The sequence below is a fragment of the Pseudomonas sp. GD03842 genome, assembly GCF_029841165.1.
GTDB lineage: Bacteria > Pseudomonadota > Gammaproteobacteria > Pseudomonadales > Pseudomonadaceae > Aquipseudomonas.
Window position 1 is genome coordinate 111002 of sequence record NZ_JAOCEA010000003.1, and the last position, 57478, is coordinate 168479.

Here is a 57478-nt window from a genome sequence, read left to right on the forward strand (position 1 = left end):
TTGCACGTTTTTGCGCATTAGCTCAGGCTAATGACTTGGTAGTCCAGTCTCTTAAAAGAGACGAACCAGAAGCCCCAAAAGAAGAAGTTGAAAGCTCCGACTTCAGTAGTGGCAAATCAGAGGACTCTAATGGATGAGTGGCAATGATCCTACCTATCTAGGTGTCGTCAGCGCCGTATCTGGCGCTACTCTTACTGTTAAGCTCGCCGAGTCTCTAGACTCAGGATTTGCTGTCATCAGAGGTCATACATATCGGGTAGGGCAAGTAGGAAGCTTTGTCAGAATCCCTCAAGGCTACCAAGACCTATTTGGTATCGTCTCTGAGGTTGGCGCGACTGCGGCACCGGTACAGTCTATTGCATCAGGCATCGATTCAGGGAGGTGGATGACGGTCCAGTTAGCCGGTGAAACCATTGGGGGGCAGTTCGAAAGGGGCTTAAGCCAGCACCCGAACATAAATGACTCTGTACATTTGGTAACCGAAGCCGACTTGAGGAGAATATACGGATCAGTTGGCGATGACCAAGTTGTTATAGGCCACCTAGCTAGCGCTGAGAATATTGAGGTGCGGCTATCTCTGGACGCCCTAGTAACGCGTCATTCTGCCATACTTGGTTCAACAGGAGCAGGGAAATCCACAACAGTTGCAAGTCTTTTAAGGTCAATAATTCGAAAAGATCAAGTAGCGGGTTCTCCAGGTGCACGTATCCTCATGCTCGACATCCATGGGGAATACACAAAAGCGCTTGAGGATGTGGCGACAGTTTTTAGTGCTACACCTAGTCAAGGCCAAGAGTCACTGTTCGTTCCTTATTGGGCCTTAGAGGCTGGAGAGCTTCTGGACTTCGTTACCGGCGGGCTTTCCGACGCCCATGAAATTGCATTTACGGATAAAATTGCGGAGTTAAAGGAAAAGGCGATTAGGGCGCATCCCAAAGCAGGCGTCGACTCAAGAACATTGACCGTGGATAGCCCTGTACCATTCAGCCTGAAGCAGCTCTGGTACGAGTTGATCGATTTTGAAACAACTACCTACATCGGCGCGAATCGTGATGAGCCTGCTTTAGAGGAGGCTGGCGCCGCAGATACTCTGATAGCACCAAAATATCAACCTCACGCTATGGGTACCAAGGGTCCATTTACCAATACAGCGGCAAAGGGAATCCGTAGACCGCTGAATCTGCTTCGATCCCGCTTGCTAGATCGACGCTTTGACTTCTTACTTCATCCAGGAGATTGGGAGCCAGAGCTCACCGGCGCGGTAAAGAATGACCTCGACCAATTACTGAAGGGCTGGCTTGGCCACGATAAACAAATCACGATATTAGACTTATCCGGGGTTCCAAGCACTGTCCTCACACGCCTTATCGGCTCTATTCTCCGTATTGTTTATGAAGCCCTTTTTTGGAGCCGGGAAAAATCAGAAGGCGGCGTAGAGCGCCCTCTCCTAGTAGTAATGGAGGAGGCTCATCGCTACTTGGGTCCTGACGCCGGAACAGTAGCTTCAGAGGTAGTAAAGCGTATTGCTAAAGAAGGCCGAAAATACGGTGTTGGAGCGATGGTTGTTTCTCAACGCCCAGCAGAGGTTGATGAAACAGTTCTATCGCAATGCGGCACGATTATCGCGCTTCGTCTGTCTAACCCTGTAGACCGAGCACGTGTGAAGGGGACCTTACCAGATAATTTAGCCGGTCTAATGGATTTGCTGCCAGTCTTAAGAACAGGAGAAGCAATTATCACGGGTGAAGCAGCACGCCTTCCTATTCGCTGCCGAGTTGCATTACCTCGCCAAGAACATTTACCTCGTAGCAATGATCCGGAGGTGACTCACGCTTGGGCTAGGCGGCGCTCAGCAGAGGGATATGATCGAGTGGTTGCGTCATGGCGTAGTCAGCAAACTACAGCAGTTGTCCAAAAGCTTGATATAACCCGCTCCCCAATAAAAGACGATTCTGAGGAAGGCTGAAAATGAACCGTGATGCCGTATCTTCGTCAAACATTATATCTGCCGGCTATGACCCAGGGAGTGAGACCTTAGAAATTGAGTTCAAAAGCGGAGCCGTTTACCAGTATTACAACGTGAGCGAGCACCTTTATGAACAATTCAAAGCAGCTCCTTCGAAAGGTCAATTTTTCCATACATACATTAAAGACGCGGTTCCTTTCTCAAGGGTTTGACTAGCATAATCAGGCTGCACAAAGTGCAGCCCGATTTCCCGATCAAATCAGAGACCAAGCTACATGCACCAACCCTAAACAGCTGTCTAAAATCTTTCTACCTACCAAGAACCGGCTCTACTCAGATGATCCGGCTGCGCCCCGCTTACACCTTTATAGGAATATCTCTACCTGCACCAAACCCTGAAAGATACAATTTTCAGGTTAATTCTGCCTGCTTAAATTAAGTGTCATTTTCGCTCCTTACGCAGCGCTTCCAGCTCCGCCGGAGTTAGCTTTTTCGTATTCGAATATCCCTGTAAATACCATGACAGGATAGAGGTTGACTTCCTAAAGCATTCCAGCACCTCAACCCAACTGAACTCAGGAAATTTTAAATCAGTAGCAGAAATCTCAAACTCGATAGTTCCAACCTCATCTCCAATACCAGAGATAGAATCGATCATGTGCGAGCCTGAAAAATGCACATACCCACAGAGGTTTTTGTAAACATCAGGAAGCCACGGATACTCATCTTTATGAGTCTCAACGAGAAATGCATCTGATAGCTTTTGTTTTCCATCTCTCGCCTTTATCTTGTTGATTGGCGTCCCTTTCATTACATTGAGAGCAAATTCATGCGGATCGGGTACAAGCCAGGCGGCAGAGAATCGTAGAGCCGTGTCTATATGCATCCGCAACAGCGAGCGCGCACAAACCATATTCCATGTACGGACCATTGATTCGAGTGCACTTGAAGTACTAATACTTCGTTTTATGGCAGCGAAGACCATCCAGTCTAATGGATACATAGGGCTACCAGAAGGACCCATAACATCAATGCCGAATTTAATTAACGTATTCTTGTCCCGCTCCAGCTCCTGCAGCAGAGCTTCGACATTAACACTCTGTGGAGGGAATTTATTATCCATACTTAAATTTCCACGATTGAAATTCTGGTCGACGCAGCCCAGTCCACTAAAAGAAAATCGCGATAGGCGTTACTCCCCTAGACTAGCAGTAGATCCCCGAGCGCTCAGTAACTAACCGAGCACACCGGGATACTTTTAGGGATATAATTGCGCTACAAAGCAAAAAAAACCTCAATAAAAACAATATCTTGAGATGAAGTTCGACTCCTGGTGCCGCACCGCGATTCGTCGAACACAATCATCTTAAGGTAAGCGCTAGTGGCTCGGTCAAAAAAGAGGTTCCACTCGGTTATTATCGGCCGTGCGGCGGGAAAAGAAAGAATGGCCGTCCCTGCCTCCATCCGGTGTGCAGGCTGTCATAACGCGTTAAACGCAGGATGCTGACCAAGGTTGGGCACCCTCTTCTGCAAAAAAAGCATCCTCCACACGCCCTATACCGACACATCCCCCCACAAAACAAACCAGATCTTGTAAGACGCTTCTGATTTTTGCAGCTATCCTCCCCGCGCGTTGCGGTTCTTGGGATCACGGCATACCCTCCTCGCGTCGCTGGTTCAGCGGCCGGTTTTGACAGACCGAATCCACCGAGAAGCAACATTCGTTATACGTCCTGCGAGCCGTCGGATCGCGTGGACCGCTATGGCGGCTGTATGTGGGGCACTTTCATGTGCGCCAGGTTCTTTGGTGACTGGTCTGTCAACCCGCGTACAGCTGCCACCCATTCTGTTTGACAGCGGAGGGTGTCGGCTTCACTCACCAAGGAATATAGCCATGATCCAATCCACCCCCCACCCACCCGAAACGCCCGTCACTCAATCAACCCCGTTCGGCGTCAATTTCGGTAGCCATAGCCTCTTCAACGTTCAATCCGGCATCCGGGTTGATGACGCTTTGGTGCTGGTCTCGGAATTTCTCAGTTGTGCTGCCGCAACAGCCTATGAATCGGCCGACAATTGCACTGCGGAGTTTCGCCCGTTGGCTCGGTCTGTCGTGCATCAGATCGAGGCGGCCAAGGCGCTGGTTGAGGCTTCGCTGGCGGGGTTGGCGGTCAGGTCGACTGACGCGTTAAGTCGCAACGCCAGTGAGTCGTGGTCGTCATTGCCATCTGTGCAAAGGAACGTTTGACCCGTTGTAGCGCGCCTCTTGTAGCAAAGAGGCATGCCCCACGCGTCGTTCAGATTCTTCCGACAGACTCTCTGAGCCAACGCTGAAAAGATGCGCCCCTCGTTCGCAAGGGGCCTGACGATGCTGAAGCTCGATAAGAATCTGCTGAAATACCTGCTGCCGCCTGTGGCGGCATTGATCGCCATTCCGTTGCTGTTCACCAGCGTGTTTTTCTACAACGAAGCGGGTTATATGACCCATGTGCGAACGATCTTCGGTGACGAGAAGATCGTCGACGACGTGGGTTATTCCACCAAATGGTTCGGGCGCGCCACGCCGTGGAAGAAGGCGGTCAGCGTGCAGTCGGTGCTGGTTATCGACAAGGATGACAGGAACCCGGAAAACGACGCGTTGGGGGCAACGATCGAGGCATTTCCGATCGTGTTTTTGGGCAACGTGGATGCGAAGGTCGAGTCGTCTGCACGGTTTCGGCTGCCCAGCGGCGCTGCGTTCCTGACCATCGCGCAGGAATATCGCAACCCTGACAACTTCATTCGCACGGCCTTGCTGCCTGCCATCAAGGAAACGCTGCAAGCCACGGCCTCGCTGATGACGGCCGATGACTACTATGCCGGTGCACGGAGTGAGTTCGCCGCGGAGTTCGAGAATCAGCTCAATGAAGGCCTTTATCTGATCAAACGTCGAGAGGTTCGCGGGCCGAGGGGTGACCTGCCCAAACAGACGGCGATTCTTCAGGCCGGTACCGATCAAGGCAACTACGGCAGCAACACCGCCAGTCAGTACGTCACCGAGAAGGTGGTGGACAGCAAGAACATCCCGATTCGCAAGCAACAGCAATTCCGCAAGTTTGGGGTGGAAGTGGTCGAAGCACGGATTACCAATACCGACCCGAACCCTCAGTACAAGCAGCGTATGGTCAAAGTGCAGCAGGCGCTTGCAGAGCTTGCCGTTGCGCGGCAGAACCGCTTGAAGGAGGAGGAAGAAAAGCGTCTGGTGACCGCACGCGGAGAGAAGGAGGTCGAAGCCAAACGGCAGGAGACCTTGCGCGATCAGATCGAGCGCACTACGCAGGCTGAAACCGAGAAGCAATTAGCGGTCATCAACGCGGAACGCGAGCGCAGTCGGGCGGAGATCGAGAAGCAGACTGCCGAGTTGCTACGGGACAAGGCAACGACGATGGCACAGGCGACCACCATCACCGCGGATGCCGAAGCCCATGCCCGCGAGGCAACCATCAAGGCTGACGGGGCTTTGCAGTCCAAGCTCGATGCCCTCGTAGAGATCAATAAGGCCTGGGCACACGCTGCGGCGCAGGCGCCCGTGCCGAGTGTCACCATGGGTGCCGGGCAAGGGAACGCGACGGGGCGTCAGGATGAGTTGAATCAGTTCATGAGTGTCTTGGCGACCAAGGCGGCGCGGGATCTGGCGATTGACCTGAAGGTCGTCAAATGACATCTGGATGTGGGCGTTAGATGTTTCGCGCCGAAGCGACCGCTGTCCTGTTTTTCACGGATGGGACGGCACCACTCATCTGATAGCGCCGGCGTCGCTCCGTTAACCGGAACTGATGCCTGCGCCGATGACTCAAGTAAATAGCGGCCGTGCTCGACGTTGACTGCGCTGCCCCGATTATTGAACTGCTGACGCACCTGGCAGTGACGATCCCATTTCCAGCGATGGAAGCCGTTTTGACCGTCCTCTCATTGCATCGCCCATGCGCTGTACCGCGTGGTGCCGAGGCATTTCCAGCGTTTGCAGGCTTCGGTACTCGGTGTCGGTTCAACCACGTCAGTCGTCGCGAACAGGGGATGACGCGCTTGTAATCACTGGCGGTTTGCCTGTGGTCATCACCCGGACTGAACGATCACTCACGAAAGGAATTGTCATGAGCTTTTTCAATAAGATTCTGGATGCCTTGGGAATCAAACATGCCGAAGCCAGCACACCGACCCCATCTGATCCGACCGTCGCGCCGCCCTCTGGAACGGTGCCTCCTGCTCCAGGCACCGTGACCCCAGCCACCGGAGCGCCGGTGGATGTCACCGCCAAGCTCGAGGCGCTTTCCGCGCAGCATCCGGGCTTGAACTGGCGGACCTCCATCGTCGATCTTCTGAAGTTGCTGAACATCGACAGCAGCCTGGCCAATCGAAAAGAGTTGGCCCAAGAGCTCGGGTATACCGGTTCCACGGAAGACTCCGCCGCAATGAATATCTGGCTGCACAAAGCCGTGCTGGCCAAAATCTCGCAAAACGGCGGGGAGGTTCCTGCTGAATTGCTGCACTGATTGAGGAAATACGGCGCACGGGTGCTTCGCCACCCGTGCGCCGTATTTTTTTGGGGGGATGACGAGCAGGTTTGTATCGCTGTGTATCTGAGCGCCACATTGATACGCGCGGTTGCGTTCTGCAGTGTTCAGCGACACATCCGGTATACGTGCGGGGCGTTAAATGAACCCATCGAGACGGCACAGAGCCTCTCGAACACACTCATTCAACGCAAGGAGACACCCCATGAACTGGAAAAACCTGACCCTCGCTTCCCTGTTCGCTGTTTTCAGTCTGGCCGCTGTCGGCGCCAGTGCAGCCGACGCCGTGAAACCCCATCAGTACATGTACGGCGATCATCTGGACATTGCCAAGGTGTTGTCGGTGAACGAAGGCAGTGCTTCGTGCGGCGTGGTCAATGCTCAACTGACTTATCTGGACTCGATGGGTCAGAAGCAGGCGGTCGGCTACCGGACCATCGCGCAGAACTGTGCCCAGGACAACTGATGGCAACGTGTGAAGCGATTTCGGCGTGGGTGGCGATCGCCATGACGTCACCGCCGGAATGCGAAGCGTCGCCTGTTTTTGCCCGAGCAGCGTTCAACGCGCACGCCGATCAACGTCTACAAATCCTGCAAACACCGCCTCCCTGATGAATGCGTGGCTTCATCGGGGAGTTGGTGTTTGCAGAAAACTCAGTGCTCGCTTTTATCCAGCGTGCGCAATTTCTCCGGCAGCGCCCACAGCAACAGCCCCGCCGCGATCACACTGGTGACACCAATCACGTACAGCGCAGGCGTGGTACTGCCGGTCATGTCTTTGATGCTGCCGACCATGATGGGGCTGACGATGCCGCCGAACTGCCCCAGCGTATTGATCAATGCGATGCCGCCCGCCGCGCCCGCGCCAGCCCCTGCCAAGAGCTTGGGCGGAAGGGTCCAGAAGGCCGGGATGGACGCCACGATACCGCCGCCCAGCATGGCCAGCGAAAGGATCAGCAGGCTGGTGTGCTGGGCGAAGATGCCGGCACTGAAGAAGCCGATGGCGCCGAGCACGACGAGGCCACAGACGAATTTGCGTCGCTCGCCACTGGCGTCGGACAGGCGACCGACGACGACCATACTGATCGCGCCGCAGATATAGGGAATCGAAGTCAACAGGCCGATCACGACCGGGCTGTCGACGCCTGCGCTACGAATCAATTGCGGTGCCCAGAAATTAAGGCCGTAGGACGCCACCTGAATCAGGAAATAGATCAGGCCGAGCATCAGGAAGCCGGGCATTTTCAAGGCCGTCAGCAGCGAGCCGTGCTTGTTGGGTTCGTGCTGGGCAATACGGCTGGAGAGGTAGGTTTTTTCCGAGTCGGTCAGCCACGGGGCGTCCTCGACACGGTCCTTGAGGACCTTCAGTACCGCCAGACCGAGCAACACGCAGGGGACACCGCCCAGCAGGAACAGCCAGTGCCAGCCGCGCATGTGCATCACGCCATCCATTTGCCCCAGCACCAAGCCGGAGATCGGCGCGCCGAGCAGGCCTGCGAAAGCAGAGGCCAGGAACAGCGTCGAGGTGATGCGTCCGCGGTAGGTTTGCGGGAACCAGAGCGTCAGATAGAACAACACGCCCGGCGCGAAACCGGCCTCCATGGCGCCGATGATGAAGCGCAGCACATAGAACTGCCAGTCGGCATTGACGAACACCATCAGTGCCGTGGCGACACCCCAGGAAATCATGATGCGGGCGATCCAGCGGCGGGCGCCGACCTTGTACAGCATGATGTTGCTCGGCACCTCGAACAGCACGTAGCCAATGACGAACAGGCTCGCACCCAGGCCGTAGGCGGTGTCGCTCAAGCTCAGGTCGGTCTGTAGCTGGAATTTCGCGAAGCTGATGTTGATGCGGTCGAAGAAGGCGAACAGATAACAGACCATGATCAATGGCATCAAGCGCCATGCCACCTTGCGGATCAGCGCCTTTTCGGCATTCACAACCTCGGCGAGGCTGCTGTTCGGGTTCAGAACAGAGATTGTCATTGCGGTGAACTCCAGTTGGACTGCCCAAGGGGCGCCCTATTGTTTTTGTTGTCTGGACGAGCACGCGGCGAGGCGTGTTCGTTCGGGTAGATCTCATCTCCTGTAGGAGCGCGCTTGCTCTGGGCGGCATTCCAACGATGCGTTATGCCAGACGCTGCGGTGTTGACTGACAAACCGCAATCGCCGACAAGCGCGCTCCGACAGGGGGTTGCGTTAACTCAACCCGGCCGGTGCAGGATGCAGATCGCAGTTGCGCCCGGCCTTGGCGACCTGGCCCGGCATGTCATGACCGAGCAGTGCAGGGAGACGGCGGGACAGGGTCAGCAGATGAGGCAAGTCAATGCCGGTCTCAATGCCCATTTCGTCACACAGATTCACCAGGTCCTCGGTGCAGATGTTCCCCGATGCACCTGGCGCAAATGGACAGCCGCCCAACCCTCCGAGGGAGGCATCGAAGCGTCGCGCACCGGCTTCATAGGCCGCCAGCACATTGCTCAAGCCCAGGCCGCGCGTGTTGTGGAAGTGCAGGGTCAGCGCGGAGGCAGGAAGACGGGTCAACACCCGCTGCACCAGGCGATGCACTTGCCGCGGGTTGGCCATGCCAGTGGTGTCGGCAAGGGAAATGCCTTGCATCCCCAACTCCAGGTAGGCGTCGACGAACTGCAGCACACGGTCTTCATCGATCTTGCCTTCGAAGGGGCAACCAAAGGTCGTGGCAATGGAGCCGTTGAGCGTGACCTCGCTGCCTGCCGTGAATGAGACGATGTCGCCGAAGGCGCTGAGTGACTGCTCGCAACGCATGCGCATGTTCGCCAGGTTGTGAGTCTGGCTGGCGGACATGACCAGGTTCAGCTCATCGGCGGCTGCGGCCATCGCGCGCTCCGCGCCTTTGAGATTAGGGATCAATGCCACATAGATCACGCCGGGCTGGCGCTGGATGCCACGGAACACCTCGTCCCCATCGCGCAGCGCCGGGATGGCTTTCGGCGAAACAAAAGAACCGGCTTCGATGCGGCTGAAGCCGGCCAGAGAAAGTTGGTTGATCAGGTCGATTTTGTCAGCGGTTTCGACCCAGGTCGGCTCGATCTGCAGGCCATCGCGGGGCGAAACCTCCTGGACGATCAGACGCTCTGAAAAGTCGGTAATCATTGCACCACCCCATCGGTCTTGAGTTGCGCGATCTCGGCAGCCGTCAGCCCCAGGGCATCGAGCACGCTGTCGGTGTGTTGGCCCAGCGCCGGGCCCTGCCAGTTCACCGCGCCGGGTGTTTCAGACAGCTTGGGTACGATCCCTGGCATCTTGACGCTCGCGCCGCCCGGCAAATGGGCGTCGAGGATCATTTCACGCGCTTGATAGTGCGGGTCGGCGACGATATCGGCGACGTTGTAAATGCGGCCCGCCGGGACTTCGGCACGCTCCAGCACCTGTAGCACTTCATCGATGGGCAGGCTGGATGACCAGGCGCTGATCGCGTCGTCGAGCAGCTCGCTCTGTGCCGCACGGCCGTCGTTGTGAGCGAATTCGGGCGCTTCAGCCAGGTCCGGACGACCCATGGCGTGCATCAAGCGCTTGAAGATCGGATCGCTGTTTCCGGCAATCACCACGAACGCACCTTCGGCGGTCGGGTAGGTGTTGGAAGGCGCAATACCCGGCAAGGCGCCACCGGTACGTTCACGCACGTGGCCCAGCATGTCGTACTCGGGGACCAGGCTTTCCATCACGTTGAACACGCTTTCGACCAGCGACACATCGACGATCTGGCCATCGCCCTGTCCGGTTTTCACGCGCAGCAGAGACATCAGTGCGCCCATGACCGCGTGCATGGAGGCGAGGGAATCCCCCAGGCTGACGCCAACGCGTGCGGGCGGCGAACCCGGTGTGCCAGTGGTGTAGCGAATGCCCCCCATGGCTTCGCCGATGGCACCAAAGCCCGGGCGGTCGCGGTAGGGGCCAGACTGGCCATAGCCGGAAATACGCACCAACGTGAGCTTGGGGTTCAGGGCATGCAGGACATCCCAACCCAGGCCGAGCTTTTCCAGCGCGCCAGGGCGCAGGTTTTCGATCAGCACATCAGCGCCCTCGGCCAGGCGCTTGACGATGTCGATGCCTTCGGAGGATTTCAGGTTCAGCGAAAGGGATTTTTTGTTGCGTGATTGGAGGTACCACCACAGCGAAGTGCCTTCGTGCAGCTTTCGCCATTTGCGAAGTGGATCGCCCTGGCCCATGGATTCGATCTTGATGACCTCAGCACCGAATTCGCCCATCAGGCGGGCGGCGAAGGGCGCTGCGATCAGTGTGCCGATTTCGATGACGCGCACACCGCTCAGTGGGCCAGACATAACGCATACCTCTGTGTTTCTTGGAATTTGAGCCAAGACTAGAGGACCGGCGTTCGAAAAATCCAACCGTTTGTGGGCAAGGGCCGTTCGCGAAACGCGAACGCTTCATCGGTGTTGCTGAAGGTGCTCGAACAGCAACTGGCTGACCGGCGAGAGTGCCGCCGTGTCGCGCACCACCAGAATCAACGTGCGCTGTGCCCAGGCGTCGCTCAATGCTACCGCCGTCAAACCCAGCGGCGTCCCGAGCAATTCGAACGCCTTGCGCGGCAACACGCCGATGCCCATGTTGGCCTGAACCATGCGACACATGGCGTCGAATCCCGGTACATGGATGCGCACCCGCAGCGGCACGCCATGGGAACGTGCCGCCGTGTGGGTGCGCATATTGATCGAACTGGCCGCGTGCAAGCCGATGTGATCGCTGCCCAGGGTTTCTTCGAAGGCCACGCGCTCACGCCGCGCCAGCGCATGGTCCGGGCGCATGACCACCACCAGTTCGTCTTGGCGATACGGCACGCTGTGCAGCCCTTGAACGTCGGTGTCTTCCGAACAAATGCCGATATCCGCCACACCGTCGATCAGCCCCTGTACGACACCGTTGCTGGGGCGCTCCTCCAGGTCGATTTTCACCAGCGTGTGATGCGCGGTGAAATCGTGCAGGTCCTCGGGCAGGAACTGAATGATCCCCGAAAGGTTGGCCAGCATGCGTACATAGCCGCGCATGCCTTGCAAGTGCTCGTCGAGCTCCAGCCCCATCTTCTCGAGGTCGGAAAGCATGCGGCGGGCATGGTGCAGCAGCGTTTCGCCCGCGGCCGTCAACAGCATGCCCTTGGCGTTGCGCACGAACAGGCCAATGCCCAGGACCTCTTCCAGCTCCATCAGACGCTTGCTCGCCGCCGACGTGGCAATCGCTTCGCGCGCCGCCGCCCGAGTCAGGGTGCCTTCTTCGTAGACGGCCACGAACAGTTTGAGGGTAATCAGGTCGAGGCGACGGATGAGGTTCTTGTGCAACATGCCGAGGTCCCATTGGCCAGGCGAGGCCCCGAAATATACACATCCGCTGGCCGCTGCGCCGCAAACCGACGAATGAACTCCCGACCACTGGGGTGTCTGAGTCCCGTATTGCCCGCACTCACGCCAGTGGCGGCCCCGCGGCCAAGGATTGATACACGGCCTCCCCCTCCCCGATCACGCTGCCTTCGAGTAACGTATAGCGATGCCCAGCGGGCCATCGCCTCATTCAATCAGGCCAGGGCCCGTCACCTGAAACACGAGAGAAGACTTACCGTGCACAAAGTCCGATTGATCAAATACGTCTGGACCCATCAGACCCCTGAAATCTCTTCTGAATGGTCCAAGCTGTTGTACGAAGTCGAATTGCCGTTCGTGCCCTTTCATGGTTTGAGCATTCAGTTGCCCGACCAGCGCGCCTGGCGAATCCGGGACGTGGAGTGGAACGTCGAAGAGCAGACCTTTCGTTGCCACATCGAGGACCAGTTCATGAATCTGCTCGATGTCGACGACTCGTACGAGGACTGGATCGACATGTTGCTCGAATGTGGATGGGAACTGAGCGGCCGCTACACCAACGAGCACAACAAGACCTGACCTGGGATGAAAGCAGTTGCGCGACTGAATGCTGCACCTTGACCGGCAAAACTGTTCAACTGCTGCCAGACTGATGCGTGAGCCAGGCAAACCGCCTGCCTGGACGGGTCTGATCATTACCTTGAGCACTGCTGCCATGAAATGGATGTCCAGCATTCCCCGTTTCGCGTTCGCCGTGTTTCTGGGAGGGTCGTCGATTGCCTCTGCTACGCCCGGGGTCGATGTTTACGTTGCCGAAGCGCCGCCCCTGACGATGGCCGATCACGACGGCCAACACGGTATCGTCGGTGACATCGCGCTCAAGGCCATGGCGCTGGCCGGTTATTCGCCGAAACTGCTGTCTCCACCCTGGCCGCGCGCCCAGCGAGAGGTCAGCGCCGGGCGCGACCTGCTGATCGCCCCGTTGACCCGCATCCAGAGCCGTGAAGACCGCTTCACGTGGATCGCGCCGGTCCTGACCATGGACCGCAGTTTTTTCAGCCTTACCCAACGGGTGGACAGCTTCGAAGACGCAAAACGGGCGTTCAAGCTGATCGCCGTGGGGCTGGGCAGCGCTCAGGAAACCCGACTGCGCGATGAGGGTTTCCTCCCCTCACAAATCTACCCCCTCAAGATCGGCGAAAACCCGGCGCAGATGCTGCTCAAAGGCCGGGTCGACGCGTGGTTCAACGGTGTGCCGGAAACACGCTACATCTGGAAACAGGTGAGCGATCGGCCGTTGGTCATGAGCCCGGTGATGATGACGGCCGACTTATACCTGGCCTGTTCGAAAAACTGCGATCCGGTGATGGTGGAGAAGTTGAGGACAGCCCTCAAAACCCTGCATGCCAACGGCAGCAGTGAGCGGATCGAGGCCGGGTATATGAAGGGTTTGCCGGTGTGGTGAGAGCGGCTGGCGACAATGGCTTCAAGGGTCCCACGCCAGCACGCTGCGAATGTTCAGGGGATCAGGATTACCTTGTCGGCGCCGCCTTGATTGACTTCGGCGTACCGGGCCAACCCTTCTTCGATAGGCGTTTCAACCAAGCCCTCGGGCAGCGGCAGCTTTCCTTCATCGAATAACCGGCCGAATTGCTCCAGCATCCGCGCACAGGCCTCGACGCCGTACAGCAACGAGTTGATGCCCACCACCGAACCGCCTTTTCGGTACAGCGCCAGCGCGGGCAGTTGGACGTGCCCGTCGACCGGTGCCGCAATGATGGCGATCCGGCCGAACGGCGCCAGCGCCTGAACGGCCGCGGGCAGCCAGAAGCCGGTGGTGTCGAAGATGACGTCAGCGCCGCCTTGGAACACCTCCGCCACTTGCGCAGCCAATTCTTCAGGCTTGCCTAACGCAATGGCCTTGAAACCTTGCGCGTCGAGTGCATGCACCTGCTCCGGACGGCGCACGGCCGCCAGCACTTGAGCGCCGCGCACTTTAGCCAGCGCGATGGCTGCGCTGCCAACGGCGCCATTGGCCCCGATCACCAACACGCGAGTCTGGCCGTCTACCCGGCTTCGCTCCAATGCATCCCACGCGGTGGTGTACGGCACGCCGAGGCTGGCGGCCTGAGCGAAACTCAGGGACGAGGGCTTGAGCGCCACGCCGCTCGCAGGCAGCGTGATGTAACCGGCGTGCGAGCCGTCGCGGGAAAAGCCGATCTTGTTGCCGGTGCCCCACACTTCCTTGCCCATCAGGTCATCAGGGCCCTGAATTACCACACCCGCAAAATCGCGCCCTGGCACGCGAGGCAGCGTGGTGTAGGGGAATCGCCCGAGCACGTTCTTCACGTCGCTCGGATTGAGGCCGGCCGCCTTGACCTGCACCAGTACCTCGCCTTCGGCGGGGACCGGTGTCGGCAGTTCCACGACCTCCAGAGCAGCCAGGTCGCCGGTTCGGGAAAATTGCAGTGCTTTCATGGTGTTTACATCCTGAGAAGAGACAGAAATCGTTCGAATCACGAAATCAGAGTGGCGACCCATTGGCGCCCCATGGGCCAGAGCTTTTCGCCCGCCTGCATGCCCAGCAGGCCGACCAGCGCCACCAGCGGGGGCGCGGGCGAGCGGAAGTCGAGGGCGCCGTAAAGCAGGCCGACGGCGATGCCGATTGCGAGAGAAATGATGTAGCTCATGACGAACTCCGGTGCAGTGCGGCGTGCGGCGATGCGTGGCACGACGTCGTTTAGCGATGACCAGAGTGTAAGAAAAGGCCGGATGCGCTACCGGCCAAGTACTTCTGAATTTCGGACAGGCTCAAGCGCAAGGCTGGCCCGGTAGACAGGGCTGACCTCACACGCAAGCGTCAATCTGATTGTTCACCGAGCGGGTACTGGGAAGGCGACACCCCCAGTTCACGACGGAACATATCGCTGAAGCTGCTGGGCGAATACCCCATGGCGCGGGCGATGGTGCTGACCGGGACACCCTGGATGATCTCGGCCACCGCCGTGGCCAGTTGCACTTGCCGGCGCCACTCGGCGAAGCCCATGCCTAGCACGCTCTGGAACAGACGAGACAGCGTCCTGACGCTGGCCCCGGCATTCTCCGCGTGCTGCTCGAAGGGCACATCGATCGAAGGCTCGACCATCACGGCATGGCAGACATTCATCAACCGGCGATCGCTCTCATCCGGCATCGGCACCTTCAACAACGAACGCTTGGCGCGCTTGAGTTCCAGCAAGGCGAGCCGCACTAACGCATCGTAATACTCCGAATCCTTGCCCTGCTCGGCGACCAGGCTGACGATCAGCTCACGCAGCAGCTTTGCGACCTCGAAGACCTGAACCGTATTCTCCAGGGTCTGCGCCAGCGCCGGGCGCAGGTAGATGTTGCGCATTTCCAGATCGGAAACCACGCGGATGCCATGAGGCACGCCGGGCGGCAGCCAGACGGCACGCTGGGGCGGGACCACCAGCGCCTCGTTTGGCGTTTCGACCCACATCACCCCCGACATGGCATACAGCACCTGGCCCCAGTCATGCTCATGGGGTTCGATATACAGCCCACGCGGATACGTGCGCGACACCCGTTGCACGGGAACGGCGGTGTCAGTGAGGTCAGGCGGTGCGGCGAGGGCCATGGGGTGACCAGTCAGCGGTGGAATGACGCCATGTTAGCGATGTAACGCCTCGGATGACACAGGCCTCAGGGTAAAGCCTCGATCACCGCTTCGTGGCGTGCAGCTTTCATAGGCGCACAAAACAAAACGCCCTGATCTTTCGACCAGGGCGCTGACTGCAGCTTCAGCTCAACCGCCGTTCAACATCAGAACACGTTGATCGGGTAATCGATGAAGATACGGGTTTCGTTACCGCCAACGTTGTAGTTGGAAGCGTTGTCCGAAACGCGCAGCCACGAGTTGCGCAGGCGCAGCGACAAATCTTTGGCCGGGCCGCTTTGAACGACGTAGCTCAACTGGCTGAACAGCTCGTGCTCGTCGCCATCACCACGGTTGGTGCCGTCATCGATGTTGTCGCCGCGCACGTAAGCGACCTTGTAGCTCAGGCCTGGAGTCACGACGCTCGACAGGTTGACGCCGTAGCCCAGTTGCCAGGAACGCTCGTCCTTGCCGTTGAAGTCCGACCAGTAGGAGTTGCTCAGGTAGATAGTGTTGCCGCCATCGCTGAAGCCGCCCGCGTTACGGTAGCCGCCGTAGTTGTAGCCGGTTTCACCCGTGCTGCGCTGGTGCGCGATGGTGAAGGAGTGGATACCGGTTGCCCACGTGGCTGCCAGGCTCCAGATCTTGTTGTCGCGGGCATCGTCGACAGCGATGTCGCGGTCCAGCTTGGTCTTGTAGCCGTTGAAGTCGAAGGTCAGCGACTGATCCTGCGGCAGCACGAAAACGTAGTTCAGGTTCACGTACTGCTTCTTGAGGGTGTCTTCGTCATCGGAGGCGTAGAACGCCGCACTGAAGGCGTCGGTGAATTTGTAGCTGGCGCCGTAGACGTTGATGCTTTTCAGGTCACCGCTGTCGCGGCCTTCGGCACTCTTGCGGGTCTGCGCGGTGAAGCGGCCCGCGACCAGCGTCAGGTCTTTGATCTCCTTGGAGGTGATCATGGTACCGGTGTAGGTTTCCGGCAGCAGGCGGGAGTTGTCGTAACTCAGGACCGGCAGTTCCGGCATCATGTCGCCGTATTTCAGCTCGGTGTTGGAAACTCGGAACTTGACCGCACCGCCGAAGCGCGCCAGGTCGTCGGCCGCGTTGCCGCTGTCGCCCTGTTTGAAAAAGTCGATACCGCCCGCGCCGCTTTTGCCTTTACCACCGTCCAGGCGAACAGCGTACAACCCGAACGCGTCGACGCCGACGCCGACGGTGCCCTGCGTGAAGCCGGACGAATAGTTGGCCATGAACGCCTGGCCCCATTCAGCACGGTCTTGAGGGCCGCCTTTGTAATCGCGATTGATGTAGACGTTACGCAGATTGACCTTCAGGCTGCTGTCTTCGACGAACCCTTTGGCGTCTGCCTGGCCGTCCGCCATAGCGTGGCTGGCGGCGAAGATGCTCAGGGCGAGCAAGCCGATGCGCTGTTTCATGTTGTTGTCCTTATGTGCAGATTGATCGCGCGCTGTGGCAAAAACCCGGGCAGGTCATTGCGTCTCCCCAGACTGCTGACAGTCCCGGAAGCCCGCACGAAATCATCGCAGTGGACTACTGATGCACGTACATGGCGCTAGGCCACAGGCGGTGGAGGCGCGAATGCTATCCGCGGCATGCAATGCTGTCAATTTGATGAACGCCGAACCGACAGGCGAAAAAGCCTCCCCAGACCTGGGAGAGGCCAATCGCGTCAGTTCTTTAGAATGCCCAGTAATGCTTCCAGCTCGGCTTCATTGAGCAGCCCGGAGGGGTAGCGCTGGGTCAACATGGCCCGGTAGTCCGGTAATTGTGATTTTTGTGCCTGGGTTATCCGTAACCAGTCCGCCATCATCTGCCGTGCTTCATTGCTCGCAGACAAACCTCGAGTCACACGCGACTCCTGACCTGCGTTCATAGGGATAACCTCTTACGTCTAGGACTGCGAAATCTAATCAGCTTTTGTTACAGACGGACGAATGCGGTAACCCTTTGGCGACCCGCTTCGGCGTTCAGGCAGGCAAACGAGAAATCGCTACCCACAAAAAAGCCTGTCGTCCGGCAGGCTTTGATGACAGCAAGAAGCGAACCAACTCAACCGTGGCGAGGCGCAGGCTGCTGTTGGGTCAGGCAATGGATATTCCCGCCGCCCAGCAGCAGTTCCCGGCCGGGCACCATCACCACTTCGTGTTCGGGGAACAGGCGCTGCAGGATCTGGCGAGCGGCGTCATCCAGCGGGTCGTCGAAGCTCGGCGCAATAATGCCGCCATTCACGATCAGGAAGTTCACGTAGGAGCCGGCGAGGCGCACCGAAGGGTTGCGTTCCTGGCTGCCGTGCACCTGATCAACGCCTGCGCACTCCTCTTCCGTGGCGAACAGCGGGCCGGGAATGGGCATTTTGTGGACGACGAACGGTCGACCCTTGGCGTCGCGGGCATTCTCCAGCACCGCCATCGCGGCCTGACACCGTGGGTAGTTGGGGTCTTTCGGATCATCGGTCCAGGCCAGCAGCACTTCACCTGGGCGCACGTAACAGCAGAAGTTGTCCACATGGCCGTCGGTTTCATCGTTGTACAGGCCATCCGGCAGCCAGATGATCTTCTCGACCGACAGATGATCGCGCAGCACCGTCTCGATCGCTTCGCGAGACAGATGAGGGTTGCGGTTGCGGTTGAGCAGGCACTCTTCGGTGGTGATCAACGTGCCCTCGCCATCGACGTGGATCGAGCCACCTTCGAGCACGAACCCTTCGGTGACGTAACGTGGGCAACGTTCGATTTCGAGGACTTTGCTGGCCAGTGCCGCGTCCAGATTCCACGGCGAATACAAGCCTCCATCAAAGCCGCCCCAGGCGTTGAAACCCCAGTCCACACCGCGCACTTCACCTTGGTCGTTGATGACGAAGGTCGGTCCGGTATCACGCACCCAAGCGTCATCGTTGCTGATTTCCACAACGCGAATGTTCGGCACATCCAGGCGCGCCCGGGCGTTGTCGTATTGCGCTGCGGACACCGCGACGGTTACCGGCTCGAAGCGGGCAATGGCCTTGGCGACGGCGACATGGGCCGTCTGGACCGGTTTCCCACCAAGCCGCCAGTTGTCCGGACGCTCCGGCCAGACCATCCAGGTCTGCGTCTGCGGCGCCCACTCGGCGGGCATGTAGAAGCCATCGGCGCGGGGGGTGCTGTTGAGTGTGGTCATCGGTCAGGACTCCAGTGAACCGTCAGGGTGAGAGGCCGTACGGGTGCGGGATGGCGCTCGCAGTACTGGCCGGGGGCCTTTATAGCCGTTAAATATCGAACTTGAAAGGCCTGGACGGCCAAAATATCTCTAAGATCGTCACAAAATTCCGATAGTCATCGAACTCAAAGAACATTGGACCGAGAACGATGCTACCGATTCCTGGGTGTCAGTCTTCCAGTTCGCTAAGCACTTTCGATACGCTGTCGACAAAGAAATCCACGCTGCGACGCGTGGTGACCATGGGCGGTTTGATCTTCAGGATGTTGAGATAATCGCCGGTCGGCTGCATGAAAATACCCAGCTCGCGGAGGCGATCGCACAAGTAGGCGGTTTCCTCGGTGGCAGGCTCCAGTGTGTCGCGGTTGCGCACCAGTTCCAGGCCCAAGTAGAACCCTGAACCGTGGGCCGCACCGACCAGCCGGTGTTTATCGATCAAGGCCAGCAGACGTTCCTTGAAATAGCCGCCGACAAGGCGAGCGTTTTCCCACAGTTGCTCATCCTCCATCACATCCAGCACTGCCATGCCGATCTGACAACTGACAGGGCTGCCTCCCGACGACGAGAAGAAATACCCCTCAGCCTCCAGCGCCTCGGCGATTTCACGCCGGGTGATGACGGCGCCCAACGGGTGGCCATTGCCCATGCCTTTGGCCATCGTGATGATGTCCGGCACAACGCCCTGCTCTTCGAACCCCCAGAAATACTGCCCCAGTCGGCCATACCCGACCTGGACCTCGTCGGCGATGCACACGCCGCCCTGAGCGCGGACCTTGCGATAAACCTCCTGCAGATACCCCGACGGCAAGGAAATCCCGCCAGCGTTGCCGTATACCGGCTCGCAGATGAAACCTGACAGTTGACGGCCCTGTTCGCGCAGCCGGGCCAAGTGCGCGTCGACGCTCTTCAAATAGAACGGGGTGCTGTCATTGCCACGGGCCTCGCCGCGATAGGTGTTCGGTGCGACCACTGGGTGAACCCAGTCGGGGCGGGTGCTGAGCGCTTGCGGGTTATCGGCAATGGAGGTCGAGATCGCATCCGTCGCCACCGACCACCCGTGATACGCCTCCAATACGCTCAACACATCTCGCCCACCGCTGTAGGCCCAGGCTAGGCGAATGGCCAAGTCGTTCGCCTCGGTGCCGCTGTTGACCAGAAACACCCGGTCCATGCCTTCGGGCGCAAGCCCCAGCAGGCGCTCGGAGAACTCGGCAATCGCCGCGTAATGAAAACGCGAGTTGGTGTTGAGCAACGACCATTGCCGCGCCGCAACCTGGGCCATCCGCGGGTGTCCGTGGCCCAACACCGCGACGTTGTTGAGCATGTCCAGATAGGACCGCCCTTGCATGTCGATCAGGTGGTTGCGCCAACCTCGCTCGATCTGCGGCGGGGCTTCGTAGTAGTGCTTCTGGGAGCGGGCAAAACTGGCGTCCCGACGAGCCAGCAGTTGCGCAGCACTCACCGGCTCCGGCGCGTCACACTCGAACCCCAGCAGCCCCTTCGGCGATGGGCACAAGGCCCGCCACGCAGCGGCGCGCGAAGGGGTCGCGAACAGCGGTGGGCTGACGTCCCGCTCAGTGCACAACTGCACGACGAGCGAACCGCCGCCTTGCCCGATCACATCACCCGCTGCGAATTCCACGCCTGTGTCGAAGTCCGTTCGCACGCCCCACACACGCAGCGTCAGTTCAGCGCCCACCAGCGCCAGCGCGCCGTCCGCCGTGTGCCTGAGTGAACCGTGGAAAGGTGCGTGCACCGCGGTGCCGTGAGGAATTTGCACTTCGACATGCAGCGCATAGGTGTCGGGCTCGCGGGGGCTGTCAGGCAGCGTCCGGGACAGCCGGTATTCGCCGTAGCGACTGGTCGCCAGCCCATGATGCTCCGCAGCCTCCTTGAGCAGACGCTCATCGATGCCGCTTTGCTCCCAGTTGCCCGCAGTGAACAGGGTGCTGAGCACGCCGAGGTCGACGGTCTCGAACGTCCGGTCTTTCAAGTCCGGCAGTAACGGTGAAAAGGTGTGATCGAAAGGCCGTGGTTGAGTCAGGCCCACCGAATCGAGGATCGCGGCTTCCATCAATGCCATGGGCACCGAGGTCGCGACATCGAAAATATTCCATTCGCTGGCGAGGTTGGCCTGAATGTAGGCGTTATCAGGCTCGATACTCGCCTGCTGTTCACTGCTGAGCACCAGCACCGCTGCGCGCGCGACGATGAGCGGCCACAAGGCCTTCAATTCCTCGGACAGCAGCGGATTGATTGCGTGGTAAGCCCGAATGGCCTGCAGGATGTAGAACGGGTCGCCGTCGGCGTGATGCAGCAAGGCAGCGCACGTCACGGACAAATCGGCAATGCGCCAAGTGCTGACCAGATCACCGAAATCGATCAATCCTTGAAGTTGCCACATCGAGTGAGCGTCCCGCGCCCAGACCACGTTGTATTCGGTGATGTCCATGTGGATCGCCTGCACGGGAAGTGATGCGATCAATGGCAGCAGTCGGGCGCGGGCCTCTTCTGCCGCATTGGCGATACAGGCACGCTCGTCCTCGCTATCGATGACCGGCAGCAAGTGCTTGATCAATGCGCTGGCGTGTCGCGGGTCCCACTGCAAGACGCGCTCAAGGCCCGGGTGCGAGAATGTGGCCAGCGCGATATCTACCTGTGCGCAGAGTTGCGCCAGCCCAGCCACCACGGAATGGCTCAAGTGCTCGACGTGCGCGATGGATTGCCCTTCGATGAACTCCAGCAGGCGGGCATGGACGCTCAGGCCATCCACCTGCACGGACAGCAGGTCTTCACCGTTGGTTGCGGGCCGGATCGCCGGCACACGTACCCCTGAATGGGCGGCCAGGTGCCTCAGCGCCGCGTGCTGGGCCTTGAGCTCGACAGCGGAGTAATCGCCATGACAAATCTTCAGCACGAAACGTGGCCGCTCCCCGGTGTCGAGCAGGAAGTTACGGTCTTGATGACTGCCCAGCTCCTTCAGCGCACCGCTCAACCCGTAATGCGTCGACAACAGTTCGGCGGCCTGGGCAAGGTTGATTTCCGGGCATGGCAGGCTTGAGCGACGAATCAGGGTGGCAAGCGGCATGGGCAGGGCCTCGACGGTGAAGATGGCCAGCAATATCGCCAGTTGCCGGGGGCAGAAGCAACCCCGCAGGGCCTGACTTAAAGAAAAACCATGGGTAATCGATAGATAGAACAGGCGTTACGCTGATGAAACAGTTGCGGCGGTTTTATGACGCAGCACCGTTACGGTCATCAATTAATTTCATGGCTTTCGGGCGGTTTGTACCTTGCGCCGGACACCATGCACACACAAGCTATGCTTCGTTATCTAAAAGTCCAGCCAGGGAATAAGGTCTCTCCATGCGAATACTTGTTACCGGTGGCGCCGGTTTTATCGGCTCTGCATTGATCCGCCATTTGATCAACAACACCGATCACGACGTACTGAACCTCGACAAGCTGACGTACGCGGGCAACCTCGAATCGTTGCAGAGCATCGTGACCAATACCCGGTACGAGTTCGTGCAGCAGGACATCGTCGATCAGGCCGCGGTCAGCAAAGTGCTCGCTCGCTTCAGACCCGATGCGATCATGCACCTGGCGGCCGAATCACACGTTGATCGCTCCATCGATGGCCCGTCAGCCTTCATCCAGACGAACATTGTCGGCACCTACAGCCTGCTCGAAGCCACCCGCGGCTACTGGCAAGGGTTACCGGAGGCCGAGCGTGCAGCGTTCCGCTTTCACCATATTTCCACCGACGAGGTGTATGGCGACCTGCACGGCGTCGACGACCTGTTCACGGAAACCACGCCCTACGCGCCCAGCTCTCCGTATTCAGCCAGCAAAGCGGCGTCTGACCACCTGGTTCGCGCCTGGCAGCGCACCTATGGCTTGCCGGTCGTGGTCACCAACTGTTCGAACAACTACGGCCCCTTCCACTTCCCGGAAAAGCTGATTCCCCTGGTGATTCTGAACGCGCTCGCGGGCAAGCCGCTGCCCGTGTACGGCAATGGCTTGCAGGTGCGCGACTGGCTGTACGTCGAGGACCACGCCCGGGCCCTGCTTAAAGTCGTTACCGAAGGTAAGGTCGGTGAAACCTATAACATCGGTGGCCATAACGAGCAGAAGAACATCGATGTGGTGCGGGGCATCTGCGCCTTGCTCGAGGAACTGGCTCCCGAGCAGCGCAAGGGTGTGGCGAATTACGCGGACCTCATCACCTACGTGACCGACCGCCCCGGCCATGACATGCGCTACGCCATCGACGCCAGCAAGATCGAGCGCGAATTGGGCTGGAAGCCGGAAGAAACCTTCGAATCCGGGCTGCGCAAAACCGTGCAGTGGTATTTGGATAACCTGGAATGGTGCCGCAACGTACAGGACGGCAGCTATCAAGGGGAACGTTTGGGCACTCACGTCAAGGATCTGATCGCATGACCAAAGGAATCGTACTGGCCGGTGGCTCCGGCACACGCCTGCACCCCATTACCCTTGGCGTTTCGAAACAGCTGCTCCCCATCTACGATAAACCGATGATCTATTACCCGATTTCGGTACTGATGCTGGCGGGCATCAAGGAAATACTCATCATCTCCACGCCGTTGGATTTGCCTCAGTACCGCGCTCTGTTGGGGGACGGCAGCCAGTTCGGTGTGCGATTCAGTTACGCCGAGCAACCCAAACCCGACGGGCTCGCACAAGCATTCCTGATCGGCGAATCCTTCATCGGCAGTGACTCGGTGTGCCTGATTCTGGGCGACAACATTTTTCACGGCCAGCATTTCAGCGACCAGCTCAAGCGGGCGGCCGCCAACACCTCAGGCGCCACCGTGTTCGGCTATTGGGTCAAGGACCCGGAGCGTTTCGGGGTGGTGGACTTCGATGAGGCGGGCAATGCGCTGTCCATCGAGGAAAAGCCCAGCAAACCGAAGTCCAGTTATGCCGTCACCGGGCTGTACTTTTACGACAACGATGTGATTCAGGTGGCCAAGGACGTCAAGCCGTCCCCGCGCGGCGAGCTGGAAATCACCGACGTCAACAATGCTTATCTGCAGCGCGGCGGCCTGCGCGTCGAACGCTTCGGCCGCGGTTTTGCCTGGCTCGACACCGGGACGCACGACAGCCTGCTGGACGCTTCTCAGTACGTGCAAACCATCGAACATCGCCAAGGCCTTAAAGTGGCCTGCCTGGAGGAGATCGCCTACCAGAATGGCTGGATCGACCGGGCTCACCTGCTGTCCCGGGCCGAGTATTTCGGCAAGACGGGCTACGGCCAGTACCTGTTCAAGGTTGCAGGGGAATACCAGTGAACGTCATCGAAAGCGAGTTGCCTGAAGTCCTCATCATCGAGCCCAAAGTGTTCGGCGACGAGCGTGGCTTCTTCTACGAGAGTTTCAACGCCAGAGCGTTCGCCGAGGCGACGGGCGTTACCGCCCAGTTCGTGCAGGACAACCATTCGCGCTCCCAGAAAGGCGTGCTGCGCGGCCTGCATTATCAGATCGAAAACCCGCAGGGCAAGTTGGTGCGGGTCACCGCAGGCGCCGTGCTGGACATCGCGGTGGATATCCGCCGGAGCTCGCCGCACTTCGGCCGCTGGTTCGGCATCGAGCTGTCGGCCGCGAACGCCCGTCAGCTGTGGATTCCGGCAGGGTTTGCCCATGGCTTCGTGGTATTGAGCGACCACGCCGAGTTCCTCTACAAAACCACGGATTACTACACGCCTTCCGCGGAACGCTGCATTCGCTGGGACGACCCCGACCTGGCCATCGACTGGGGGCTGACCGAAGCGCCGCGGCTTTCGGCCAAGGACCAAGTGGGCAAACTCCTGAAAGAAGCGGACCTGTTCCCGTGAGCTCGCCGCTGCGAATACTCATCAGCGGGCAACACGGCCAAGTCTCGCAGGCACTGCAGCCTAGCCTGAACGGCCTGGGTGAATTGATTGTGTTGGGGCGAGAGCGACTGGACCTGAGCCAGCCGGAAACGATTCGAGCCGTGGTGCGCGACATCCGGCCGGACCTGATCATCAACGCGGCGGCCCATACGGCAGTGGACCAGGCTGAAAGCGAGCCGGCCCTGGCGCAAGCGATCAACGCGACTGCCCCGGGTGTATTTGCCGAAGAGGCGAAAGCGCTGGGTGTGCCCTTCATTCATTACTCCACTGATTATGTATTCGATGGCAGCAAGGAGGGCGCCTGGACGGAATCCGACACTCCCCACCCGCTCGGGGTTTACGGCAGCAGCAAGCTGGCCGGTGAACAGGCCGTCGCCCAGGTGGGAGGGCAGTATCTGATCCTGCGAACGAGCTGGGTGTACTCGCTGACCGGGCGCAATTTCCTGTTGACGATGCAGCGCCTGCTGCAAGAGCGCGAGAAACTCACCGTGGTCGCCGACCAGATCGGCGCGCCGACCTGGGCCGGCACCATCGCCCAAAGCACCCGTCAATTGATCGAACGCTGGCGTGAGGGCAACCCCGGCGCCTGGGGTGTCTATCACCTGACCGCGTCGGGAGAGACATCGTGGTTTGGCTTCGCGCAGGCGATCGGCCAACAATTGATCGCCTCGCGCAAGCGTTGCGCAGAGTTGGCGCCTATTCCGTCGAGCGCCTACCCGACCCCAGCAAAGCGCCCGCTCAACTCGCGCCTGGATTGCAGCCGCCTGCAACGGGAATGGGGCGTCAGTCAACCAAACTGGCATGACGCACTGCTGGCGTGTCTGGCGCAGCAACGATCAGCCTAGTGGGGCGCCTGCTGCCCCCGTATCGCGTGTAATCTATTGCGACCGCTGCGCGCTCGTTCGCCGAAGTCGCCGCTCCCTGCCGCCAGACGCATGCCCCCGCAGGAGCGCTTCATCCGCAAGACGTCGATGCAGGCACCACACAAAATCGGCAGCGTACGCATACGATGAACAGCACTACCCTCCCCCGCCGCCCTCGCTGGCGCAGCCTCGCCCTGCTGGCGCTGATCCTCGCGCCGCTGCTCTGGCCGTTGGAACGCCTGGCCGAGCATTACTACCGCAATGAGTTGCTGAGCCAGAATCGCCAGACGCTGGACCTGTATGTCGCCAACCTGCTCGGCACGCTGCACCGCTATGAGGTGCTGCCGCAAATCCTCGGCGATCTGCCGGGCTTGCGCGCAATGCTGGCCAACCCGCAGGACAAACAGGCCCAAAACCAGGCGAACCTGCTGTTGATGAACACAGCTCGTCAGACCGGCGCGGAAGTGATCTACCTGATGGCCCCTAACGGAGACACCCTGGCCGCATCCAATTGGGACAAGCGCGACAGTTTCGTCGGCCGCAACTTTGCCTTCCGGCCGTACTTCAGCAACGCGATGGCGGGCCAATTGGGGCGGTTTTTCGGGCTGGGCACCACGTCCGCCAAGCGTGGCTATTTCTTCGCGGCTGCCGTGCGGGATGGCAACACCGTGATCGGCGTGTTGGTGGTGAAGGTCGACCTGGACCTGACCGAAACCCTCTGGGGCAAGACACCCGAGCAATTGCTGGTGACCGATCACAACGGCGTGGTGATTCTCACCTCGAATCCCAGCTGGCGTTTTCGCGCCACGCGCCCGCTCAGTGAAGAAGAAAAGCAGGCCATCGTCGCCATTCAACCGTATCCCACCCGCGACCCGCGGCCTTTGCAGCTCGATGAAAATGGCTGGCTGACGCAGACGCAACAAATCGATGAAACAGGCTGGAGCGTGAACATCCTGGCACCCAAGGTGCTGGTGTCGCGCCCGGTGCGAACGGTCGTCGCCATCGGGGGCGCGGCCTTGTTGGTGTTGATGCTGCTGCTCGGCATCATGATGCAGCGGCGTCGGCATTATCTGGATCGCATCCATTTCGAAGGCAAGGCCAGGCGCGAACTGGAAGCGCGGGTCATCGAGCGCACCAGCGATCTGGAAGGTCTCAACCAGCGCCTGCGCCAGGAAGTGCTCGAACGCGAGCACGCGCAGCAAGAGCTGTTTCGGGCTCAGGATGAGCTGGTCCAGGCGGGTAAATTGTCGGCGCTGGGCACGATGTCGGCGAGTATCAGCCATGAGCTCAATCAGCCATTGGCGGCGATTCGCAGCTACGCGGAAAACGCCGAGATTCTTCTCGACCATCAACGCACCGACGATGCGCGCGGCAACCTCAAGCTGATCAGTGAGCTGACTGGCCGCATGGCGTCGATCATCGCGCATTTGCGGGCCTTCGCCCGCCGCGACCGGCATGCACCGGAAAGCGTGGCCCTGCAGCCCGCACTGGATGATGCCTTGGCGCTGCTCGCCAAGCGCCGCCGCGCCATGGACGTGGAATTGATCCGCGACCTGCCCGCCGCCACGCTCTGGGTACAGGCGGGGGAAACCCGCTTGCGCCAGGTGCTGGGCAACCTGCTGGCGAACGCGCTCGATGCGCTGACCGAAAAAGGCCCGCCACGCAAGTTGTGGATAAGTGCCGAACACAATGCCGAGGGCGTCAATCTGTACATTCGCGACAACGGCCCGGGATTTTCCCGCGAAGCATTGGAGCACGCGCGTGAGCCGTTCTTCACCACCAAGACCCGTACGCAGGGGTTGGGGCTGGGCCTTGCGATCTGCGATACCCTGATGCGCGCACTGGGCGGCGAGCTGCTGTTCGCCAACCACCCTGAAGGCGGCGCGCTGCTCACACTGCGCATGCGCACGGCCGCATCAGGGGTCAGTCTTCAACCGCCGGAGGATTTATCTGCATGACCACGGAGACCGCCATCGACAGCCGCGTGCAGGTGGTGCTGATCGACGACGACCCGCATCTTCGTCAGGCCCTGAGCCAGACCCTGGACCTGGCAGGCCTCAAGGTGCTGTCGCTCAGCGATGCCAAAGGCGTTCCGGCGCGGCTCGAACGTGACTGGCCTGGGGTGATCGTCAGCGATATCCGCATGCCCGGCATCGATGGCCTTGAATTGCTTAACCAGCTGCACGCCCAGGATCCTGAGTTGCCCGTGCTGCTGATCACTGGTCACGGCGACGTACCTTTGGCGGTGCAGGCAATGCGCGCGGGGGCCTACGACTTTTTGGAAAAGCCTTTCGCCAGCGACGCGTTGCTCGATAGCGTACGCCGCGCATTGGCCTTGCGCCGGCTGGTGCTCGATAACCGCAGCCTGCGGATGGAACTGAGCGACCGCCAGCAATTGAGCGCGCGGTTGGTGGGGCTTTCGGCGCCCATCCAGCGCCTGCGGGATCAGATCGGCGCACTGGCGGCCACCAAGGCCGACGTGTTGATTTTGGGCGAGACCGGCGCAGGCAAAGAAGTGGTTGCGCGCGCGCTGCATGACCTGTCGAGCCGACGCAATGGCCCCTTCGTGGCGATCAACGCCGGAGCGCTGGCCGAATCGGTGGTGGAAAGCGAACTCTTCGGCCACGAACCGGGTGCGTTCACCGGAGCCCAAAAGCGGCGCATCGGTAAGTTCGAGTTTGCCAACGGTGGCACGCTGTTTCTCGATGAGATCGAGAGCATGAGCATGGACGTGCAAGTCAAATTGCTGCGGCTGTTGCAGGAGCGAGTCGTCGAGCGCTTGGGCGCCAACCAGCAGATCCCGCTGGATATCCGCATCGTTGCCGCCACCAAGGAGGATCTGCGCCAGGCCGCCGACCAGGGGCGCTTCCGCGCCGACTTGTATTACCGTTTGAATGTCGCCCCCTTGCGCATTCCGCCCCTGCGCGAGCGGGGCGAAGACGCCTTGGTGCTGTTCCAGCATTTCGCAGACGCCGCCAGCCTGCGCCATGGCCTGAGCCGCCGCGAACTCCAACCGGGACACCGAGCGATGCTGTTACGCCATAGTTGGCCCGGCAACGTGCGTGAATTGCAGAACGCGGCTGAACGCTTCGCGCTGGGCCTTGAGCTGGAACTCGAAGGCGGCGCCCCTCAGCCAGTGCACGCGTCGACCGGGGGTTTGAGCGATCAGGTCGAGGCCTTCGAACGGGCGCTCATCGCCGCGGAATTGACCCGCCCTCACAGCTCGGTGCGCAGCCTGGCCGAAGCGCTGGGCGTGCCGCGCAAGACGTTGCATGACAAGCTGCGCAAGCATGGCCTGAATTTCAGTGGGGGGGCTTCGGATGACAGCGAATGAATCGGGCTCTCCCGCCCAACACCTCGAACAGGTGCTGTACCGGGACATTCCCTTGACGCGGCACATGGGCGTCAAAGTCATTCAATGGCAGGACCACCGCCTGCATTTGCATCTGCCGTTGGCTCCGAACGTCAATCACAAGAGCACGCTGTTCGGCGGCAGCCTGTATTGCGGCGCGGTACTGGCAGGCTGGGGCTGGTTGTATCTACGGCTGAAGGAAGCAGGAATAGACGACGGCCACATCGTCATCCAAGACGGCCAGATCAGCTATCCGCTGCCCGTGAAAGCTGACGCAATCGCCATTTGCGATGCGCCGGATCACGCGACGTGGGACAGGTTCCTGAAGCTCTATCAGCGCCGCGGCCGCGCCAGGCTGGCACTGCCTACGCGCATCGTCGTCGAAGGCTCGGATGATTCGGCAGTGGCGTTTGTCGGCCAGTACGTGCTGCATCGATAACTGCGAGGCCGCCAGATGGGAGCCGGTGCAGGTCTCCCGCTCCGGTCGGTACCGGAGCGCGACCAGCGATCAGCCCTTGGCCAACTCAACCAATGCGCCACGCCAGGCTGCGTCTTTGGGCAATGCCAAGAAGAACCCATTCAGCAACGATTCCCGGGCCGGATAATCGAACGCTTCGCCCGCCAGATTCAACACTGCGCCGCCAGCCCCTTCCAGAACGCCCTGGGCGGCCGCCGTATCCCACTGTGAGGTCGGTGCGAGTCTGGGGTAACAATCCGCCGAACCTTCTGCCACCAGGCAGAACTTCAATGAGCTGCCGATGTTGGTCAACTGCAGCTCACCCACCACTGACGAAAGGCCTGCCAGCAGTTTTTCCTGTGCCGGACTGGAATGACGACGGCTGGCGACTACCGTAAACGCCTCGCCCTCGACCGGCTGTTGGCGGACGCTGATCGGCTGAACGTGCTGGGGACTGTCACTGCGCCATGCACCCAAACCGTCGCCGCCGAAGTAACAGCGATCATGCGTCGGCATCGACACGACGCCGAACACGACCCGGCCGCGTTCGATCAGCGCGACATTGACGGTGAATTCGTCACTGCCGGAAATGAACTCCTTGGTGCCGTCCAGCGGGTCCACCAGCCACCAGCGCTCCCACCGAGCGCGCTCGTGCAGCGGAACGTCCGCGTCCTCTTCGGACAGAATGTGAATGCTGGGGTCCAGCGCCTTCAGTCCGCTCACCAACACTTCGTGGGCCGCCAGGTCCGCAGCCGTCACCGGCGAGTTATCCGATTTGGCCGTGACCTCCACACCTGAGCGCCAGAAGGGCAGGATCGCCTCGCCTGCCTGTCGGCACAGGGCAATCACCGGTGACAGCAAGGGATGGGGCAACGCTGAAAAAACGCCGGTCATGCTTGAAACGCTCCGCGTAGGGTCAACAGGTCACGGGCCAGGTACAACGCCGCCAGCGCGCGACCTTCGGAAAATTGAGGATTTTGGGCCAGACTGGCCAGGTCACGCAGGTTGATTCTGTCCACGCGCATCGGTTCGGGCTCATCGCCCAACAAACGCTCTTCGTACAGGTCGGTGGCCAACACCACTTGAATCTTCTGGCTCATGTAGCCCGGCGACAGCGAAAGCTCGGTGAGGTGTTCAAGGTTGCGCGCACCGAACCCGGCTTCTTCCTTGAGTTCGCGGTTGGCCGCCGCCAGCACATCTTCACCCGGCTCGACGAGGCCTTTGGGCAACGAGAGTTCGTATTCATCGGTACCACCGCAATACTCCTCCACCAGCACAGCGTGCTCGGCATCCAGCATCGCTACGATCATCACCGCGCCGTAACCGTTACCTCGCCCCACCAGGCGCTCATAAACGCGCTCGACACCGTTGGAAAAGCGCAACTGCACCTCCTCGACACGGAAGAGACGGCTACTGGCGACAATTTCCCGTGCGAGGACGGTAGGTTTCTGGCGCATGACAAGCTCCTTGGCATAGACGGGTTACTATACCGTGGCTTTTCTGAATGTCTGTGCCCGATGGCCACAGCGATTTATTCAACGCCGAGAGACCACGATGCCTTCTTTGCCCTGGCACGATATCGACACCGTTCTGCTGGATATGGACGGGACGCTGCTCGACCTCCACTTCGACAACCATTTCTGGCTGGAGCACCTTCCGCAACGTTATGCCCAATTGCACGGTGTCAGCCTGGCGATGGCGCACATGGAACTGATGCCACTGTTCGAGAAGAACGCGGGGACCTTGAACTGGTACTGCACTGACTTCTGGAGCGCAGAGCTGAACCTGTCGGTGAAGGATCTGAAGGTCGAAATCGCCCACTTGATCGCCCTCAGGCCGGACGCGGAGACCTTCCTGGCCGCCGTCCAGCGAGCAGGCAAACGGGTGATCATGATCACCAACGCTCACCGCGACTCGCTGTCGTTGAAAATGGAGCGGCTGGAGCTGGCGCCTTATTTCGAACGCCTGATCAGCTCCCACGATTACGGTTATCCAAAAGAAAACCCGCAGTTCTGGGATGCGTTGCACGACGATATCCAATTCGACCCGGCCCGCAGCCTGTTCATCGATGACACCCTGCCCATTTTGCGCAGAGCGCAGCGCTATGGCGTGAAGCATTTGCTGGCGGTGCGTGAACCCGACAGCCGCAAGGGGCCGAAGGACACCGAGGAGTTCGCTGCGGTTGAGGATTATCGGGCGTTGATTCAAGGCCTTTGCCCCCCGTTGCGATGAACACGGGGGGCGTCGAAGTTGGAGGGTACGCGCTTGCAAGTCTGAACCTGGCTGCACATCTGCGCCTCACCCATCCCCATGCGACAGGTCGCCGCGCTAGAATCCCCGAGCCAGACCGGCGCAAATCGGAGTGACAATGGACATCAAACAGCTGAAATTCCTGATTGCCCTCGACGAAACCCGACATTTCGGACAGGCCGCTGCCCGGTGCCACATCACCCAGCCCACGTTGTCCATGCGCTTGCGCAGCCTGGAAGAGGAGCTTGACCTGCCTCTGGTCAATCGGGGTCAGCGTTTTGAAGGTTTCACCGCACCCGGTGAGCGGGTTCTGGCCTGGGCACGGACGGTGCTGGCCGCTTACGACGGTTTGCAGGCAGAAGCCGCCGCCTGTCGTGGGCATCTGGTCGGGACGCTGAGGCTCGGCGTGGTGCCGCTGTCGAACTTCGACCCCTTGCCGCTGCTGCAACGCCTGCACGAGGCTCACCCGAACATGCGTTTCGAGTTGTCTTCGCTCAGCTCCGAGCAGATTCTCGACCACCTGGCGAGCAACCGTCTGGACCTGGGCGTGTCTTACCTGGAGCGTCTGGACACCGAGCGCTTCGATTCGCTGGAACTGGCCGAAACCCGCATGGGGCTGATTTACGACCAGCGGCATTTCAGCTTCGGCGACGCACCGTTGAGTTGGGAAAGCCTGATCGAACTGCCCTTGGGAATGCTGACGAGCGGCATGCATTTCCGTCAATCCATCGATCACAACTTTCACAGCCGTGGCCTTGAACCGCAGCCACTGATCCAGACCGATGCCGTCCACCAACTGCTGCAAGCCGTTCACGGGGGTTTCTGTTGCGCAATCATGCCGCTGGATGGAGGCCTGGAATCCCTGACCACGCACTTGCGTCTGCAACCCATCGAACAGGCCCAGACGCTGGCGAGACTGGGGCTGATCATGCGCCGCTCCGCCCCCCGCTCGGCGTTGGCAGAAGCCTGTTTCGGCCTCTACCAGAAAATGATCGAGACACCTTGATCGACGTCATCTATCAGTGCATCAGTACTAGCGATTAGACGTTATCTCATCGACGGCCTAGGCTTAGAACCTGTTAAATCTGCCGGTACGTCCCGATGCATCCCAAGCACACGGAAAGCACGGCGCCCGCAAAACCACTGCCCGCGCCCGCCGCAAGCCAGTCTTACCGCTACTCGAACCTGGAACACGACACGTCCGAGCCCACCGCGCTCGCCGAAGAAGTCGCGTTGGCGATTGCCTATAACGGCATCAGCCAAGCGGTGATGCTGGTAACTCCCAGCGATCTGGAAGACTTCATCGTCGGTTTCAGTATTGGCAGCGGCATCATCGAATCGCCGGATGAAATCTACGACATCAAGCTGGGTGGCTGCGGCTCTGCGCAAACCGCAGAAGTGGAAATCGCCAGTCGCGCGTTCTGGAATCTCAAGACTCAGCGCCGCCAGTTGGCAGGCACCAGTGGCTGCGGGCTGTGCGGCGTAGAGGCCGTGGAACAGGCGCTGCCCGACCTGAACGTATTGCCGGGCGCACCGTTGCCACCGGCGCAATGGCTCAAGGGGCTCAGGGAGCGTCTGGATGACTTCCAGCCGCTGGGCCAACACTGCGGCGCGGTCCATGCGGCCATGTTCATGAACGATCGAGGCGAATTGATGCTGGGTCGTGAAGACATCGGGCGGCACAACGCTCTCGATAAATTGATCGGCGCGCTGATCCGACAGAACGTTCCGACCCAGGGTGGCCTGGCCATCGTCACCAGCCGCTGCAGCCTCGAATTGATCCAAAAAGTTTTGCGCGCCGGGATACAGACCCTTGTCAGCCTGTCTTCGCCCACGGGCCTGGCGCTGCAATGGGCCCGTCGCCATAACCTCAATCTCATCCATCTGCCGAAACACAGCGCGCCGCGGGTCTATAGTCCCGCCTTGGAGAATTAAGCGTGAGCATGCACAAACAAGCCGATAAGACACCCGTTCCGCGCTACAAGCCCTACAAAGGCCCGGCCGGTGGATGGGGCGCCCTGATCAGCGTGACCCAAGCCTGGCTGACCAGCGACAACGCCCTGAAAAACCTGCGCGCGATGCTCAAGACCAACCAGAATGGGGGCTTCGACTGCCCAGGCTGTGCATGGGGCGACTCGCCTGAAAGCGGCATGGTCAAGTTCTGCGAAAACGGCGCCAAGGCCGTGAACTGGGAGGCCACCAAGCGCCGCGTCGACCCGTCCTTCTTCGCCCGCTACAGCGTCAGCTCCTTGCTGGAGCAGAGCGACTACTGGCTTGAATATCAGGGCCGTATCACCGAGCCCATGGTCTACGACGCCCAGACGGATCGTTACAAACCGATTGCCTGGGACGATGCGTTTGCCCTCATCGCCAAGCACCTGAATAACCTGCCCAGCCCGAACATGGCCGAGTTCTACACCTCGGGTCGGGCCAGCAACGAAGCGGCGTATCTTTACCAGCTGTTCGTTCGTGCCTACGGCACCAACAACTTCCCCGACTGCTCGAACATGTGTCACGAGGCCAGCGGCGTCGCCCTGTCGCAAAGCGTGGGCGTGGGCAAAGGCACCGTCACGTTCGACGACTTCGAACATGCGGACGCTATTTTCGTCTTGGGGCAGAACCCCGGCACCAACCACCCACGAATGCTCGAACCGCTGCGAGAGGCGGTCAAGCGTGGCGCTCAGGTGGTCTGCGTCAACCCACTCAAAGAACGGGGTCTGGAGCGCTTCCAGCATCCTCAGCACCCGATCGAAATGCTCAGCAACGGCTCCGAGCCGACCAACACCGCCTATTTCCGCCCAGCGCTGGGAGGCGACATGGCCCTGCTGCGGGGGATGGCCAAATTCCTGTTGCAGTGGGAGCGCGATGCGCAGGCCAAAGGTGAGCCTGCGGTGTTCGATCACGACTTCATCAACGAACACACAAACGGTGTGTTGGATTACCTGGCCAAGGTCGACGAGACCCCATGGGACTTCATCGTCGAACAGTCCGGCCTTCCCCTGACGGATATCGAGCGCGCTGCGCGGATGTACGCCAAGGGCAAGAACGTGATCATGTGCTGGGCGATGGGGATCACCCAGCACCGCCATTCGGTACCGACCATTCAAGAGGTCGCGAACCTGATGCTGCTGCGTGGCAACATCGGCAAACCCGGCGCTGGCCTTTGTCCGGTTCGTGGGCACAGTAACGTGCAGGGCGACCGCACCATGGGCATCAACGAGCGCCCGCCAGCGTTCTTCCTCGATGCGCTGGAAAAACGCTTCCAGTTCAAAGTCCCACGCGAGAACGGCCACAACGTTGTCGAAGCCATCCATGCCATGCTCGAAGGGCGTGCGAAAGTGTTCATCGGTCTGGGCGGCAACTTCGCTCAAGCGACCCCGGACAGCCCGCGCACTTTCCAGGCGCTGCGCAATTGCGACCTGACCGTGCAGATCAGCACCAAGCTCAATCGCAGCCACCTGACCCACGGCAAGGAAGCGCTGATCCTGCCATGCTTTGGTCGGACCGACATCGACATGCAGGCTCAAGGCCCTCAAGCCGTCACCGTGGAAGACTCCTTCAGCATGGTTCACGCCTCCAACGGTCAACTCAAGCCGCTGTCGAATCAGATGCGCTCCGAGCCGGCGATTCTGGCGGGTATCGCCAACGCGACGGTCGGTAAAAACCCCGTGGACTGGCTGTGGCTGGTGGAAGATTACAGCCGTATTCGCGACCTGATTGCCGACACCATTCCGGCGTTCAAGGACTTCAACGAGAAGATCAAGCATCCGGGTGGGTTCTACCTGGGCAATACCGCAGGTTCGCGCAAGTGGAACACGCCAACTGCCCGCGCCAACTTCAAATCCAATCGGTTGCCGCAAGACCTGCTTCATGAAGGCATTCGCGGAGCCGGCGTCGTGCCGGACCTGATCATGCAGTCGATGCGCTCGCACGACCAGTACAACACCACGATCTACGGCCTGGACGATCGTTACCGCGGGGTGAAAGGCCAGCGCGACGTGCTGTTCCTGAATGAGGCCGATATCGTGCGGCTGGGCTTCGTCCCAGGCCAGAAAGCCGATATCGTGTCGATCTGGGGCGATGACATCGTGCGTCGCGTCAAAGGGTTCACGCTGTTGCCGTTCGATATTCCCGCTGGCCAGGCGGCCGCCTACTATCCAGAAGTGAACCCTCTGGTCCCGCTGGAAAGCGTCGGTGAGGGCAGCCATACGCCGACGTCCAAGTTCGTCGCGATCAAATTGGAACGTCACAGCGAAGTGACACGGATCGTCTGATCCGCTGGCGAGCATCGATAGACAGCAGTCTTCAGGTGCCACCAACCGCGACAGGATCAGGCCCCACAAAAAAGGCCCGAATCGTCTGATTCGGGCCTGTTTGAAGTAGTCTAAGACTGGTCTAAAAGCCTTAAGTTCCAAAGCAAAAACAATAACTTATCGATTTGTATACAGATCGTGTTATTCGTCGGATTTCGATTGTGACAAATTCTTCATGATTGCAGGATCGCCTCGTCATCCCTACGAGCATCCTGACATGAAGTATTCCTCGATTCTGTTGTTGTCTCTCTCCCTGGCCACCGGGTTTGCCTCTGCAGGCGACAACCTGAACGCTGGTGTGGGCGGCGCATTGGGTGGGGTACTGGGTTCGGTCGTTGGCCAACAGATTGGTGGCAGCACCGGATCGGCGATCGGCGCAGGCCTGGGCGGCGCCGCAGGTGGCGCAGTGGGCGCCAACCGTCATAACCGCACTGAAGCTGCCATTGGAGGTGGCCTTGGCGCAGCGGGCGGCAACGTCATTGGCCGCAGCGTCGGCGGCAGCACCGGTAGCCTCATTGGCGCAGCAGCGGGCGGTGGCGCCGGCGGCGCGCTGGGTAACTACATGGGCGAAGAGAGTCGTCGTGACGATGACCGTCGCGGCTATCGTGGCGACCGCCGTCACTACGATCATGGACCTCGCCACCGCCACCATGACCGCGGGCACCACCGTGGCTGGCGCCATCGTTGATCCGTAATGTCATCCCTGAACCGGCCGCCTAAAAGCGGCCGGTCTCGTTTCAGACCAACAGCTTTTCCATGGCTACACGTAAAGGCACGGGAATCGGCACGGGTTGGTTTGATGCGCGGTCCACGAACACATGGACAAAACGCCCCGCTGCACACGCTTCCTGCTCCCCTGACTTGAATACAGCAAGCTCGTACTGCACCGAACTGTTACCCAACTTGCCGACCCTTAGGCCCACTTCGATCAGGTCCGGGAAGGCAATCGACGCAAAATAGTCGCATGACGAACTCACCACGAACCCCACCACCTCGCCACTGTGAATATCCAGCCCACCACACTCGATCAGATAGCTGTTCACTGCGCTGTCGAAATAGCTGTAATAGGTCACGTTGTTGACGTGACCATACAGGTCATTGTCGTGCCAGCGAGTGGTGATAGGTTGGAAATGGCGGTAGTCGCCGCGAAGTGAGGGCGTCATTCAGAAGTCCTTCCAGTGGTCGATCAATCGATCATACGGGGAAGCGCTCTCAATGAGGCATTCCATTAATGACCGGCGCAAGGCGCGGGCCAAGGCGCAAAGTGATTAGGCCCTACTAGCAAAACAACATCGCGCCGTTTAACCTCGCGGCATCGTCACCCGCGCTTCGCAAAACCATTCAGGGTTTCGACGCGCAGAAACCGAGACGCGCCAAGGAGAGGCAATGCCGTTCAAACAGCCGCCCGAAGATGACGGGCAGATCGTCATGCAACGTCTGGCATCCGACCAGTTCGACGTGGTATTGGGTTCACATCCCGGCAAGCGAAAGGTCGCCCCGGCCAAAACGACATGGCCGCTCAGCAGTATCGCCATTTGCTTGGCATTGGTTGGGACGATCATCTACCTCGTTACCCAGATGTTTCATCCCGCAAAGCCTCCAACGGCGGTTGTCGTTGTCACTGCCCCGCCCATCGAGGCCAGTGATGAGGCTACCTCGACCACCCCGCCGCCGGAAATCCGCACCAACGAGCAAGTTGTCTACATCGCCCCTAGGCCCGCCACCCAACCCGCAACGTCCAAGCGGCTGGATGACTGCCTTAAGGAAGGAAATGTCATCGACCGCGACGTCATCAACTGCCGGTTCGGAGATCCGCAACCTACCGACTACAACGCACCCCGCCCGCAAGGAATGGTGTCCGATCGATACATGGCGCAATACCGCTCATCAGCTACCCGGCCCAAATCCGAACCGACTGCCCATTACGATGTGGCTGGGGTATTCATCCGTGAAGTCGACGGCCGTAACCGCTATGAAGCGCGTTATCGCATCTATAACAACCACATCGAAAACAGCAGCGTTTGCATGAATTTCAAAAGTGACAGCGTTGAGTATCGCGAATGCAGACGCGCTGCCGAGCCGTATTTCAAAGACATGTGCAGTGACTGGAGCAAGCGTGTTGCCAGAGACAAGGAAGAGAAGAACAAGCTGGCGCAGGAACAGTATTGCGAAGCGGCGCGAAGTTATCGGCCTTGATCACCCCGCTTTGGCACTCCTTTTGACCCTGTCGATGAGGACAGGAAAAAGTGAGTGGTTCTTTTCTCACCCCGTATCGGTGAGGTCTATGAAGTGATGCTGCGATCGGAAAGACATCAATAAAAAAACCGCCCCGAAGGGCGGTTTCTCGTTCAGCAGAACCCGATCTTACAACTTCGGACCCGCTGCCTTGATGGCGTCGCTCACTTCGAACTTTTTGAAGTTCTCGATAAACAGGCCGGCCAGTGCTTTGGCAGCCTCATCGTATGCAGCCTTGTCAGCCCAGGTGTTGCGTGGGTTGAGCAGCGCGGTGTCGACGCCTGGAACGGACTTCGGCACGTCCAGATTGATCGTGTCCAGATGCTCGGTTTCAGCACCGACCAGCGAGCCGCTCTGAATGGCTGCGATGACGCCACGAGTGGTCGGAATGTTGAAGCGCTTGCCAACGCCGTAGCCACCGCCGGTCCAGCCGGTGTTGACCAGGTAGACCTTGGAGCCGAAGCCGCGGATGCGCTTGATCAGCAGCTCTGCGTACTCGCCCGCCGGACGCGGGAAAAACGGCGCGCCGAAGCAGGTGGAGAAGGTCGACTTGATGCCAGCGCCCGAGCCCATTTCGGTCGAACCGACCAGCGCGGTGTAGCCCGACAGGAAGTGGTAGGCCGCTTGTTCTTCGCTGAGGATCGACACAGGCGGCAGAACGCCGGTCAGGTCACAGGTCAGGAAGATCACAGCGTTTGGCTCGCCACCCAGGTTCTTCTCGGAGCGTTTTTCAACGTGCTCCAGCGGGTACGCGGCGCGGCTGTTCTGGGTCAGGCTGCTGTCGGCGTAGTCGGCGTGCTTGTTGGCATCCAGAACCACGTTTTCCAGCACGGCGCCGTGTTTGATGGCTTTCCAGATGACCGGCTCGTTCTTCTCGGAGAGGTCGATGCACTTGGCGTAGCAACCGCCCTCGATGTTGAACACCACGCCCTCGCCCCAGCCGTGCTCGTCGTCACCGATCAGGTAACGGCTTTCGTCGGCGGACAGGGTGGTCTTGCCGGTGCCCGACAGGCCGAAGAACAGGGTGACATCGCCTTCCTCACCAATGTTGGCGGCACAGTGCATTGGCAGCACATCCGCGGCTGGGAGCAGGAAGTTCTGCACCGAGAACATGGCTTTTTTCATCTCGCCGGCGTACCGCATACCCGCGATCAAGACCTTCTTCTGAGCGAAGTTGAGGATGACGCAACCATCGGAGTTGGTGCCGTCACGCTCGGGCACGCACTCGAAATTGGCAACGTTCAGCACTTGCCACTCTTCACGACCGGCCGGGTTGTATTGGGCCGGATTGATGAACAGGCAACGACCGAAAAGGTTCTGCCAGGCCGTTTGGGTGGTCATCTTGACGGCCAGGTAGTGGTCGGCCGCCGCGCCTACGTGAACGTGAGAAACGAAGTGTTCCTGAGCGTTGTTGAACGCTTCCACACGCGCCCATAGCGCATCGAATTTGTCAGCTGGGAATTTGCGGTTGATCGGACCCCACGCAATGGCATCCGTGGTGGTCGGTTCATCGACGATGAAACGGTCGACTGGCGAACGGCCCGTACGATGGCCGGTTTCGACCACCAGAGCGCCGGTATCGGACAGTACGCCTTCGCCGCGATTGAGGGCTTCTTTAACCAGATCGTCGACACTGAGATCGGTGTGAACGGCGTTATTGGCTTGCGTCATGAGATTCCCCGTCGGCCCGCTGGCCGAGTGCTCCAAACGTTTTGTAGTAGAAAAACCCAAACTACTACAGCTAAAAAGTGGCCGGATTATGCCAGAACCGCCCAAAAAAGGTAGGGCCCTCTTGTCAGAACTACATAATGAAAAGCCCGGCCCGCCGGGCAGAAACCATTCAGCCCGGCGCCCGCACTACATCAATGACGAGTGTCGGAGGGGATGTCGACCCCGCCACCGGCAAACAGTTGCGCGACATCGGTAGCGTCGAACAGATAGCGCTGGTTGCAGAACTGGCAATCGATCTCGACGATCCCGTTGTGCTCGGCGACCAGCTGTTGTGCATCTTCCGCGCCAAGGCTGACGAGGGCATTGGCGGAACGCTCGCGAGAGCAGCTGCAACGGAAAATCAGCGGCTGTACATCGAACATTCGCACCGCGTCTTCATGGAACAGACGATGAAGAACGGTCTCGTTATCGAGGCTCAACAGCTCTTCGCCGGTCAGCGTGTTGGCCAACGCCCGAACGTGTTGCCAGCTTGCCTGGCGTTCGTCCTCGTCTTTCAGGCGCTCAGGGGGTAGCTGCTGAAGCAGGAAACCACGCGCTCGCTTTCCATCGGCATACAGCCAGAACTCCGTGGGCAATTGCTCGGACTGAACGAAGTAATCCGACAGGCAACGGGCAAGGTTCTCCCCTTGCAGATCGACGATGCTTTGATAGCGCTTGCCCTGCCGTGGGTCGATGTTGATGACCAGCGTGCCTTCGGGCATCAACTCTTGCAGGGTGGCGCCGGGCTGGATCAGGCTCTCGTCGTACCGGGCGATACCGCGCAACTCGCGATCGCTCGAGCATTCGACCATCAGCAGCGAGACAGGGCCTTGAGAACGCGCCTGCAGCACCAGCAGACCGTCGAACTTGAGCGTGCCGACCAGCAAGGCCGCGGCAGAGAGCATTTCGCCCAACAACTGCGCCACCGGTTCAGGGTACGGGTGTTTGGCCAGCACTTCGGCGTAGCTGCGTTCCAGCGAGGCCAGTTCGCCTCGAACGTCGCTGTCATCGAACATGAAGCGCTGGGTGTTATCGGTATCCGGGAAATCGTGCATGGGAAATTGGTATCTGAAGTGATGACAAAGTGATGACGACCGCTTATAAAACGCGATTTAGCACCGACCAGGTGCACTGTCATGCCGATGGGGGCATTTTATGGACTATCCAGCGCTGTTCCAACCCAAGTGGAACGCCAAAAAATTCCTGCTGTGTAATCTAGTAGCGCTTGCACTGCTGCTGGTGTGGATCTGGCCGACGGGCCATGCGGCCTTTACCCAATTCGACGAGTGGTTTTTCCATCTTCTGAATCAGCCGCTCACGCAAAACAAAGCCTGGCTGTGGACTTGGACCATCGCCAGCATGCGCCCCTTCGACATCATCGTCGGGCTGATTCTGTTGATGTTGCTGATCAAGGGCGACTGGGTCTTCAAAGCAGCACAGACCCGCGCGGCACTGATCGGGTTCGTTCTGACCCTGATTCTGCTGCTCATCATCCGTACCGTCTTCTCCAAGATCATAGATCACACTTCACTTCAGCACGACAGCGCTTCAATGGTGATTCCGGACGCGGTCAAACTCAGCGAAATTTTCCCCACACTCGAAGACAAGTGGCAGCTCAAGGATCGATCGAGCCAAAGCTTCCCGGGCGATCACGCCTCCGTATTGCTGATCTGGGCCATGTTCATGACGGTCTATAGCCGCACGGTTGGCCAACGTGTAGTGATTTGGGTGCTGGCCTTCCTGTTCATGATGCCCCGGCTGGTCGCGGGTGCACACTGGGGGCAGGACGATTACATCGGGGGCGTGATGATTGCCCTGCTCGCGCTCGCCTGGAGTTGCTATACACCGTTCGCAGCCCACGCTACACGATTCCTGATGCGAGTGACGGCACCGCTTTTCAACCTGTTCGGCAAGCTTCCCTTGCTCGGATGCCTGAGCATCATGAAGCCAGGCGCGCGTGCCTGACGTCCTCATTCAGCATGATTTGTCGGCGGCATCCGTCGTTGCCGCCGGTAAGGTCTGCTGCTCTGTAAAGCGCTCAGTCATCCCCTGAGCGAAACTGAAAGAGTTGCCGCCGTTGCTTCTTGGTCGGCTTGCCATCCGTGGTAAGCCCCAGGCTTCCGGCCTTGCGCATATCGGCAGCCTTTTCACGCCTGGCGACGCTTTCAGGCGTTTCGCTGTAAAGCAACTGCGCTTCGGGCGCGCCGCGCCGGACGACGGACAGCGCCTTGACCACGACCGTGCGATCATCAAAACCGGTTCGGATCTCGAACGTATCGCCGATCCGCGGCTCTTTACCCGGCTTGCAGCGCTCGCCGCGGCAATGCACCTTGCCGCTTTCGATCGCCGCTTTGGCCAATGCACGCGTTTTGAAAAAGCGTGCTGCCCACAGCCATTTGTCCAGACGAACCTTATCGTCTTCCTCTGGCTTTTGTGTCATCTGAATTCCTCAATTACGTGATAGTCAGAACTGTACTACGCAACGCCGGGCGTACAGTAACCCTCGGGCTTGGTTAGAATCTTCCACACATAAGTAAGGGCATGCACACGCATGCGCCTCAGGCTATCGTGGGCAGAACGCGCAAACGTACGGGATCGCTTTGAAAACATTCGACCATCTCACAGTCATCGGCCTTCGCGAGTGGGTGGCGCTGCCCAATCTGGGAGTCGCAGGCCTTCGCGCCAAGATCGACACCGGCGCCAGCACCTCAAGCCTGCACGCCACGGAAATAGAACCCTTCGAGCGCGATGGTGAACAGTGGGTGCGCTTCAACGCTCACCTGGGGACCGTCGTGCAGTTACGCCATCGTCGCTGCGAAGCGCAACTGGTGGCGATGAAGACCATCAAAAGCTCCAACGGCCAGGCCCAGGTGCGATACGTCATTCGCACCGCGATGGCTCTGGGCGACCGGGTCTGGCCAGTGGAATTCACCCTGGCCTGCCGAAAAGCCATGCGTTACCGATTGCTTCTGGGTTCCAAAGCCTTGATTGACGGCCAACTGGTGGTCAACCCAGGCGTCACTTACGTTCAGGACAAGCCGACCTTTCCGGCTTCCAATTCCTCTGCCACAGGTGTTGCATGAAGATCGCTGTGCTGTCGCGAAATCCGCGTCTGTATTCAACTCGTCGTCTGGTCGAAGCCGGTACCCAGCGTGGCCATGAGGTCGTAGTGATCGATACTTTGCGCGCCTACATGAACATCGCGAGCCACAAGCCGCAGATCCACTACCGCGGTAAGCCGCTGGAAGGCTTCGATGCGGTAATTCCCCGGATCGGCGCGTCCGTCACTTTCTACGGCTGCGCGGTGCTGCGCCAGTTCGAAATGATGGGCGTTTTCCCGCTCAACGAATCCGTTGCCATCGCCCGCTCGCGAGACAAACTACGCTCCCTGCAACTGCTTTCGCGCCGGGGCATTGGCCTGCCCGTGACAGGCTTCGCTCACTCGCCCGACGACATTCCCGATCTGATTCAGATGGTCAATGGCGCGCCGCTGGTCATCAAAGTGCTGGAGGGCACCCAGGGCATCGGCGTCGTACTGTGCGAAACCGCAACGGCGGCAGAGTCGGTGATCGAGGCGTTCATGGGGCTCAAGCAGGACATCATGGTTCAGGAATACATCAAGGAAGCGGGCGGAGCGGACATCCGATGCTTCGTGGTCGGCGACAAGGTCATCGCCTCGATGATGCGCCAGGCCAAGCCCGGAGAGTTTCGCTCCAACCTGCACCGCGGCGGCACTGCCAGCTTGATCAAGATCACCCCCGAGGAGCGCATGACCGCCATTCGCGCCGCCAAAGTGATGGGGCTGAGCGTCGCCGGTGTCGACATCCTGCGATCCAACCACGGGCCCCTAGTGATGGAAGTGAATTCCTCGCCCGGGCTTGAAGGCATCGAAACCACAACGGGCAAGGATGTGGCGGGGATGATCATTCAGTACATCGAGAAAAACGGCGGGCCGCACATGACCCGGACGAAAGGCAAAGGCTAGGAGAGCGACGGCACGCACTGCAGGAACGATTCGTCGGCGCCTGCAGTGACCAGGATCATGGCCAGATTATCAAACGGCATCCCTGGGCAACATCAGCCCCAAAGGCAATCGCACTCGCGCCTCCAGCCCGCCACCGGACCGATTGCGAAGCTCGACATTGCCGCCGTGCATGGCAGCGATGCGTTTGACGATCGCGAGCCCGAGGCCGGTTCCTTTGCCCCCCCGCGCCCGGTCGCCCCGAGTGAAGGGGTTGAAGATGCCTTCCAGCTCGGAAGGGTCGATCCCCATACCCCGATCGAGCACGCTCAGCACCACATACGGCGCGCCACTGTCACCCGACACGTACGCCGCCACTTCGACATTGTCGCCAGCGTGGTGCATGGCATTGCCGATCAGGTTATTCAACAAGCGCTTCATCGAGACTCGGCGCAGCGGAAAGGGCGGAATCGATTCCAGCCGCGTGCGAACCTGCTCCACCGGGCTGTTATAGGGCGCAACCACCTCGCGAATCAATTCGACAAGGTTGACCTCTTCGACCTCTTCGTCGCGGCCATCCCGAATAAACGCCAGAAACTGATCGAGAATCGCGTCCATGTCTTCGATATCGCGGACCATGCCTTCCATGAACTCATTGTCACGGGGCATCAACTCCAGCGACAGGCGCAGCCTCGTCAACGGCGTGCGTAGATCATGGGAGACCCCAGCCAGCATCAATTCCCGCTCTTGCCCAGCCTGTTCCACATCCTCGGCCATCTGGTTGAACGCGCGATACACCTCCGTCATTTCGCTCGGCGTATCCCCTACGGGCAGGCGCACGCTACGCCCCTGACCCAATTGACGAGCCGCGAATACCAGCCGTTTGAGAGGCCGATTCAACTGGCTGACGAAGATCCATGCCGACGCGGTGGACAATAAGCCAATGGCCAGGAACCAACCCAGCACGCTCCAGATTTTCTGACCCCGAAGCGGATGCGGGTACAGAGGCACCTTGAGCCATCCGTCACCAAGACTTGGAGCACGCACCCACAAAGCGGGAGGCGCATGCACACGCAGACGCACTTCGGTGTCGGCGCCCAGCTCCGCCTGCATCTGACGCTGATAGATTTCCGAATAGGGCCAGTGCTGTTCACCTTCCGGCACCCCGCCGCCCACTACCCGAATCAGGCCTGCTGCGTCGGCGATCGTTTGCCGATCATTCTCATCGGCCGCCCAGTAAGCACGCAAAGTCAACGCGACGCCATGGCTGTATTGCCGGTCCACCAGCACGTCTTCGTTCATCAACAGATAGACCAGTGTCAGCGCTTTGGAGAAGAGCACGACGATGAGCACCAGCCACAGGGTGCGAGAGAAAAAGCTTTGCGGGAACCAGAGCGGTGTTTTCATGACAACAGCTACTTTGCAAAAGCGAGCCAGGCTCGCGAACGTTCGCGGGAGGCATCAGACAGCAAAACCAGCCACATCGAAGCCGCCCTTTGGACGATTCGACGTGGCTGGCCAGCCAATGAGCGCGAGCAAGTTGCCCGGTGATCAGTCTGCCGACTGCGCGTTACTGTTTGCCGGTGCCATCCGGCACGAATACATAACCCACGCCCCAGACCGTCTGGATGTAGCGGGGTTTGGCGGCATCCACCTCGATCAAGCGGCGCAGTCGGGAAATCTGCACGTCAATGGAGCGCTCGAGAGCGTCCCACTCACGACCTCGGGCCAGGTTCATGAGCTTGTCGCGTGTCAGCGGCTCCCGGGCGTGCATGACCAGCGCCTTAAGGACGGCGAACTCGCCTGTGGTCAGCATGTGGACCTCGTCGCCCTTCTTGAGCTCGCGCGTTGCCAGAGACAACTCGTATTCGCCGAAGGTAACGGTTTCATCTTCGCTGGCCGGCGCACCGGGCACCGGTGTGGATTGACGACGCAGGACGGCCTTGACGCGTGCCATCAGTTCGTCCGGGTTGAAGGGTTTGGCCAGGTAATCGTCGGCCCCCAATTCCAGGCCCTTGATCCGGCTCAGCTCGTCGCCTTTGGCCGTGAGCATGATGATCGGCACCTGGTTATTCGCCGCGCGGAGTCGGCGGCAGGCGGAAAGGCCATCTTCACCGGGCAGCATCAAGTCGAGCACCACGAGGTGAAAGACTTCGCGAGCCAGCAGGCGATCCATCTGCTCCACATTACCGACGGCGCGGGCGCGGTAGCCTTTGCTGGTGAAAAAACGTTCTAACAGGCTGCTCAGGCCCGGGTCATCGTCAACGATGAGGATTTTTTCGCCTTCAGCCGTTTGTGCAGTGCTGCTCATTGAATGCTCCTTTAGTCTCGGCGCGCATTATGGCGTAGCGGCGCCCATGTGCACCGTGTGCATTGTTAGCAGATTTTTCCTGTATCGCTACTGCCACCGTGCCTCGCCGGTTAGGGGGCGTAGCGGGCGCGGTCGCTGGCTGTACCGGGAATCGACAGGGCGATCCCCTAATCGGACCTCACTGGGTATAATGCGCCGCCCTCAACGTCAGGCAACGCTCGCTCAAGGCGGTTCGCCGGCCGCTGGATTTTTGTACACATATTTGCCAGGTGGTTTTATGGACAGTATCAACAGCCGCATCGCCGAAGAACTGGGCGTGCGCCCGCAGCAGGTCGAAGCGGCCGTCGCGCTGCTGGATGAAGGCTCGACCGTGCCTTTCATCGCTCGCTACCGTAAAGAAGTGACTGGCAGCCTCGATGACACCCAATTGCGTCATCTGGAAGAGCGCCTGCGCTATCTGCGCGAACTCGAAGAACGCCGCGTGGCGATCCTTGCCAGCATTGAAGAGCAAGGGAAGCTGACTCCGGAGCTGGCGCGCGATATCAAACTCGCCGACACCAAGACCCGCCTTGAAGATCTCTATCTTCCGTACAAGCAGAAACGGCGCACCAAGGGCCAGATCGCCCTGGAAGCAGGCCTCGGCGAATTGGCCGATGGCCTGTTCAATGATCCGACGCTGACGCCGGATGTCGAAGCCGCACGCTTCGTCGATGCCGAGAAGGGCTTCGCCGACGTCAAGGCGGTGCTCGAGGGCGCCAAGTACATCCTGATGGAACGTTTCGCGGAAGACGCTTCGCTGCTCGAAAAGCTGCGCGGTTTCCTCAAGCAGGAAGCCGTGATCAGCGCCCGCGTGGTGGCAGGCAAGGAGGAAGAAGGCGCGAAGTTCCGCGATTACTTCGAGCACGACGAACCCCTTAAAACCATGCCATCGCACCGGGCGCTGGCAATCTTCCGAGGGCGCAACGAGGGCGTGCTCAGTTCGGCGCTCAAAGTCGGCGAAGAGCTGCCCGGCTCGCTGCATCCGTGCGAAATAATGATCAGCGAGCGCTTTGGCCTGCAAAATCAGAACCGTCCAGCCGACAAATGGCTGGCCGAAGTCGTGCGGTGGACCTGGAAGGTCAAGCTGTATTCGCACTTGGAAACCGATCTGCTGGGTGAATTGCGCGACAGCGCCGAGACCGAGGCGATCAACGTCTTCGCCCACAACCTGCACGACCTGTTGCTGGCGGCGCCAGCCGGCCCGCGGGCGACACTGGGCCTTGACCCTGGCCTGCGCACTGGCTGCAAGGTGGCGGTGGTCGATTCCACCGGCAAACTGCTGGATCACGCCACGGTTTACCCGCACGTCCCGAAGAACCAATGGGACCAGACCATCGCGGTCTTGGCGGCGCTCTGCGCCAAGCATTCGGTCGATCTCATCGCCATTGGTAACGGCACCGCCAGCCGCGAAACCGACAAGCTGGCTGGGGAGCTGATCAAAAAATATCCAGGCCTGAAGATGACCAAGGTCATGGTCTCCGAAGCGGGCGCATCGGTTTATTCGGCGTCGGAACTGGCCGCCAAGGAGTTTCCGGATCTGGACGTGTCGATCCGAGGCGCTGTCTCCATCGCCCGCCGCTTGCAGGATCCGCTGGCCGAGCTGGTAAAGATCGATCCGAAATCCATTGGCGTCGGTCAGTACCAGCACGACGTTTCTCAGCTCAAGCTGGCGCGTGGCCTGGATGCGGTGGTGGAGGATTGCGTGAACGCCGTCGGCGTCGACGTGAACACTGCGTCGGTCGCCCTGCTCGCCCGCATCTCGGGGCTGAACACCACCCTGGCGCAGAATATCGTCGCCCATCGCGATGAAAACGGTGCGTTCAAAACGCGCGCCGCGTTGAAAAAAGTGCCGCGCCTGGGCGAAAAAACCTTCGAGCAGGCCGCTGGCTTCCTGCGGGTCATGAACGGCGACAACCCATTGGACTCGTCCGCCGTGCACCCTGAAGCGTACCCGCTGGTACAGCGCATCGCTGCCCAGACCGACCGCGACATCCGCTCGCTGATCGGCGACGCGGGTTTTCTCAAGCGTCTTGATCCGAAGAAGTTCACCGACGAGACATTCGGCCTGCCCACGGTGACCGACATCCTGCAAGAGCTGGAGAAACCTGGCCGTGACCCGCGCCCCGAATTCAAAACCGCTGAATTCCAGGACGGCGTGGAGGATTTGAAGGACCTTCAACCGGGCATGATCCTGGAAGGTGTCGTGACCAACGTGACCAACTTCGGTGCCTTCGTGGACATCGGTGTGCATCAGGACGGTCTTGTGCACATCTCTGCGCTGTCCGAGAAGTTCATCAAGGACCCGCGTGAAGCCGTCAAAGCGGGCGATGTGGTCAAGGTGAAAGTCATGGAAGTCGACATTCCGCGCAAACGCGTGGGCTTGTCGATGCGCATGAGCGACACGCCAGGCGAGAAGGTCGATGGTGCCCGTGGCGCCCGCCCCGGTGCAGCGCAACGCCAGCCAAGCAGCGCCCCTCGCAAGGAGTCCGCGACGCAAGCCCCGGCCAACAACGCCATGGCTTCGCTGTTCGCCAACGCCAAACAATTGAAGAAACGTTGATGGATATCCCAGCAGAACTGACTGAAAGTGCGTACTTCAAGACGCTTGGGTGCAGGTTGGTCCGGCTCGGCGAGGGGACGGCCGAGGTCACCCTCGCGCTCGAACCGCACCTTCGCAATCGCGGCAATGTCATGCATGGGGGTGCCCTGTTCAGCCTGGTCGACATCGCGATGGGGTTGGCCTGTTCCAGCTCCCACGGGTTCGACAAACAAAGCGTGACGGTGGAGTGCAAGATCAACTACATGCGCGGCGTCCCGGAGGGTGAAGTGACCTGCATCGGCACGGTGATCCACGCCGGTCGCCGCACGCTGGTGGTCGAAGCCGAGGTTCGCCAGGCCGACAAGCTCGTCGCTAAAGCACAAGGCACGTTCGCGATCGTCTAGCTGTCCGATACGGATATGGGTTAATTTCGGCGCTGAATCTCTGCATCGGGACAGCAGGGTCGAAATTTCCCGGTCATGCCTGCCCCCTCACGGGCGAGCATGACCAGTGACGGGCATCGGCGTTAAGACCCAAAACGAGGCGAAAACGCCAGTTCCTTTCTTCACCCTTGTAGACCGCCATATCGTCCCCATATAGGGCCGACTGACGCGTGAAGGAAACCAACTTGAGCGAACTTCTCAATCGCCGCCTGGCCCTGCTTGGCGAGCACTCGCACCTCTCCCTCCTGGAGAAGTGCCTGCACGGTATCGAGCGTGAATGCCTGCGCGTTACAGGCGATGCCCGCCTGGCACAGACCCCGCATCCCGAAGCGCTGGGCTCTGCCCTCACCAACGAACAGATCACCACTGACTATTCCGAGTCGCTGCTGGAGTTCATCACTCCGGCATTGACCCACCCCGCCGACACCCTGGACAGCCTGGACAAGATCCACCGTTTCGCCTACAGCAAACTGGGCAGCGAATACATCTGGAGCCCTTCGATGCCGTGCCCGCTGCCGGCCGAAGAAGACATCCCGATTGCCTACTACGGCACATCCAATATCGGGAAGCTCAAGTATGTGTACCGTCAGGGCCTGGCGCTGCGCTACGGCAAAACAATGCAGTGCATTGCCGGTATTCACTACAACTTCTCGCTGCCTGAAGACATCTGGCCCGTGCTCAAGTCGACCGTGGCGTTCGAAGGCAGCGACCGGGACTTCCAGTCCGAGAGCTACATCGGCCTGATCCGCAACTTCCGGCGCTACAGCTGGCTGTTGATGTACCTGTTTGGCGCATCGCCGGCACTGGATGCCAGTTTCATGCGCGGCCGCTCCCACCAGCTGGAGCAATTCGACGCCGACACCCTGTATCTGCCGTATGCCACCAGCCTGCGCATGAGCGACCTGGGCTACCAGAGCAGCGCGCAGGCGGATCTGACGCCGTGTTACAACGACTTGCTAACCTACACCGACAGCCTGCGCAAGGCCGTGGCCACGCCCTACGCGCCCTATGTCGAGATCGGTACACACAAGGATGGCGAGTGGATTCAGCTCAATACCAACGTGTTGCAGATCGAGAACGAGTACTACTCGACGATCCGCCCCAAACGCGTGACCTATTCGGGCGAACGTCCGATCCAGGCCTTGATGGCTCGCGGCGTACAGTACGTCGAGGTGCGTTGCCTGGACATCAATCCCTTCCTGCCGGTCGGGATCGATCTGCAGCAGGCGCGGTTCATCGATGCGTTCATTCTCTTTTGTGCCTTGCAGGAAAGCCCGCAGTTGGCCGATTGCGAGTGTGGTAATGCCAGCGGCAATTTCCTGACCGTGGTCAAGGAAGGTCGCCGACCTGGCTTGCAGTTGAGTCGCGACAATTCGACCGTAGATTTGAAAACCTGGGCGAATGATTTGCTAAACCAGATCGAGCCGATCAGCGCCCTGCTGGACAAGAGTCAAGGCATCGACGAACACGTCAAATCGCTGGCTGCCCAACGGGCGAAGGTCGCGGACGTCTCGCTCACGCCCTCTGCTCAGGTGTTGGCAGCCATGACAGAGCACAAGGAAAGCTTCACGGCATTCTCGCTGCGTCAGGCACAGGAGCACGCCGAGCACTTCCGCAGCCGCCCATTGAGTGCCGAGGACCAGGCAAACTTCGAAAGCAAGGCGCGGGAGTCACTGGCTCAGCAATCCGAGCTGGAGCAGACCGAAGAGCCGGTAGATTTCGACACCTTCGTGGGCGCGTATCAGGCGAGTATTCTGGCGATCAGTAACTGATTCGACAGAGCAACACGATGCGGAAGTCCACTCGGCACTTCCGCATGTACTGCCTCCGGGCGAGCCGGCCTAAATCGCCTTCTCGAAGATCTTCGAGTTGCGCTGGTAGTTGTACAGCGACGCCCGGGCGCTAGGCAGCCGATCAACGCTGCTCGGTTCGAAACCACGCTCTCGAAACCAATGGGCGGTGCGGGTGGTCAGGACGAAAAGCGTCTTCAAACCTTGCGCCTTTGCCCGCTCCTCGATGCGCTCCAGCAATTCGTCGCCACGCCCGCCGTGACGGTACTCGGGGTTCACCGCCAGGCACGCCAGCTCTCCGGCTTGGGAATCGGCAATCGGGTACAAGGCCGCACACGCGATGATCAGTCCCTCGCGCTCGACCACGCTGAACTGTTCGATTTCCCGCTCCAGGACCTCGCGAGAGCGGCGCACCAGAATACCCTGCTCCTCCAGTGGCGTAATCAGATCGATCAAGCCCCCTACGTCGCCAATCGACGCTTCACGCACCAGCTCAAACTGCTCCTGCGCCACCAGCGTGCCGCCGCCAGCGCGGGTGAACAGTTCGGACAGCAAGGCACCGTCCTCGGCATAACTGACGATATGGCTGCGGGCAACCCCGCCACGACACGCCTGGGCCGCCGCATCCAACAGCTCGGCCTGGTAGTTGTTACCCAGACGCTGCAAATGAGCGGGAATCTGCTGAGGTCGCAGTTCACGGACCAGATTCCCCTGTTCGTCCATCAACCCCGATTCGGCGCCGAACAGCAGCAGCTTCTCTGCCCCCAGATCGACCGCGGCACGGGTGGCGACGTCTTCGCAAGCCAGGTTGAAGATTTCCCCGGTCGGCGAATAGCCCAGCGGCGACAGGAGTACGATCGAGCGCTCGTCGAGGAGACGGTTGATACCCTTGCGGTCGATCCGACGCACTTCGCCGGTGTGCTGATAGTCGACACCTTCGAGCACGCCAATCGGACGCGCGGTCACAAAATTGCCACCCGTGACCCGCAAGCGCGAGCCCTGCATGGGCGAGGCGGCCATGTCCATCGACAGACGCGCCTCAATTGCGATCCGCAATGCACCTACGGCGTCGATCACGCATTCAAGGGTCGCCGAGTCCGTGACGCGCATGTCGCGATGGAAGTGCGGTGTGATGCCGCGCGCAGCCAGACGGCTTTCGATTTGCGGGCGAGATCCGTGCACCAGCACCAGGCGCACGCCCAGGCTGTGAAGCAGCACCAAGTCGTGCACGATGTTGCCGAAGTTAGGATGCTCGACACCGTCGCCCGGAAGCATGACGATGAAGGTGCAATCCCGGTGGGCATTGATGTAGGGAGACGCGTGGCGAAGCCAATTGACGTAATCGGGCATATCCAGACCGGCCTGTAGCAAAAAGGGACGAGGGGTAGACGCTCACAACGGCATGAGCTTTATCGTCGGAACAGGCATCGCAACACGCGGATCTCCTTCTGGATTGGATGGCGGCCGTAGCCCCCCGGCTCAAACCCCGCACTCAAGGCTGAGTCAGGCAGTAATATTCGATCAATTGACGTAGCAGACGCACTGTAGGCTGCAAACGTGACATTTCTAGATACTCGCCAGGCTGGTGCGCGCAGGCGATATCGCCAGGGCCCAGAACGATGGTCTCGCAACCGAGGCGCTGAAGATAAGGCGCTTCGGTGCCAAATGCCACCGCTTCGGCCGTGTGCCCGGTCAGACGCTCGGCGACCCGCACCAGTTCCGCATCGGCACTCTGCTCGAACGGCGCGACCTCCGAGAACAACGGTGCGTAGTCGATTTTCACTTGATGGTGCTCGGCCAACGGTTGCAGTTTCTGCCGGATGGCGGACCGCAGCATCTCCGGGTCCATGCCTGGCAGAGGGCGCAGATCGAACTCCAGCGAGCATTGACCGCAAATGCGGTTGGGGTTGTCCCCCCCATGGATACAGCCGAGATTCAGGGTCGGCTGAGGGACGCTGAACTGCGGGTTGTTGAACGCCGTCTGCCACTCCTGCCGCAGCCCTTTGAGTGCGCCGATGGCGTCATACATGGCCTCGAGGGCACTGTTTCCGAGGCTCGGATCCGACGAATGGCCGCTGCGGCCGAGAATCTCGATGCGCTCCATCATGACGCCCTTATGCAGTCGGATCGGCTTCAGCCCCGTGGGCTCGCCGATCACTGCTGCCCGCCCAAGGACGCCTCCCGCGGCTGCAAGCGCCTTTGCGCCAGACATCGAGCTTTCCTCGTCGCAGGTGGCCAGAATAATCAACGGCTGCTTGAACGGCTTGTCGAGCAACGGCTGCAGGGCTTCGATCGCCAGTGCGAAGAAGCCTTTCATGTCGCAGCTGCCAAGGCCGACCCACCGGTTGTCGACTTCCGTCAGCTTCAGCGGATCGCTCTTCCAGAGCGCGTCGTCGTAGGGAACGGTATCGCTGTGCCCGGACAATACCAGCCCGCCAGGGCCCGAGCCGTAGGTGGCCAGCAAGTTGAATTTGCCGGGGCTCACCTGCCGTATGTCGCATTTGAACCCCAGATCGCCCAGCCAACTGGCCAACAGATCGATGACGGTGCGGTTGGACTGATCCAGCGCGGGTTGCGTGCAGCTCACGGAAGGCGCGGCGATCAAGGCGGCAAACTGGTCTTTCATGGACGGCAACGGCATAGACGACTCCTCTCGTGCTGCGGACCATCATAGGGTGATTGGGCAGCAGGAATAAACTGTCGAGGTGATGTCCTGTACACTGCACGACCCACGCGGCCGTGTCGATTCCGCCGCGTCCCCGATATCAGCACAAGAGCGTCTGGATTCCCGGCCATGCAGAAAGAAACCGAAATCAAACTCCGCGTCAGCCGCGAAACCCTGAGCGCCTTGCGCGAACACCCGTTGTTGAAGAAACGCAACAAAAGCGGCTGGGAAAAGCTGGAACTGTTCAATCAGTACTTCGACACCCCTGACCGCGAACTGGCCCAAGCCAAGGTTGCGCTGCGGCTGCGCAAGGACGGCGACGCCATCATCCAGACCCTCAAGACTCGGGGCCAGAGCGTTGCCGGGCTATCCGAGCGCAACGAATACAATTGGAACCTGCCCAAAGCCAAACTCGACCTGAAAAAACTCGAGGGCGAATGTTGGCCCGCGCAATTGGCGGACTTGGACAAGAAGACCATCAAGCCTTTGTTCACCACCGATTTCGTTCGCGAGAAAGCCGAAATCGCGTGGGGTCGCGGCAAATCCAAGGTGGTGATCGAGGCCGCCCTGGACCTCGGCCATGTGATCGTCGGTAAGCAGAAGGAAGAAATCTGCGAGCTCGAGCTGGAACTGCGCGAAGGCGAACCTGCGGCTCTGCTGGAACTGGCCTCGGAGTTGGCCGAGAAACTCCCGCTGATGCCTTGCGACATCAGCAAGGCTGAGCGCGGGTATCGTCTGTTCGACGCCAGTACATACACCATCAAGCTGCCTGTCCCGGCATTGCACGCTGAAACGTCGGTGGACGACGCCTACAGCGCACTTGCCTGGTACCTGCTGGGCAGCAGCCAGCGGCTGGCCGAGCAATATCGATTCAATGGCCACTGGAGCCTGCTGCAGGATTGGGTCGAGGTGCTCGCGGAATTGCGCGCACTGACCGCCAGTCTCGGCCAGGCCGCGCCGCGCGCCTCGACCCACGACCTGCGTGCGGCTCTGGACGCGCTGCTGGAAGACTGGCGCACCTTGGTGCAGGCCGGCAAGGAAGACGGCGATGTGCGGGCCGCCGCCCATGAGCAGTTCATCGAAGAGCTCGACGACCCGCGATGGGGCCAGTTCTCGCTGACCACATCGCGCTGGTTGATGGAGCGCCGTTGGACCCTCGAGCGCAATAACCGTGGCAACCGTCTGGGCAATGCCATGCTCAGCAGCTGGTTGCCCCGCTTCTTGAGCGACGAAGCCACCGCGTTGAACCTGGCACGCTACCAACAACAGCCGGAGGACTTGGCCGAACAGCTGCAGCGCATCGAGCGCATCCAGGTCTGGCTGCACTTCGCTCGTCAAACCCTGGAATTGCCGGATCTGGATCGCCTGTATGGCGAGTTGAACAAACTGGCGGAGTTGGCGCAACTGGACATCACCGACCCGATCCTCGAAGCGCGCGTGCAACAAACCGTCACCGTCCTGCAAAGCCGGGTGTGGAAGGCGTTGCTCAAAATCTAATACGCAACTCCAACCCTGTAGGAGCGCGCTTGCCCGCGATTGCTGTCTGTCTGATACGAATATATCTACTGACACACTGCAATCGCGGGCAAGCGCGCTCCTACAGCCCTTCTTCACCGGATGATCGGCAAACTCGTCGTCGATTTGATCTCCGACAAGGCCACCGTCGAGTTCACCTCCTGAATGCCCGGTACCAGCGACAGCTTCTCAAAGAAGAAGCGCTCGTAGGCTTCGATGTCCGGCGTCACGATGCGCAGCAGAAAGTCCACGGCCCCCATCAGCACATAACACTCCAACACTTCGGGGAACCCTCGAATCGCCTCGGTGAACTCCGTGAAGTTGGAGCGCCCGTGGGCATTGAGTTTCACCTCAGCGAAAATCTGCGTGTTCAGGCCGATTTTCTTGCGATCCAGCAGCGTCACCTGACGGCGGATGACCCCTTCATCCTTTAACCGCTGAATTCTGCGCCAGCATGGCGACTGAGACAGGCCGACCTGTTCAGCCACCTGCGCACTGGAGAGCGACGCATCGTCTTGCAGAAGGGCGAGTATCTTGCGATCAAAGGCATCCAACTCGATTTGCATAAATTATTTTCCATGCTCGAACATTGCGCATAAACGAGTTAAAAGCAGCGCATTTCAATCGATTATGGATCAGAAATTTCCCGCTTCCCATGTAAAAATTCTTCCATCGCACCTATCCATTGCCACGTCCGATCGATTCAGTGGCCCACCATGAGGGTTTCCCATGCCACACCTCGAAGCCGTCGTATCTTCTACACTGCGCCCCGATGCGTGGTCGGCCAACAACGCCCAGTGCCGGTCGCGCTATCAGATCCTTGCCGAAGCAGAGCCGGACCTCATCTGCCGTGTGCTCAACCTCTTCGCCATGCAATACCTCATCCCGCAGCAGGTGAGCGTCTTGCAGCAAGAGGGCGTATTGACGATCGACGTGGAAGTGGACGGCATGAGCTGGCATCGCGCGCAAGTGATTGGGGAAAAGATGCGCAATTTGATCAATGTCTGCTCGGTTGCGCTGGAACCGATCGAGGAATCCCACGTCCTATCCGGGCCCGTCTCACTCGCTGTCGGTTGAGTGTGCCGAAAATATTGGCAACGCTTCACTACCTGCAGGGCGCAACAACTGGCACGCTTGGGACTACTCTTGCTTACTCGCGAAGTGAGTTGTCTCGTCCAAAGGAGCCCGCATGTCTGTCCTTGCCCCCTCTTCCCAGGACCGCTGGCTGGATCTGAATGAACTACTGCGTGACCTCGTCGCGCAGGGATACCTCGATCAGGACAATGCCGAATTAGCGCTGACGTTGCGTCGCAGCGCGCAGAATCTGCAGACCCACCCACTGGAATTCCTTGCCAGCCAGCAATTCGACAATCTCAAGCGCCCTGGCAAGAAACTCGATCTGGAAACCCTCACCGCGTGGCTGGCCGAGCAAGCGGGCCAGCCATACATGCGCATCGACCCCCTGAAGATCAATGTCGCCGCAGTGACGCCCCTGATGTCTTACGCGTTTGCCCAGCGCCACAAGATCCTCGCAGTGGCCGTGGATCGCGAGTGCGTGACCATCGCCAGCGCCCAGCCTTACGTCAAGGCGTGGGAAGCGGACTTGATGCACGTCCTGAAAATGCCGATAAAGCGGGTGGTAGCCAATCCCGTGGATGTGCAGAAGCTCGCCGTCGAGTTCTACCGGCTGGCGAAATCCGTGAGTGGCGCCAGCGCAACCGATCAGAAAGTCAGCGGCGTAGGCAATTTCGAGCAGTTGCTCAAGCTCGGCGCCAGCGACCAGGAGCCGGACGCCAACGATGCGCACATCGTCAACATTGTCGACTGGCTATTTCAGTACGCCTACCAGCAGCGTGCCAGCGACATTCACATCGAGCCACGTCGCGAAGCCGGGACCGTGCGCTTCCGCATCGACGGCGTGTTGCACAATGTCTATCAATTCCCGCCGCAGGTGACGATGGCCGTTACCAGTCGATTGAAAAGCCTGGGCCGGATGAATGTCGCTGAAAAGCGCAAGCCACAGGACGGCCGGGTCAAGACCAAGACGCCCGATGGCGGCGAGGTGGAACTTCGCTTGTCGACATTGCCGACCGCCTTCGGTGAGAAAATGGTGATGCGGATCTTCGACCCGGAAGTGCTGCTCAAGGACTTCGACCAACTGGGTTTTTCCGGCGACGACCTGCGACGCTGGGAAGGCATGACGCATCAGCCCAATGGCATCATCCTGGTCACCGGGCCGACCGGTTCCGGCAAGACCACCACGCTCTACACGACCCTCAAAAAGCTGGCGACCTCCGAAGTGAACCTTTGCACCATCGAGGACCCCATCGAGATGGTCGAGCCAGCCTTCAACCAAATGCAGGTCCAGCACAACATTGACCTGACCTTC

General features: G+C 59.8%; 54 protein-coding genes (2 of these 54 cut by a window edge). 31 read left to right on the forward strand and 23 right to left on the reverse strand.

Annotated features, from left to right (window positions below):
• The 3 genes in view from N5D61_RS05425 to N5D61_RS05435 are tightly spaced (at most 2 nt apart) and all read left to right on the forward strand, a layout consistent with a single transcriptional unit that may run on beyond the window.
• Positions 1–137, forward strand: partial view of an SIR2 family protein gene (locus tag N5D61_RS05425; RefSeq protein WP_279891303.1) — the final stretch only. The gene continues 1159 nt to the left of window position 1, outside the view; only the last 137 of its 1296 coding nucleotides appear in the window; its start codon lies off the left edge, out of view; its stop codon occupies positions 135–137.
• Positions 134–1966: an ATP-binding protein gene (locus tag N5D61_RS05430; RefSeq protein WP_279891304.1), complete on the forward strand. Its 1833-nt coding sequence runs from the start codon at positions 134–136 to the stop codon at positions 1964–1966. The genes N5D61_RS05425 and N5D61_RS05430 overlap by 4 nt, the downstream gene beginning before the upstream one ends.
• Positions 1967–1968: 2 nt before the next feature.
• Positions 1969–2178, forward strand: coding sequence for a KTSC domain-containing protein (locus N5D61_RS05435; RefSeq protein WP_082405765.1), 210 nt, complete (start codon positions 1969–1971; stop codon positions 2176–2178).
• Between the two features lie 230 nt (positions 2179–2408).
• On the opposite strand, the gene N5D61_RS05440 is transcribed toward N5D61_RS05435, so the two are convergent.
• Entirely contained in the window at positions 2409–3089 is a 681-nt protein-coding gene (locus N5D61_RS05440; RefSeq protein ID WP_279891307.1) for a hypothetical protein, read from the reverse strand.
• A gap of 771 nt (positions 3090–3860) precedes the next feature.
• On the opposite strand from N5D61_RS05440, the gene N5D61_RS05445 reads away from it, so the two are divergent.
• The 4 genes from N5D61_RS05445 to N5D61_RS05460 all read left to right on the forward strand — a co-directional run bounded on the left by N5D61_RS05445 (position 3861) and on the right by N5D61_RS05460 (position 6985).
• Positions 3861–4214 (forward strand): hypothetical protein, encoded by a 354-nt coding sequence (locus N5D61_RS05445; protein WP_279891309.1) that lies wholly within the window; start codon positions 3861–3863, stop codon positions 4212–4214.
• Between the two features lie 120 nt (positions 4215–4334).
• Entirely contained in the window at positions 4335–5666 is a 1332-nt protein-coding gene (locus N5D61_RS05450; RefSeq protein WP_279891310.1) for an SPFH domain-containing protein, read from the forward strand.
• 433 nt (positions 5667–6099) lie between these two features.
• On the forward strand, positions 6100–6498 hold the full coding sequence (locus tag N5D61_RS05455; protein WP_108236055.1) for a DUF3597 domain-containing protein: 399 nt from the start codon (positions 6100–6102) through the stop codon (positions 6496–6498).
• A gap of 226 nt (positions 6499–6724) precedes the next feature.
• Positions 6725–6985 (forward strand): DUF2790 domain-containing protein, encoded by a 261-nt coding sequence (locus N5D61_RS05460; RefSeq protein ID WP_279891312.1) that lies wholly within the window; start codon positions 6725–6727, stop codon positions 6983–6985.
• Between the two features lie 188 nt (positions 6986–7173).
• On the opposite strand, the gene N5D61_RS05465 is transcribed toward N5D61_RS05460, so the two are convergent.
• The 4 genes from N5D61_RS05465 to N5D61_RS05480 form a co-directional block, all read right to left on the reverse strand.
• Positions 7174–8508: an MFS transporter gene (locus tag N5D61_RS05465; RefSeq protein WP_108236057.1), complete on the reverse strand. Its 1335-nt coding sequence runs from the start codon at positions 8506–8508 to the stop codon at positions 7174–7176.
• Between the two features lie 213 nt (positions 8509–8721).
• The gene (locus tag N5D61_RS05470) at positions 8722–9657 is read right to left on the reverse strand and encodes a hydroxymethylglutaryl-CoA lyase (RefSeq protein WP_279891314.1); all 936 of its coding nucleotides are present in this window, start codon (positions 9655–9657) and stop codon (positions 8722–8724) included.
• Positions 9654–10847, reverse strand: coding sequence for a CaiB/BaiF CoA-transferase family protein (locus N5D61_RS05475; protein ID WP_108236059.1), 1194 nt, complete (start codon positions 10845–10847; stop codon positions 9654–9656). The genes N5D61_RS05470 and N5D61_RS05475 overlap by 4 nt, the downstream gene beginning before the upstream one ends.
• Positions 10848–10952: 105 nt before the next feature.
• A complete protein-coding gene (locus tag N5D61_RS05480; protein ID WP_279891315.1) occupies positions 10953–11861 on the reverse strand; it encodes a LysR family transcriptional regulator in 909 nt (302 codons plus the stop codon).
• 273 nt (positions 11862–12134) lie between these two features.
• Here N5D61_RS05480 and N5D61_RS05485 point away from each other — a divergent pair, with 273 nt between their 5' ends.
• Entirely contained in the window at positions 12135–12455 is a 321-nt protein-coding gene (locus tag N5D61_RS05485) for a hypothetical protein (protein WP_108236061.1), read from the forward strand.
• Between the two features lie 73 nt (positions 12456–12528).
• Positions 12529–13341: a transporter substrate-binding domain-containing protein gene (locus tag N5D61_RS05490; protein ID WP_279891317.1), complete on the forward strand. Its 813-nt coding sequence runs from the start codon at positions 12529–12531 to the stop codon at positions 13339–13341.
• Between the two features lie 53 nt (positions 13342–13394).
• Here N5D61_RS05490 and N5D61_RS05495 read toward each other — a convergent pair whose 3' ends face one another.
• The 7 genes from N5D61_RS05495 to N5D61_RS05525 all read right to left on the reverse strand — a co-directional run bounded on the left by N5D61_RS05495 (position 13395) and on the right by N5D61_RS05525 (position 21835).
• Complete coding sequence (locus tag N5D61_RS05495) at positions 13395–14354, reverse strand: zinc-binding alcohol dehydrogenase family protein (RefSeq protein ID WP_279891320.1); 960 nt, start codon at positions 14352–14354, stop codon at positions 13395–13397.
• 38 nt (positions 14355–14392) lie between these two features.
• Positions 14393–14566 carry a DUF1427 family protein gene (locus tag N5D61_RS05500; RefSeq protein WP_108236064.1) on the reverse strand — a complete coding sequence of 58 codons (174 nt, stop codon included), beginning with the start codon at positions 14564–14566 and terminating at the stop codon, positions 14393–14395.
• A 170-nt stretch (positions 14567–14736) separates the two neighbouring features.
• On the reverse strand, positions 14737–15513 hold the full coding sequence (locus tag N5D61_RS05505; RefSeq protein WP_108236065.1) for a helix-turn-helix transcriptional regulator: 777 nt from the start codon (positions 15511–15513) through the stop codon (positions 14737–14739).
• Between the two features lie 185 nt (positions 15514–15698).
• A complete protein-coding gene (locus N5D61_RS05510) occupies positions 15699–16967 on the reverse strand; it encodes an OprD family porin (RefSeq protein ID WP_108236066.1) in 1269 nt (422 codons plus the stop codon).
• Between the two features lie 254 nt (positions 16968–17221).
• Positions 17222–17401 (reverse strand): hypothetical protein, encoded by a 180-nt coding sequence (locus N5D61_RS05515; RefSeq protein ID WP_256601057.1) that lies wholly within the window; start codon positions 17399–17401, stop codon positions 17222–17224.
• 200 nt (positions 17402–17601) lie between these two features.
• Positions 17602–18708, reverse strand: coding sequence for an agmatine deiminase (gene aguA, locus N5D61_RS05520; RefSeq protein ID WP_108236068.1), 1107 nt, complete (start codon positions 18706–18708; stop codon positions 17602–17604).
• Positions 18709–18916: 208 nt separating this feature from the next.
• The gene (locus tag N5D61_RS05525; protein ID WP_279891322.1) at positions 18917–21835 is read right to left on the reverse strand and encodes an aminotransferase; all 2919 of its coding nucleotides are present in this window, start codon (positions 21833–21835) and stop codon (positions 18917–18919) included.
• 278 nt (positions 21836–22113) lie between these two features.
• Between N5D61_RS05525 and rfbB the strand changes: the two genes are divergently transcribed.
• The 7 genes from rfbB (at position 22114) to N5D61_RS05560 (ending at position 29300) form a co-directional block, all read left to right on the forward strand.
• Entirely contained in the window at positions 22114–23193 is a 1080-nt protein-coding gene (gene rfbB, locus N5D61_RS05530) for a dTDP-glucose 4,6-dehydratase (RefSeq protein WP_108236069.1), read from the forward strand.
• Positions 23190–24065, forward strand: coding sequence for a glucose-1-phosphate thymidylyltransferase RfbA (rfbA, locus tag N5D61_RS05535; protein WP_108236070.1), 876 nt, complete (start codon positions 23190–23192; stop codon positions 24063–24065). The genes rfbB and rfbA overlap by 4 nt, the downstream gene beginning before the upstream one ends.
• A complete protein-coding gene (rfbC, locus tag N5D61_RS05540; RefSeq protein ID WP_108236071.1) occupies positions 24062–24607 on the forward strand; it encodes a dTDP-4-dehydrorhamnose 3,5-epimerase in 546 nt (181 codons plus the stop codon). Before rfbA ends, rfbC begins: the two co-directional genes overlap by 4 nt.
• Complete coding sequence (gene rfbD / locus N5D61_RS05545) at positions 24604–25491, forward strand: dTDP-4-dehydrorhamnose reductase (RefSeq protein ID WP_279891323.1); 888 nt, start codon at positions 24604–24606, stop codon at positions 25489–25491. Before rfbC ends, rfbD begins: the two co-directional genes overlap by 4 nt.
• A gap of 164 nt (positions 25492–25655) precedes the next feature.
• Entirely contained in the window at positions 25656–27467 is a 1812-nt protein-coding gene (locus tag N5D61_RS05550) for an ATP-binding protein (RefSeq protein ID WP_279891325.1), read from the forward strand.
• Entirely contained in the window at positions 27464–28843 is a 1380-nt protein-coding gene (locus N5D61_RS05555; protein WP_108236074.1) for a sigma-54 dependent transcriptional regulator, read from the forward strand. Before N5D61_RS05550 ends, N5D61_RS05555 begins: the two co-directional genes overlap by 4 nt.
• On the forward strand, positions 28830–29300 hold the full coding sequence (locus tag N5D61_RS05560; protein WP_108236075.1) for a thioesterase domain-containing protein: 471 nt from the start codon (positions 28830–28832) through the stop codon (positions 29298–29300). Before N5D61_RS05555 ends, N5D61_RS05560 begins: the two co-directional genes overlap by 14 nt.
• Positions 29301–29369: 69 nt before the next feature.
• Here the strand turns inward: N5D61_RS05560 and cysQ are convergent, their stop codons facing one another.
• Together cysQ and nudE are read right to left on the reverse strand one after the other, a co-directional pair.
• Positions 29370–30212 (reverse strand): 3'(2'),5'-bisphosphate nucleotidase CysQ, encoded by an 843-nt coding sequence (cysQ, locus tag N5D61_RS05565; protein WP_279891326.1) that lies wholly within the window; start codon positions 30210–30212, stop codon positions 29370–29372.
• The gene (nudE, locus tag N5D61_RS05570; RefSeq protein ID WP_279891327.1) at positions 30209–30775 is read right to left on the reverse strand and encodes an ADP compounds hydrolase NudE; all 567 of its coding nucleotides are present in this window, start codon (positions 30773–30775) and stop codon (positions 30209–30211) included. Before nudE ends, cysQ begins: the two co-directional genes overlap by 4 nt.
• A gap of 97 nt (positions 30776–30872) precedes the next feature.
• Between nudE and yrfG the strand changes: the two genes are divergently transcribed.
• The 5 genes from yrfG (at position 30873) to N5D61_RS05595 (ending at position 36569) form a co-directional block, all read left to right on the forward strand.
• Positions 30873–31550, forward strand: a complete 678-nt coding sequence (gene yrfG / locus N5D61_RS05575) for a GMP/IMP nucleotidase (protein WP_279891330.1) — start codon at positions 30873–30875, stop codon at positions 31548–31550.
• Between the two features lie 136 nt (positions 31551–31686).
• Positions 31687–32574 (forward strand): LysR family transcriptional regulator, encoded by an 888-nt coding sequence (locus N5D61_RS05580; RefSeq protein ID WP_108236079.1) that lies wholly within the window; start codon positions 31687–31689, stop codon positions 32572–32574.
• Between the two features lie 95 nt (positions 32575–32669).
• Positions 32670–33503 (forward strand): formate dehydrogenase accessory sulfurtransferase FdhD, encoded by an 834-nt coding sequence (gene fdhD / locus N5D61_RS05585; protein WP_108236080.1) that lies wholly within the window; start codon positions 32670–32672, stop codon positions 33501–33503.
• A gap of 8 nt (positions 33504–33511) precedes the next feature.
• Complete coding sequence (locus N5D61_RS05590; protein ID WP_279891609.1) at positions 33512–35842, forward strand: FdhF/YdeP family oxidoreductase; 2331 nt, start codon at positions 33512–33514, stop codon at positions 35840–35842.
• A 256-nt stretch (positions 35843–36098) separates the two neighbouring features.
• Positions 36099–36569, forward strand: coding sequence for a glycine zipper domain-containing protein (locus tag N5D61_RS05595; protein WP_108236082.1), 471 nt, complete (start codon positions 36099–36101; stop codon positions 36567–36569).
• A gap of 49 nt (positions 36570–36618) precedes the next feature.
• On the opposite strand, the gene N5D61_RS05600 is transcribed toward N5D61_RS05595, so the two are convergent.
• Positions 36619–37044, reverse strand: coding sequence for a thioesterase family protein (locus tag N5D61_RS05600; protein ID WP_108236083.1), 426 nt, complete (start codon positions 37042–37044; stop codon positions 36619–36621).
• 223 nt (positions 37045–37267) lie between these two features.
• Between N5D61_RS05600 and N5D61_RS05605 the strand changes: the two genes are divergently transcribed.
• On the forward strand, positions 37268–38077 hold the full coding sequence (locus tag N5D61_RS05605; protein WP_108236084.1) for a hypothetical protein: 810 nt from the start codon (positions 37268–37270) through the stop codon (positions 38075–38077).
• Positions 38078–38245: 168 nt separating this feature from the next.
• Here the strand turns inward: N5D61_RS05605 and N5D61_RS05610 are convergent, their stop codons facing one another.
• Positions 38246–39787: a phosphoenolpyruvate carboxykinase gene (locus N5D61_RS05610; protein WP_108236085.1), complete on the reverse strand. Its 1542-nt coding sequence runs from the start codon at positions 39785–39787 to the stop codon at positions 38246–38248.
• Positions 39788–39978: 191 nt separating this feature from the next.
• A complete protein-coding gene (gene hslO / locus N5D61_RS05615) occupies positions 39979–40881 on the reverse strand; it encodes an Hsp33 family molecular chaperone HslO (protein ID WP_108236086.1) in 903 nt (300 codons plus the stop codon).
• Between the two features lie 100 nt (positions 40882–40981).
• On the opposite strand from hslO, the gene N5D61_RS05620 reads away from it, so the two are divergent.
• Entirely contained in the window at positions 40982–41791 is an 810-nt protein-coding gene (locus N5D61_RS05620; RefSeq protein ID WP_108236087.1) for a phosphatase PAP2 family protein, read from the forward strand.
• 73 nt (positions 41792–41864) lie between these two features.
• Here N5D61_RS05620 and N5D61_RS05625 read toward each other — a convergent pair whose 3' ends face one another.
• A complete protein-coding gene (locus N5D61_RS05625; RefSeq protein WP_108236088.1) occupies positions 41865–42266 on the reverse strand; it encodes a S4 domain-containing protein in 402 nt (133 codons plus the stop codon).
• A gap of 187 nt (positions 42267–42453) precedes the next feature.
• Here N5D61_RS05625 and N5D61_RS05630 point away from each other — a divergent pair, with 187 nt between their 5' ends.
• Positions 42454–42909, forward strand: a complete 456-nt coding sequence (locus N5D61_RS05630; protein WP_177411004.1) for an ATP-dependent zinc protease — start codon at positions 42454–42456, stop codon at positions 42907–42909.
• On the forward strand, positions 42906–43811 hold the full coding sequence (gene rimK, locus N5D61_RS05635; protein WP_108236090.1) for a 30S ribosomal protein S6--L-glutamate ligase: 906 nt from the start codon (positions 42906–42908) through the stop codon (positions 43809–43811). The genes N5D61_RS05630 and rimK overlap by 4 nt, the downstream gene beginning before the upstream one ends.
• A 69-nt stretch (positions 43812–43880) precedes the next feature.
• Here rimK and N5D61_RS05640 read toward each other — a convergent pair whose 3' ends face one another.
• Together N5D61_RS05640 and ompR are read right to left on the reverse strand one after the other, a co-directional pair.
• Positions 43881–45194 carry an ATP-binding protein gene (locus N5D61_RS05640; RefSeq protein WP_108236091.1) on the reverse strand — a complete coding sequence of 438 codons (1314 nt, stop codon included), beginning with the start codon at positions 45192–45194 and terminating at the stop codon, positions 43881–43883.
• Positions 45195–45357: 163 nt separating this feature from the next.
• Positions 45358–46098 carry a two-component system response regulator OmpR gene (gene ompR, locus N5D61_RS05645; protein ID WP_108236092.1) on the reverse strand — a complete coding sequence of 247 codons (741 nt, stop codon included), beginning with the start codon at positions 46096–46098 and terminating at the stop codon, positions 45358–45360.
• 277 nt (positions 46099–46375) lie between these two features.
• Between ompR and N5D61_RS05650 the strand changes: the two genes are divergently transcribed.
• The 3 genes from N5D61_RS05650 to gshA all read left to right on the forward strand — a co-directional run bounded on the left by N5D61_RS05650 (position 46376) and on the right by gshA (position 50891).
• Positions 46376–48697 (forward strand): Tex family protein, encoded by a 2322-nt coding sequence (locus N5D61_RS05650; protein ID WP_108236093.1) that lies wholly within the window; start codon positions 46376–46378, stop codon positions 48695–48697.
• A complete protein-coding gene (locus tag N5D61_RS05655) occupies positions 48697–49080 on the forward strand; it encodes a PaaI family thioesterase (RefSeq protein ID WP_108236094.1) in 384 nt (127 codons plus the stop codon). Before N5D61_RS05650 ends, N5D61_RS05655 begins: the two co-directional genes overlap by 1 nt.
• Positions 49081–49304: 224 nt before the next feature.
• On the forward strand, positions 49305–50891 hold the full coding sequence (gene gshA / locus N5D61_RS05660) for a glutamate--cysteine ligase (RefSeq protein WP_108236095.1): 1587 nt from the start codon (positions 49305–49307) through the stop codon (positions 50889–50891).
• Between the two features lie 69 nt (positions 50892–50960).
• On the opposite strand, the gene argA is transcribed toward gshA, so the two are convergent.
• Entirely contained in the window at positions 50961–52259 is a 1299-nt protein-coding gene (gene argA / locus N5D61_RS05665) for an amino-acid N-acetyltransferase (RefSeq protein ID WP_108236096.1), read from the reverse strand.
• Positions 52260–52401: 142 nt separating this feature from the next.
• Positions 52402–53550 (reverse strand): acetylornithine deacetylase, encoded by a 1149-nt coding sequence (gene argE / locus N5D61_RS05670; protein ID WP_108236097.1) that lies wholly within the window; start codon positions 53548–53550, stop codon positions 52402–52404.
• Positions 53551–53703: 153 nt separating this feature from the next.
• On the opposite strand from argE, the gene N5D61_RS05675 reads away from it, so the two are divergent.
• Complete coding sequence (locus N5D61_RS05675) at positions 53704–55071, forward strand: CYTH domain-containing protein (protein ID WP_108236098.1); 1368 nt, start codon at positions 53704–53706, stop codon at positions 55069–55071.
• Between the two features lie 113 nt (positions 55072–55184).
• Here N5D61_RS05675 and N5D61_RS05680 read toward each other — a convergent pair whose 3' ends face one another.
• Positions 55185–55655: an Lrp/AsnC family transcriptional regulator gene (locus tag N5D61_RS05680; protein ID WP_108236099.1), complete on the reverse strand. Its 471-nt coding sequence runs from the start codon at positions 55653–55655 to the stop codon at positions 55185–55187.
• Positions 55656–55818: 163 nt separating this feature from the next.
• Here N5D61_RS05680 and N5D61_RS05685 point away from each other — a divergent pair, with 163 nt between their 5' ends.
• Both N5D61_RS05685 and N5D61_RS05690 read left to right on the forward strand, forming a co-directional pair.
• Positions 55819–56166, forward strand: a complete 348-nt coding sequence (locus N5D61_RS05685; RefSeq protein ID WP_108236100.1) for a hypothetical protein — start codon at positions 55819–55821, stop codon at positions 56164–56166.
• A 112-nt stretch (positions 56167–56278) separates the two neighbouring features.
• A protein-coding gene (locus N5D61_RS05690; RefSeq protein WP_108236101.1) for a GspE/PulE family protein crosses the window boundary here: on the forward strand, positions 56279–57478 show its 5' portion. 585 nt of this gene lie beyond the right edge of the window; 1200 of the gene's 1785 nt are visible here — the first part of the coding sequence; the start codon lies at positions 56279–56281; the stop codon falls past the right edge of the window.

What these genes read in the sequence shown, in the direction of transcription:
- N5D61_RS05625 (WP_108236088.1), bottom strand. Translation starts at nt 42,266, where the DNA reads ATGACACAAAAGCCAGAGGAAGACGATAAGGTTCGTCTGGACAAATGG.
- N5D61_RS05580 (WP_108236079.1), top strand. Translation starts at nt 31,687, where the DNA reads ATGGACATCAAACAGCTGAAATTCCTGATTGCCCTCGACGAAACCCGA.
- N5D61_RS05650 (WP_108236093.1), top strand. Translation starts at nt 46,376, where the DNA reads ATGGACAGTATCAACAGCCGCATCGCCGAAGAACTGGGCGTGCGCCCG.
- nudE (WP_279891327.1), bottom strand. Translation starts at nt 30,775, where the DNA reads ATGCGCCAGAAACCTACCGTCCTCGCACGGGAAATTGTCGCCAGTAGC.
- rfbB (WP_108236069.1), top strand. Translation starts at nt 22,114, where the DNA reads ATGCGAATACTTGTTACCGGTGGCGCCGGTTTTATCGGCTCTGCATTG.
- argA (WP_108236096.1), bottom strand. Translation starts at nt 52,259, where the DNA reads ATGCCCGATTACGTCAATTGGCTTCGCCACGCGTCTCCCTACATCAAT.
- N5D61_RS05605 (WP_108236084.1), top strand. Translation starts at nt 37,268, where the DNA reads ATGCCGTTCAAACAGCCGCCCGAAGATGACGGGCAGATCGTCATGCAA.
- aguA (WP_108236068.1), bottom strand. Translation starts at nt 18,708, where the DNA reads ATGACCACACTCAACAGCACCCCCCGCGCCGATGGCTTCTACATGCCC.
- N5D61_RS05555 (WP_108236074.1), top strand. Translation starts at nt 27,464, where the DNA reads ATGACCACGGAGACCGCCATCGACAGCCGCGTGCAGGTGGTGCTGATC.
- N5D61_RS05510 (WP_108236066.1), bottom strand. Translation starts at nt 16,967, where the DNA reads ATGAAACAGCGCATCGGCTTGCTCGCCCTGAGCATCTTCGCCGCCAGC.
- N5D61_RS05600 (WP_108236083.1), bottom strand. Translation starts at nt 37,044, where the DNA reads ATGACGCCCTCACTTCGCGGCGACTACCGCCATTTCCAACCTATCACC.
- N5D61_RS05595 (WP_108236082.1), top strand. Translation starts at nt 36,099, where the DNA reads ATGAAGTATTCCTCGATTCTGTTGTTGTCTCTCTCCCTGGCCACCGGG.
- N5D61_RS05440 (WP_279891307.1), bottom strand. Translation starts at nt 3,089, where the DNA reads ATGGATAATAAATTCCCTCCACAGAGTGTTAATGTCGAAGCTCTGCTG.
- N5D61_RS05590 (WP_279891609.1), top strand. Translation starts at nt 33,512, where the DNA reads ATGCACAAACAAGCCGATAAGACACCCGTTCCGCGCTACAAGCCCTAC.
- N5D61_RS05470 (WP_279891314.1), bottom strand. Translation starts at nt 9,657, where the DNA reads ATGATTACCGACTTTTCAGAGCGTCTGATCGTCCAGGAGGTTTCGCCC.
- N5D61_RS05560 (WP_108236075.1), top strand. Translation starts at nt 28,830, where the DNA reads ATGACAGCGAATGAATCGGGCTCTCCCGCCCAACACCTCGAACAGGTG.
- N5D61_RS05500 (WP_108236064.1), bottom strand. Translation starts at nt 14,566, where the DNA reads ATGAGCTACATCATTTCTCTCGCAATCGGCATCGCCGTCGGCCTGCTT.
- N5D61_RS05525 (WP_279891322.1), bottom strand. Translation starts at nt 21,835, where the DNA reads ATGCCGCTTGCCACCCTGATTCGTCGCTCAAGCCTGCCATGCCCGGAA.
- N5D61_RS05445 (WP_279891309.1), top strand. Translation starts at nt 3,861, where the DNA reads ATGATCCAATCCACCCCCCACCCACCCGAAACGCCCGTCACTCAATCA.
- cysQ (WP_279891326.1), bottom strand. Translation starts at nt 30,212, where the DNA reads ATGACCGGCGTTTTTTCAGCGTTGCCCCATCCCTTGCTGTCACCGGTG.
- N5D61_RS05490 (WP_279891317.1), top strand. Translation starts at nt 12,529, where the DNA reads ATGCGTGAGCCAGGCAAACCGCCTGCCTGGACGGGTCTGATCATTACC.
- N5D61_RS05430 (WP_279891304.1), top strand. Translation starts at nt 134, where the DNA reads ATGAGTGGCAATGATCCTACCTATCTAGGTGTCGTCAGCGCCGTATCT.
- N5D61_RS05680 (WP_108236099.1), bottom strand. Translation starts at nt 55,655, where the DNA reads ATGCAAATCGAGTTGGATGCCTTTGATCGCAAGATACTCGCCCTTCTG.
- N5D61_RS05640 (WP_108236091.1), bottom strand. Translation starts at nt 45,194, where the DNA reads ATGAAAACACCGCTCTGGTTCCCGCAAAGCTTTTTCTCTCGCACCCTG.
- N5D61_RS05480 (WP_279891315.1), bottom strand. Translation starts at nt 11,861, where the DNA reads ATGTTGCACAAGAACCTCATCCGTCGCCTCGACCTGATTACCCTCAAA.
- fdhD (WP_108236080.1), top strand. Translation starts at nt 32,670, where the DNA reads ATGCATCCCAAGCACACGGAAAGCACGGCGCCCGCAAAACCACTGCCC.
- N5D61_RS05475 (WP_108236059.1), bottom strand. Translation starts at nt 10,847, where the DNA reads ATGTCTGGCCCACTGAGCGGTGTGCGCGTCATCGAAATCGGCACACTG.
- rfbA (WP_108236070.1), top strand. Translation starts at nt 23,190, where the DNA reads ATGACCAAAGGAATCGTACTGGCCGGTGGCTCCGGCACACGCCTGCAC.
- rimK (WP_108236090.1), top strand. Translation starts at nt 42,906, where the DNA reads ATGAAGATCGCTGTGCTGTCGCGAAATCCGCGTCTGTATTCAACTCGT.
- N5D61_RS05450 (WP_279891310.1), top strand. Translation starts at nt 4,335, where the DNA reads ATGCTGAAGCTCGATAAGAATCTGCTGAAATACCTGCTGCCGCCTGTG.
- yrfG (WP_279891330.1), top strand. Translation starts at nt 30,873, where the DNA reads ATGCCTTCTTTGCCCTGGCACGATATCGACACCGTTCTGCTGGATATG.
- N5D61_RS05460 (WP_279891312.1), top strand. Translation starts at nt 6,725, where the DNA reads ATGAACTGGAAAAACCTGACCCTCGCTTCCCTGTTCGCTGTTTTCAGT.
- N5D61_RS05675 (WP_108236098.1), top strand. Translation starts at nt 53,704, where the DNA reads ATGCAGAAAGAAACCGAAATCAAACTCCGCGTCAGCCGCGAAACCCTG.
- ompR (WP_108236092.1), bottom strand. Translation starts at nt 46,098, where the DNA reads ATGAGCAGCACTGCACAAACGGCTGAAGGCGAAAAAATCCTCATCGTT.
- hslO (WP_108236086.1), bottom strand. Translation starts at nt 40,881, where the DNA reads ATGCACGATTTCCCGGATACCGATAACACCCAGCGCTTCATGTTCGAT.
- N5D61_RS05620 (WP_108236087.1), top strand. Translation starts at nt 40,982, where the DNA reads ATGGACTATCCAGCGCTGTTCCAACCCAAGTGGAACGCCAAAAAATTC.
- N5D61_RS05685 (WP_108236100.1), top strand. Translation starts at nt 55,819, where the DNA reads ATGCCACACCTCGAAGCCGTCGTATCTTCTACACTGCGCCCCGATGCG.
- N5D61_RS05465 (WP_108236057.1), bottom strand. Translation starts at nt 8,508, where the DNA reads ATGACAATCTCTGTTCTGAACCCGAACAGCAGCCTCGCCGAGGTTGTG.
- argE (WP_108236097.1), bottom strand. Translation starts at nt 53,550, where the DNA reads ATGCCGTTGCCGTCCATGAAAGACCAGTTTGCCGCCTTGATCGCCGCG.
- N5D61_RS05610 (WP_108236085.1), bottom strand. Translation starts at nt 39,787, where the DNA reads ATGACGCAAGCCAATAACGCCGTTCACACCGATCTCAGTGTCGACGAT.
- N5D61_RS05455 (WP_108236055.1), top strand. Translation starts at nt 6,100, where the DNA reads ATGAGCTTTTTCAATAAGATTCTGGATGCCTTGGGAATCAAACATGCC.
- N5D61_RS05655 (WP_108236094.1), top strand. Translation starts at nt 48,697, where the DNA reads ATGGATATCCCAGCAGAACTGACTGAAAGTGCGTACTTCAAGACGCTT.
- N5D61_RS05435 (WP_082405765.1), top strand. Translation starts at nt 1,969, where the DNA reads ATGAACCGTGATGCCGTATCTTCGTCAAACATTATATCTGCCGGCTAT.
- N5D61_RS05550 (WP_279891325.1), top strand. Translation starts at nt 25,656, where the DNA reads ATGAACAGCACTACCCTCCCCCGCCGCCCTCGCTGGCGCAGCCTCGCC.
- N5D61_RS05505 (WP_108236065.1), bottom strand. Translation starts at nt 15,513, where the DNA reads ATGGCCCTCGCCGCACCGCCTGACCTCACTGACACCGCCGTTCCCGTG.
- N5D61_RS05495 (WP_279891320.1), bottom strand. Translation starts at nt 14,354, where the DNA reads ATGAAAGCACTGCAATTTTCCCGAACCGGCGACCTGGCTGCTCTGGAG.